Origin of the sequence: Streptomyces pyxinicus (assembly GCF_024753135.1) — a bacterium.
GTDB classification, from domain to species: Bacteria; Actinomycetota; Actinomycetes; order Streptomycetales; family Streptomycetaceae; genus Streptomyces; species Streptomyces pyxinicus.
On record NZ_JANUGP010000037.1, the window covers coordinates 1 to 57671 of the forward strand.

46 protein-coding genes are annotated in these 57671 nt (G+C 72.5%); 15 read left to right on the forward strand and 31 right to left on the reverse strand.

The window, feature by feature from the left end; translation table 11 throughout:
* Positions 1 to 18: 18 nt before the first annotated feature.
* The 3 genes from NX794_RS31675 to NX794_RS31685 form a co-directional block, all read right to left on the reverse strand.
* Positions 19 to 747 carry a GNAT family N-acetyltransferase gene (locus NX794_RS31675; protein ID WP_258783040.1) on the reverse strand — a complete coding sequence of 243 codons (729 nt, stop codon included), beginning with the start codon at positions 745 to 747 and terminating at the stop codon, positions 19 to 21.
* A 67-nt stretch (positions 748 to 814) separates the two neighbouring features.
* On the reverse strand, positions 815 to 2812 hold the full coding sequence (locus tag NX794_RS31680; RefSeq protein ID WP_258783042.1) for an IucA/IucC family protein: 1998 nt from the start codon (positions 2810 to 2812) through the stop codon (positions 815 to 817).
* 162 nt (positions 2813 to 2974) lie between these two features.
* A complete protein-coding gene (locus tag NX794_RS31685; RefSeq protein WP_258783043.1) occupies positions 2975 to 4534 on the reverse strand; it encodes a diaminobutyrate--2-oxoglutarate transaminase family protein in 1560 nt (519 codons plus the stop codon).
* 352 nt (positions 4535 to 4886) lie between these two features.
* Here NX794_RS31685 and NX794_RS31690 point away from each other — a divergent pair, with 352 nt between their 5' ends.
* Complete coding sequence (locus tag NX794_RS31690; protein ID WP_258783045.1) at positions 4887 to 6107, forward strand: trypsin-like serine peptidase; 1221 nt, start codon at positions 4887 to 4889, stop codon at positions 6105 to 6107.
* An 82-nt stretch (positions 6108 to 6189) separates the two neighbouring features.
* Here NX794_RS31690 and hflX read toward each other — a convergent pair whose 3' ends face one another.
* From hflX to miaA, 6 genes are all read right to left on the reverse strand, one after another.
* Complete coding sequence (gene hflX, locus NX794_RS31695; protein ID WP_258783046.1) at positions 6190 to 7680, reverse strand: GTPase HflX; 1491 nt, start codon at positions 7678 to 7680, stop codon at positions 6190 to 6192.
* A gap of 200 nt (positions 7681 to 7880) precedes the next feature.
* Positions 7881 to 9395, reverse strand: a complete 1515-nt coding sequence (locus tag NX794_RS31700; protein ID WP_258783048.1) for a M1 family metallopeptidase — start codon at positions 9393 to 9395, stop codon at positions 7881 to 7883.
* Positions 9396 to 9505: 110 nt separating this feature from the next.
* Positions 9506 to 11692 (reverse strand): RelA/SpoT family protein, encoded by a 2187-nt coding sequence (locus NX794_RS31705; protein ID WP_258783049.1) that lies wholly within the window; start codon positions 11690 to 11692, stop codon positions 9506 to 9508.
* Positions 11693 to 11962: 270 nt separating this feature from the next.
* Entirely contained in the window at positions 11963 to 12832 is an 870-nt protein-coding gene (gene dapF, locus NX794_RS31710; protein WP_258783050.1) for a diaminopimelate epimerase, read from the reverse strand.
* Positions 12833 to 12908: 76 nt separating this feature from the next.
* A complete protein-coding gene (locus NX794_RS31715; RefSeq protein WP_258783123.1) occupies positions 12909 to 13427 on the reverse strand; it encodes a hypothetical protein in 519 nt (172 codons plus the stop codon).
* Positions 13428 to 13534: 107 nt separating this feature from the next.
* Positions 13535 to 14473 carry a tRNA (adenosine(37)-N6)-dimethylallyltransferase MiaA gene (gene miaA / locus NX794_RS31720; RefSeq protein ID WP_258783052.1) on the reverse strand — a complete coding sequence of 313 codons (939 nt, stop codon included), beginning with the start codon at positions 14471 to 14473 and terminating at the stop codon, positions 13535 to 13537.
* A gap of 160 nt (positions 14474 to 14633) precedes the next feature.
* On the opposite strand from miaA, the gene NX794_RS31725 reads away from it, so the two are divergent.
* Positions 14634 to 14972: an antitoxin gene (locus NX794_RS31725; protein ID WP_258783054.1), complete on the forward strand. Its 339-nt coding sequence runs from the start codon at positions 14634 to 14636 to the stop codon at positions 14970 to 14972.
* A 10-nt stretch (positions 14973 to 14982) separates the two neighbouring features.
* Here NX794_RS31725 and NX794_RS31730 read toward each other — a convergent pair whose 3' ends face one another.
* Positions 14983 to 15696: a class III extradiol dioxygenase subunit B-like domain-containing protein gene (locus tag NX794_RS31730; RefSeq protein ID WP_258783056.1), complete on the reverse strand. Its 714-nt coding sequence runs from the start codon at positions 15694 to 15696 to the stop codon at positions 14983 to 14985.
* Positions 15697 to 15846: 150 nt separating this feature from the next.
* Positions 15847 to 17373 (reverse strand): tRNA (N6-isopentenyl adenosine(37)-C2)-methylthiotransferase MiaB, encoded by a 1527-nt coding sequence (miaB, locus tag NX794_RS31735; RefSeq protein ID WP_258783057.1) that lies wholly within the window; start codon positions 17371 to 17373, stop codon positions 15847 to 15849.
* A 268-nt stretch (positions 17374 to 17641) separates the two neighbouring features.
* Between miaB and NX794_RS31740 the strand changes: the two genes are divergently transcribed.
* The gene (locus tag NX794_RS31740; protein ID WP_258783063.1) at positions 17642 to 19069 is read left to right on the forward strand and encodes a hypothetical protein; all 1428 of its coding nucleotides are present in this window, start codon (positions 17642 to 17644) and stop codon (positions 19067 to 19069) included.
* A gap of 9 nt (positions 19070 to 19078) precedes the next feature.
* Here NX794_RS31740 and NX794_RS31745 read toward each other — a convergent pair whose 3' ends face one another.
* Positions 19079 to 19486 (reverse strand): pyrophosphohydrolase domain-containing protein, encoded by a 408-nt coding sequence (locus tag NX794_RS31745; protein WP_258783064.1) that lies wholly within the window; start codon positions 19484 to 19486, stop codon positions 19079 to 19081.
* Positions 19487 to 19594: 108 nt separating this feature from the next.
* Here NX794_RS31745 and NX794_RS31750 point away from each other — a divergent pair, with 108 nt between their 5' ends.
* Positions 19595 to 20593 (forward strand): TAXI family TRAP transporter solute-binding subunit, encoded by a 999-nt coding sequence (locus NX794_RS31750; RefSeq protein ID WP_258783066.1) that lies wholly within the window; start codon positions 19595 to 19597, stop codon positions 20591 to 20593.
* Here the strand turns inward: NX794_RS31750 and NX794_RS31755 are convergent.
* Together NX794_RS31755 and NX794_RS31760 are read right to left on the reverse strand one after the other, a co-directional pair.
* Complete coding sequence (locus NX794_RS31755; protein ID WP_258783068.1) at positions 20572 to 22035, reverse strand: sensor histidine kinase; 1464 nt, start codon at positions 22033 to 22035, stop codon at positions 20572 to 20574. The two genes, NX794_RS31750 and NX794_RS31755, sit on opposite strands and share 22 nt — an antisense overlap.
* Before the next feature lie 9 nt (positions 22036 to 22044).
* Entirely contained in the window at positions 22045 to 22731 is a 687-nt protein-coding gene (locus NX794_RS31760) for a response regulator transcription factor (protein WP_258783070.1), read from the reverse strand.
* A gap of 302 nt (positions 22732 to 23033) precedes the next feature.
* Between NX794_RS31760 and NX794_RS31765 the strand changes: the two genes are divergently transcribed.
* The 8 genes from NX794_RS31765 (at position 23034) to NX794_RS31795 (ending at position 29423) form a co-directional block, all read left to right on the forward strand.
* Positions 23034 to 23810 (forward strand): amino acid ABC transporter ATP-binding protein, encoded by a 777-nt coding sequence (locus NX794_RS31765; RefSeq protein WP_258783072.1) that lies wholly within the window; start codon positions 23034 to 23036, stop codon positions 23808 to 23810.
* A 68-nt stretch (positions 23811 to 23878) separates the two neighbouring features.
* The gene (locus NX794_RS31770) at positions 23879 to 24709 is read left to right on the forward strand and encodes a glutamate ABC transporter substrate-binding protein (protein WP_258783073.1); all 831 of its coding nucleotides are present in this window, start codon (positions 23879 to 23881) and stop codon (positions 24707 to 24709) included.
* A 75-nt stretch (positions 24710 to 24784) separates the two neighbouring features.
* Positions 24785 to 25453 (forward strand): amino acid ABC transporter permease, encoded by a 669-nt coding sequence (locus NX794_RS31775; RefSeq protein ID WP_258783075.1) that lies wholly within the window; start codon positions 24785 to 24787, stop codon positions 25451 to 25453.
* Positions 25450 to 26343, forward strand: coding sequence for an amino acid ABC transporter permease (locus NX794_RS31780; RefSeq protein ID WP_258783077.1), 894 nt, complete (start codon positions 25450 to 25452; stop codon positions 26341 to 26343). The genes NX794_RS31775 and NX794_RS31780 overlap by 4 nt, the downstream gene beginning before the upstream one ends.
* Positions 26344 to 26519: 176 nt before the next feature.
* Positions 26520 to 28139 (forward strand): FAD-dependent monooxygenase, encoded by a 1620-nt coding sequence (locus NX794_RS31785; RefSeq protein ID WP_258783084.1) that lies wholly within the window; start codon positions 26520 to 26522, stop codon positions 28137 to 28139.
* Between the two features lie 171 nt (positions 28140 to 28310).
* Positions 28311 to 28358: a hypothetical protein gene (locus NX794_RS35975; RefSeq protein ID WP_309506048.1), complete on the forward strand. Its 48-nt coding sequence runs from the start codon at positions 28311 to 28313 to the stop codon at positions 28356 to 28358.
* Positions 28359 to 28428: 70 nt separating this feature from the next.
* Positions 28429 to 28968: a cupin domain-containing protein gene (locus NX794_RS31790; RefSeq protein WP_258783085.1), complete on the forward strand. Its 540-nt coding sequence runs from the start codon at positions 28429 to 28431 to the stop codon at positions 28966 to 28968.
* A gap of 62 nt (positions 28969 to 29030) precedes the next feature.
* Entirely contained in the window at positions 29031 to 29423 is a 393-nt protein-coding gene (locus tag NX794_RS31795) for a rhodanese-like domain-containing protein (RefSeq protein WP_258783125.1), read from the forward strand.
* A gap of 147 nt (positions 29424 to 29570) precedes the next feature.
* On the opposite strand, the gene recX is transcribed toward NX794_RS31795, so the two are convergent.
* The 4 genes from recX to NX794_RS31815 all read right to left on the reverse strand — a co-directional run bounded on the left by recX (position 29571) and on the right by NX794_RS31815 (position 33379).
* Complete coding sequence (gene recX / locus NX794_RS31800; RefSeq protein ID WP_258783087.1) at positions 29571 to 30413, reverse strand: recombination regulator RecX; 843 nt, start codon at positions 30411 to 30413, stop codon at positions 29571 to 29573.
* 3 nt (positions 30414 to 30416) lie between these two features.
* On the reverse strand, positions 30417 to 31535 hold the full coding sequence (gene recA, locus NX794_RS31805; protein ID WP_258783088.1) for a recombinase RecA: 1119 nt from the start codon (positions 31533 to 31535) through the stop codon (positions 30417 to 30419).
* A 315-nt stretch (positions 31536 to 31850) separates the two neighbouring features.
* On the reverse strand, positions 31851 to 33092 hold the full coding sequence (locus NX794_RS31810; protein WP_258783089.1) for an AI-2E family transporter: 1242 nt from the start codon (positions 33090 to 33092) through the stop codon (positions 31851 to 31853).
* 92 nt (positions 33093 to 33184) lie between these two features.
* On the reverse strand, positions 33185 to 33379 hold the full coding sequence (locus tag NX794_RS31815) for a DUF3046 domain-containing protein (RefSeq protein ID WP_258783096.1): 195 nt from the start codon (positions 33377 to 33379) through the stop codon (positions 33185 to 33187).
* An 80-nt stretch (positions 33380 to 33459) separates the two neighbouring features.
* Here NX794_RS31815 and NX794_RS31820 point away from each other — a divergent pair, with 80 nt between their 5' ends.
* Positions 33460 to 34404, forward strand: a complete 945-nt coding sequence (locus NX794_RS31820; protein ID WP_258783097.1) for a hypothetical protein — start codon at positions 33460 to 33462, stop codon at positions 34402 to 34404.
* 11 nt (positions 34405 to 34415) lie between these two features.
* On the opposite strand, the gene NX794_RS31825 is transcribed toward NX794_RS31820, so the two are convergent.
* From NX794_RS31825 to NX794_RS31835, 3 genes are read right to left on the reverse strand one after another with little or no spacing between them, the layout of a single operon-like run.
* Positions 34416 to 34724, reverse strand: coding sequence for an AzlD domain-containing protein (locus NX794_RS31825; protein ID WP_258783099.1), 309 nt, complete (start codon positions 34722 to 34724; stop codon positions 34416 to 34418).
* On the reverse strand, positions 34721 to 35494 hold the full coding sequence (locus NX794_RS31830) for an AzlC family ABC transporter permease (protein ID WP_258783100.1): 774 nt from the start codon (positions 35492 to 35494) through the stop codon (positions 34721 to 34723). The genes NX794_RS31825 and NX794_RS31830 overlap by 4 nt, the downstream gene beginning before the upstream one ends.
* A gap of 23 nt (positions 35495 to 35517) precedes the next feature.
* The gene (locus tag NX794_RS31835; RefSeq protein WP_428986001.1) at positions 35518 to 36345 is read right to left on the reverse strand and encodes an AraC family transcriptional regulator; all 828 of its coding nucleotides are present in this window, start codon (positions 36343 to 36345) and stop codon (positions 35518 to 35520) included.
* 194 nt (positions 36346 to 36539) lie between these two features.
* Between NX794_RS31835 and NX794_RS31840 the strand changes: the two genes are divergently transcribed.
* Entirely contained in the window at positions 36540 to 41504 is a 4965-nt protein-coding gene (locus NX794_RS31840) for an ATP-dependent helicase (protein WP_258783101.1), read from the forward strand.
* A 56-nt stretch (positions 41505 to 41560) separates the two neighbouring features.
* Positions 41561 to 42406 (forward strand): Fpg/Nei family DNA glycosylase, encoded by an 846-nt coding sequence (locus NX794_RS31845; protein WP_258783104.1) that lies wholly within the window; start codon positions 41561 to 41563, stop codon positions 42404 to 42406.
* A gap of 22 nt (positions 42407 to 42428) precedes the next feature.
* On the opposite strand, the gene NX794_RS31850 is transcribed toward NX794_RS31845, so the two are convergent.
* The 10 genes from NX794_RS31850 to NX794_RS31895 all read right to left on the reverse strand — a co-directional run bounded on the left by NX794_RS31850 (position 42429) and on the right by NX794_RS31895 (position 57271).
* Complete coding sequence (locus NX794_RS31850) at positions 42429 to 42737, reverse strand: hypothetical protein (protein ID WP_258783106.1); 309 nt, start codon at positions 42735 to 42737, stop codon at positions 42429 to 42431.
* A 127-nt stretch (positions 42738 to 42864) separates the two neighbouring features.
* Complete coding sequence (locus NX794_RS31855; RefSeq protein WP_258783107.1) at positions 42865 to 43335, reverse strand: Dps family protein; 471 nt, start codon at positions 43333 to 43335, stop codon at positions 42865 to 42867.
* Between the two features lie 156 nt (positions 43336 to 43491).
* Positions 43492 to 43866, reverse strand: a complete 375-nt coding sequence (locus tag NX794_RS31860) for a helix-turn-helix domain-containing protein (RefSeq protein ID WP_258783108.1) — start codon at positions 43864 to 43866, stop codon at positions 43492 to 43494.
* A 109-nt stretch (positions 43867 to 43975) separates the two neighbouring features.
* Positions 43976 to 44521 (reverse strand): CinA family protein, encoded by a 546-nt coding sequence (locus tag NX794_RS31865; RefSeq protein ID WP_258783110.1) that lies wholly within the window; start codon positions 44519 to 44521, stop codon positions 43976 to 43978.
* A complete protein-coding gene (gene pgsA / locus NX794_RS31870) occupies positions 44518 to 45288 on the reverse strand; it encodes a CDP-diacylglycerol--glycerol-3-phosphate 3-phosphatidyltransferase (protein WP_258783112.1) in 771 nt (256 codons plus the stop codon). The genes NX794_RS31865 and pgsA overlap by 4 nt, the downstream gene beginning before the upstream one ends.
* Positions 45285 to 46757, reverse strand: coding sequence for a 30S ribosomal protein S12 methylthiotransferase RimO (rimO, locus tag NX794_RS31875; RefSeq protein WP_258783114.1), 1473 nt, complete (start codon positions 46755 to 46757; stop codon positions 45285 to 45287). The genes pgsA and rimO overlap by 4 nt, the downstream gene beginning before the upstream one ends.
* Before the next feature lie 93 nt (positions 46758 to 46850).
* Positions 46851 to 47693 carry a helix-turn-helix domain-containing protein gene (locus NX794_RS31880; RefSeq protein ID WP_258783115.1) on the reverse strand — a complete coding sequence of 281 codons (843 nt, stop codon included), beginning with the start codon at positions 47691 to 47693 and terminating at the stop codon, positions 46851 to 46853.
* 286 nt (positions 47694 to 47979) lie between these two features.
* Positions 47980 to 50733 (reverse strand): DNA translocase FtsK, encoded by a 2754-nt coding sequence (locus NX794_RS31885; RefSeq protein ID WP_258783117.1) that lies wholly within the window; start codon positions 50731 to 50733, stop codon positions 47980 to 47982.
* Between the two features lie 123 nt (positions 50734 to 50856).
* Complete coding sequence (locus NX794_RS31890) at positions 50857 to 51537, reverse strand: response regulator (RefSeq protein WP_258783118.1); 681 nt, start codon at positions 51535 to 51537, stop codon at positions 50857 to 50859.
* 274 nt (positions 51538 to 51811) lie between these two features.
* The gene (locus NX794_RS31895; RefSeq protein ID WP_258783120.1) at positions 51812 to 57271 is read right to left on the reverse strand and encodes a HAMP domain-containing protein; all 5460 of its coding nucleotides are present in this window, start codon (positions 57269 to 57271) and stop codon (positions 51812 to 51814) included.
* Between the last annotated feature and the right edge of the window lie 400 nt (positions 57272 to 57671).

Consider the following 57671-nt stretch of genomic DNA (forward strand, 5'->3'; position numbering starts at 1 on the left):
GCACGTCGGAGCGGGGTACTACGGTCGCGGGTTCCGGTCGCGGATCATGAGGGCGGCCCGCTTGCCGGGCACGTCGACCTCGGCCGCGCGGCGGAAGCCGGCGCTCTGGAACGCGGCGACGGACCGGGTGTTGCGCAGGTCCGGTTCCGCCACCACGCGCGCGCAGGCGGGGCGCCGGTCGAGCACGAGGCCGGCCACGGCCCGGAGCAGGGCCGGGCCCAGGCCGCGCCCCCGGTCCCCGGCGTCGCCCAGGAGCAGGTGGACGCCGGTGTCGTGGGGGCGGGCCGGGTAGCGGCGGGCGAGCGGGTCCAGGTCGGCCCGGTAGATCTCCCAGTAGCTCATCGGTACGCCGTCCAGCAGCCCGAGGCACGGCACGCTGCGTCCGTCGCCGTCCAGTTGGGCCCGCACGTGGTCCGCCGTCCGCTCCTCGGGGCCGGCCAGCTCCCAGAACTCAGCGACGGCGGGGTCGTTCATCCAGCCGTGGAGCAGCGGCAGGTCGTGCGGGAGGCGGACCGGCACCAGGTGGAAGGAGCCGACGGGGGTGGCGGCCGGGCCCCAGGCGGCGACCCGGTCCAGGAGGTCCGGGCTGTCCGTGGTGCCCGACGCGAACAGGGCGAGGTACTCGGCGGGCAGATGCAGGTCGAGCGTGTCCTCGCAGTCCCCGTCGTCGTCCTCGACGGAGAACACGCCGAACAGGGGGCCGGTGCGGGCGGGACCGTGGGCTGCGTTCGCGTCGGCGGGCGGCATGACGCGCTCCTCTCAGGAGGCGACGGGGGCGGAGACTCGGCGGCGGGTCCGGTCCTCGACGGCGGGATCAGGCGTGCAGGGGGTTGGCGATGGTGACGTAGACGGACTGGGTGTCGACCGGGCCGACGAGTTCGTCGAGGCCGCGCAGCCGGGTCAGGAGGTTGGCCTTGCAACGCAGGACGGGCGAGTCGAGCAGCCGGGCGGGCAGCGGGCTGCGCGGGGCGCCGGGGCCGGTGGCGAGGCCGGTGAGGAAGCGCCGGAAGGCGGCCAGCAGCAGCCGCTCGTCGGCGAGGTGCTGGGAGCCGAGGGCGCCGATCAGGCCGAACACGTTGTTGACGGCGAGGTAGTAGGCGAAGCGTTCGTCGGTGACCTCGTCGGAGACGAACGTGTCGCTGCGCTCGCCGACGCCGGGCAGCCGGGCCTCCAGTTCGGCGCGCCGGGATTCGCGGAAGTAGTACCCCTGGTTGTCGCGGTACCGGCCGCCGGCGGGCCAGCCGTCGCCGTCCAGCAGCAGCAGCGTGTTCTGCTGGTGCGCTTCGAGGGCGATGCCCGCCGCGCCGTCCAGCCAGAGCACGGGCCGTACGACGTGCTCCAGATACCGCAGGAACCACTCGGCGGCGACGGCCCCGACCGGTCTGCCGGTGCGGGCGGCGAGCCGGGCCAGCAGCCGGGCCAGCCGGGACCGCATCGGCCACGTGCCACGATCCTCACCGGAGTCGGGGTCCGGGAGCGGCCGGGGCGAGAGGAGTCCGGCGACGCAGCCGACGTCGTCCGCCGGGGCGAACGGGTTGTGCCGGATCACCACGTCAAGGCCGGGCACCGGCAGCCCGTCCGGGCCGTCGACGGCGAGCCAGGCCGGGTCGCGGACGATGTCGAAGCCGGGGTGCGCGGCCCCCCACCGCTCCGCCAGCCCGGCGCGCAGCAGCCGGTGCACCTCCACCCCGCGGTGCAGCTCCTTGCGCAGGTTCTCCCGGCGGGAGTTGGTGATGCGCAGCCCCAGGGACAGCTTGAGCATCGCGGGCGCCCCGGACCGGTGGACGGTGCGGACGGAGGACGTGGGGTGCCAGGGCGGTCCGGCGGGGCCGAGGTCGCGCAGCAGCCCGGAGTCCAGGAGTGCGGCGACGGGCTCGCGGTGCCGTGTCTCGCGGGCCTGCCACGGGTGCAGCGGCAGGGCGGCGTAGCCGTCGGGCAGGGGCAGCGCGGTGGCGGCGAGGCGTCGGGTGAGGTCCCCGGCGGGCACGGCACGGCCGCGTTCGGTCCAGGCGGAGTCGGCCGCGAGCAGGGCGGGGGCGACGGCCAGCCAGTGCAGCGGGAAGGCCCCGCGCAGTTCGGGTGAGTACCGGCGGCCCTCGGACTCCGTCAGGCCCTCGCGGCTCTTGGGGGTGGGGTGCAGGGGGTGGCCGAGCAGGAGGGCCTGTTCGGCGGAGAGGAAGCGGTCGGGGCCGTCGGCGGGGTGGGCGCGCCGGTCGCGGACGAAGACGGCGGTACGGCGCAGGGAGTCGGCGACCCGGGCCGCGAGGTCGCCGTCGTCACCGTGGCCACCGGTCCCGGTGCCGGGTGCGGTGCGGCGGGGGCCGTCCTCGGTCTCCCGGGCGAGGGGCACGGTGGCGCTCTCGCCGGGGCGCGGGTCCGGCGCGCTCTCCCGGGTGAGCAGGGCGGCGAGCGTCACGGCGTCGGCGGGCGGGGCGTCGACGGGGGTGCCGGTGAGGCGGGGCGGTCCGAAGCGGTGCCAGCCCGTCGGGGACCAGTAGCGGACCGGCACGGTCAGGGCGGTGCCGCTGGCCGGCAGGGGCACGTGCAGGACACCGCCGGCGGGGGCGGGGAGGCCGGTCTCGCGCACCCAGCACCGCAGCAGGTTCTCCACCGCGGCTGCCCCCGCGGCGGCGTCGGGGTCGGGGTGCTCCAGCGGGTCGGCGCCCGGCTCCGGCTGCCGGACCAAGGAGACGCTGCGCCGCTTCTGCTGGGGAACCGCCTCGGCGAGCGGGACGGGTGAGTTGGAGGCGCCGGCGTCCCCCTGTTCGTCGGGAGCGCCGGAGCGGCCGTCGGAAGCGGGGGTGTCGTTCATGGCGGGCTCCAGGGGCTGGGGAAGGAGTGGCTCGCGGGCCGGGTCCGGCGCCGCTCGACCACGGGGGCCGCAGAAGGGGCGCCTGCCTCGGGGAGGGCGGCCCGGTCTCCTTCGGGCGGGTGGTCGGGGCGGTCTCGGGTGCCGGTCACCGGCCGGCGGTGTTCAGTCCGCGGGCCGGCCCGGGGCGCCGGGGCGCGGGTGCCGGGGGTGGTCGCGGGCCACCGCCGTCACCGCGTCGGTGAGCCGGTCGAGGACGGCCTCGGCCTGTTCGTCGCTGATGGTCAGGGGTGGCAGCAGCCGGACCACGGACGCGTGCCGGCCGCCGAGCTCGACGATCAGCCCGCGTGCGAGGCACTCCCGCCGCACGGCCGCGGCGAGGTGGGGCGCGGCCGGGCGGGGTGCGCCGGCGGATTCCGGGCCGTCCGGCGTCACGGCGTCCAACGCGACCGAGGCAGCCGAGGCAGCCGGGGCAGCCGGGGCTTCAGAACCACCCGAGGCATCCAGAGCCATGGAGCCGGCCGAGGCAGCCGGAATGTGCGAGCCGCCCGGAACCACCGAGCCACCGTCCGGGGCTTCCGCCTCCGGCTCCACCACCTCCACCCCGATCATCAGCCCCCGCCCCCGCACCTCGCCGACGCACGCGAAATCACGCAGGAATCGGTCGAGTTGGGACAGCATGCGAGCGCCGAGGTCGGCGGCCCGGGCGGCGAGGCCGTGCTCGCGGACGTAGGCGAGGGTCGCGGTGCCGGCGGCCATGGCGAGCTGGTTGCCGCGGAAGGTGCCCGCGTGGGCGCCGGGCTCCCAGACGTCCAGCTCCTCGCGGTAGACGATCACGGCCAGGGGCAGACTGCCGCCGATGGCCTTGGACATGACCATGATGTCGGGGGTGACGCCGCTGTGGTCTACGGCCCAGAAGGCCCCGGTGCGGCCGACGCCGGTCTGGATCTCGTCGGCGATCAGCGGAACGTTCCGGTCCGCGGTGATCCGGCGCATCCGGCGCAGCCACGCGTCCGGCGCGGGGATCACGCCGCCCTCGCCCTGCACGGGTTCGAGGATCATCCCGGCGGGCAGCGGCACGCCCGACTTGGGGTCGTCGAGCAGGGACTCGGTCCAGCGGGCCCCGAGTTCGGCGCCGCGCGGGCCGCCGACGCCGAAGGGGCAGCGGTAGTCCTGCGGGTAGGGCAGGCGGGTCACCTGGACCTCGGGGGCGCCTCCGGAGGCGGCGAGCGCGCCGGCGGTCATGCCGTGGTAGGCGCCGGTGAAGGCGAGGACGCCGGTGCGGCCGGTCGCGGCCCGGGCCAGTTTCAGGGCGGCCTCGACGGCGTCGGTGCCGGCCGGCCCGCAGAACTGGACCCGGGCGCGCTCGGCGAGGCCGGGCGGCAGGGTGCGGAACAGCTCGGTGACGAAGGCGTCCTTGACGGGGGTCGCGAGGTCGAGCACGGTGAGCGGGGCGCCGGAGTCGAGGACCCCCCGGACGGCCTCCAGCACGACCGGGTGGTTGTGGCCGAGCGCGAGGGTGCCGGCGCCGGAGAGGCAGTCCAGGTAACGGCGGCCGTCGGCGCCCTCGATGGTGAGCCCGCGGGCCCGGACCGGCACGATGGGCAGGGCGCGGGCGTAGGTGCGGGCCGAGGACTCCCGCGCCGACTGGCGGCCGAGGATCCCCTCGGGCACGGCACGTGCCTGTTCCTGCGGCCCTTGGGCCACCGAATCCGTAACGGCCACGGCGCGTCGTCCTCCCCGCGGTTCACAGGCGAGCTGATGCCGGGGACCGGGCGCAGGCAGCGGGCCCCCCACCGCTACAACCGCCGACGGCCCGCCGGGTTACGGGTCAGGACGGATTCGTTGCGCGAGGCAGGGCGTGAGGGGGCTCGCATCGGTGTCCCGCGCGCCCGGTCGGCCGGGTCGGACGGCTTGTAGCCGAACCGTTGCCGCCCCGTGGGAAGTCCCCCACAGCGAGCGCATAGTGTGTGAGGCCGTTCCCGAAGGGCCGGGGACCGGCGTGAACTCCCCACGGGTGCGCGGCCGGTGTCCCGGGCCGAGCACGAGTTCCTTCACAGCAGGGGGAGTCACCACCATGCGATCCATACGGCCGTCGTCCACCGTCCGGCGAGGAGGGGGCAGGCGCCGTACTCCGTCCGCGCTGGCGGCGCTCGCCCTCGTCCCGGCGCTGGCGCTGACCGCCACCGCCTGCAACGGCGACGACAACGCCGACGGCCGGCCGTCCGCCACCGCGACCGTGGGTTCCGGCGACGGCAAGATCCGGATTCCGGACAACCTCAAGAAGAGGCTGAAGGAACACGGCATCGACGTCGACAAGTGGCAGGACGGCGCCTGGAAGAACTGGAACCGGGACGACTGGCTGCGCGAGGCCGACGACTTCATCAACCCGATCATCAAGGGGCTGTGGAACCCGGACCGGATGCGGGACGCGAACGATCCCGACAAGGGTGTCGACGAGAACGACCTCTCCGGTGACCAGGGCGTCACCGACCCGACGCCGCAGCCGGTGCGGGCCCAGACCGTCGCGCCGCCGTACCACTCCAACGCCGCCACCTCGGGCAAGGTGTTCTTCGACTCCCCCGAGGGCACCATGGTCTGCTCGGCGACGGTCGTGACCGATCCGGCGCACCCGGGCAAGTCCAACATGATCTGGACGGCGGGCCACTGTGTGCACGCCGGCAAGGGCGGCGGCTGGTACCGGAATATCGCCTTCGTGCCGTCGTACAACAACGCCGGTATGTCGGCCGCCCAATTGAAGAGCGCGAGCCGGTCCGAGGTGGCTCCGTACGGCGTCTGGTGGGCCGACGAGGCGCAGACCTCGCAGCAGTGGATCGACCAGGGCGGCGAGAGCGGCGGTGACGGCGCCTCGTACGACTTCGCGGTCATCCATGTCACGCCGGAGCAGGGCGGTGACGGCAAGTCGCTGGAGGAGACCGTCGGCGGGGCGCTGCCGGTGAACTTCGACGCGCCCGCTGTGCCGAAGGTGAACAGCATCACCGCGTCCGGGTATCCGGCGGCGGCCCCCTACGACGGCCGGCTGCTGTACCGGTGCCAGGACAGGCCGGGCCGGCTGTCCCTGCAGGCGTCGGCGCCGACGATGTACCGGATCGGCTGCACGATGACCGGCGGCGCCTCGGGCGGCGGCTGGGTGGAGACGGGGGCGGACGGCAAGCCGGCCCTGGTCTCCAACACCTCCATCGGCCCGGTGAAGTCGGGCTGGCTGGCCGGTCCCCGGCTGGGTGACGTGGCCAAGGGCGTGTACGACTCGGTGAGCCGGAAGTTCGCCGGGCGCTGACGTCCGTACAGGCACCGGATACGGCGACGGCCCGCCGCCCCTTGCGGGGTGGCGGGCCTTCGGCGGTGCACCGGCGGGTGGCTCAGCTCGCGGAGACCGGTGCGTACGGCGCCAGGTCCGCCGCCAGTTCCTCGTGCACCCGGGCCTTGAGCAGGGTGCCCTCCGCGAGGTGCTCCTCGGAGATCACCTCGCCCTCGGTGTGGGCGCGGGCGACGAGCTTGCCGTGCGTGTACGGCACGAGCGCCTCGACCTCGACCGAGGGGCGGGGCAGCTCGTCGTCGATCAGGGTGAGCAGTTCCTCGATGCCCTGGCCGGTGCGGGCCGAGACGGTGATCGAGCGCTTCTCCGTGCGCTGGAGCCGCTGGAGGACCAGCGGGTCGGCGGCGTCCGCCTTGTTGATGACGACGATCTCGGGCACCCCGGTGGCGCCGACGTCCCGGATCACCTCGCGCACGGCGGCAAGCTGCTCCTCCGGGTCCGGGTGCGAGCCGTCCACCACGTGCAGGATCAGGTCGGAGTCGCCGACCTCCTCCATGGTGGAGCGGAACGCCTCGACCAGGTGGTGCGGCAGGTGCCGGACGAAGCCGACGGTGTCCGCCAGCGTGTACAGCCGGCCGCTCGGGGTCTCCGCGCGGCGCACGGTCGGGTCCAGGGTCGCGAACAGCGCGTTCTCGACCAGGACGCCGGCCCCGGTGAGCCGGTTGAGGAGGGAGGACTTGCCCGCGTTGGTGTAGCCCGCGATGGCCACGGACGGCACCTTGTTGCGGCGGCGCTCCTGGCGCTTGACCTCGCGGCCGGTCTTCATGTCCGCGATCTCCCGGCGCATCTTCGCCATCTTCTCGCGGATCCGGCGCCGGTCCGTCTCGATCTTGGTCTCACCGGGGCCACGCGTGGCGAGCCCGCCGCGACCGCCACCCATCTGCCGGGACAGCGACTGGCCCCAGCCGCGCAGCCTCGGCAGCATGTACTGCATCTGCGCGAGCGCGACCTGCGCCTTGCCCTCCCGGGACTTGGCGTGCTGGGCGAAGATGTCCAGGATCAGGGCCGTACGGTCGATGACCTTGACCTTGACCACGTCCTCCAGCTGGATCAGCTGGCCGGGGCTCAGCTCACCGTCGCAGATCACCGTGTCCGCGCCGGTGTCGAGGACGATGTCCCGCAGCTCCAGGGCCTTGCCGGAGCCGATGTAGGTGGCCGCGTCGGGCTTGTCGCGGCGCTGGATGACGCCGTCGAGCACGAGGGCGCCCGCCGTCTCCGCGAGGGCGGCCAGCTCCGCGAGGGAGTTGTCGGCGTCCTGTGCGGTGCCGGTGGTCCACACCCCGACGAGCACGACCCGCTCCAGACGGAGCTGCCGGTACTCGACCTCGGTGACATCCTCCAGCTCGGTGGACAGGCCGGCCACGCGGCGCAGGGCCGCGCGCTCGGAGCGGTCGAACTGGTCGCCGTCCCGCTCGCCGTCGATCTCGTGGCTCCAGGCGACGTCCTCTTCCATCAGGGCATCGGCCCGCAGGCCCTCGGGGTAGTCGTGCGCGAGGCGCTTGGTGTCCTGGGAAGGGGAAGAAGAGGAGGTCATTGGATCCTTACGTCGATGGGATTACCGTGCCGGTCTCCGTGGGCGGCCGGGCGGACCGCTCATCCTGTACAACGCGCGAGTACCCCGGGAGATTCCCGCCTCCCCCGCCGCGCCGCCCCGATGCCGACCTGAAGATGGTCGCACGGGACGGCACGTCTCGTCACCGTGTTATCGGCGCGCGGGGCGGCGCGCGGGATGCCCTAGCGGTGGCCCTGCGCCCGGGGGGTCCGGGGCGTGGCCTTGGCGGCGGCCTGGGGCTTCCAGTCGGGGTGGCCCGGCATCGGCGGGGTCTTCGCGCCGTAGAGCCAGGCCTGGAAGAAGCCGTCGAGATCGCGTCCGGCGACCGCGGAGGCGAGCCGGATGAAGTCGGCGGTGCCGGCGGTGGAGTCCCGGTGCTCCTGGACCCACAGCCGCTCCAGCCGCTCGAAGGCCGGGCGGCCGATCTCCTGGCGCAGGGCGTACAGGACGAGCGCGGCGCCGTCGTAGACGTTCGCGCGGAAGATGCCGATCTTCTGACCGGGGGCGGGCGGCTTGGGGCGGGCGGGCGGTCCGCCGGCCTCGCGCCAGCGGTCGGAGGCGCCGTAGGCCGCCTTCATCCGGTCCGCCATGGGCCGGTCGGCGGTCTCCTCGGCGTACAGCTCCTCGTACCAGGTGGCGTGTCCCTCGTTCAGCCACACGTCGGACCAGGTGCGGGGGCTGACGCTGTCGCCGAACCACTGGTGGGACAGTTCGTGCACCATGACGGACTCGATGTACCACTTGGGGTAGGCGGGCTCGGTGAACAGGTCCTTCTCGAACAGCGAGAGGGTCTGTGTCTCCAGTTCGAAGCCGGTGGCGGCCTGCGCCATCAGCACGCCGTAGGTCTCGAAGGGGTAGCGGCCGACCTTGCCCTCCAGCCAGGCGATCTGGTCGGGCGTCTTGGCGAGCCAGGGTTCGAGGGTCTTGCGGTCGGCGCTGGGCACGACGTCGCGGAGCGGCAGGCCGTGCGGGCCCTCGCGGCGGACGACGGCGGAGCGGCCGATGGAGACCTGGGCCAGCTCGGTGGCCATGGGGTGCCGGGTGCGGTAGATCCAGGTGGTGGTGTCCCCGGTGCGCTCGGCTCCGGTCGGCAGACCGTTGGCGACGGCCGTGTAGGCGTTCGGCACGGTGATCCGGAACGTGTACATGGCCTTGTCGGAGGGGTGGTCGTTGCACGGGAAGACCAGGTGGGCGGCGTCGGCCTGGTTGGCCATGGCGAGGCCGTCGGTGGTGCGCACCCAGCCGCCCTCCTGGTCCGCTTCGGACACCGGGTCGCTCGTGTGGCGCACGGTGATCCGGGTCCACATGCCCCGGTGCAGGGGGTGCGCGGGGGTGACGACCAGGTCGTCGCCGGCACGGGTGAAGTCGGCGGGGCGGCCGTCGACCTCGACGGAGCCGACGGTGCCGTGCGCGAAGTCGAGGTTGATCCGCTCCAGGTCGGCGGTGGTCCAGGCGTCGATGGTGGTCACGGCCCGCAACGGCTTGTCGTTGCGGCCGGGGAAGTCGAACGACAGGTCGTACGACGCCACGTCGTAGCCGGGGTTGCCGAGGTAGGGGTAGAGCCGGTCGCCGACGCCCAGGGGCTCGGCCGGGGCCGCGGCGGCGAGGAGGCAGACGGAGACGGCGGAGGCGAGCAGGGCCGCCTTCCGGTGCCGGATGATCCGGAGCCGGGTCCGGAGGCGAGGGGTGAGCAGCATGGACCACCGCTACCAGGGCACGCCCGGCGCCCGGTGCCGACGCGCACCCGATCCACCCGATCGGGTCGGCGTGCGGAGCCTTCGGGGCCCGTCAGGCCTTCAGGGGGTCTTCAGGGGGTGGGTGCCTGGGCCCGGCTCACGTCGTACACCCCCGGGACGTCCCGCATGGCGCGCATCAGGGTCGGCAGGCCCGCCGCGTCGGGGAGCTGGAGGGTGTAGGTGTGGCGCACCCGCTGCTGGCTGGGCGGTTCGACGGTGGCGGAGACGATCTCGACACCCGCCAGGGCGATCGCCTCGGTGAGGTCGGCGAGCAGATGGGGGCGGCCGAACGATTCGGCGACCAGGGTGACGCGGCACTCGGCGCCGTCCCCCCAGCGCACGCCGATCTCCGCGCGCCCCCGGTTCTTCATGTCCGCCACCGCCGCGCACTCCACGCGGTGCACGGTGACCACTCCCCCGCGCACCGTGAACCCGGTGATCCCGTCCGGCGGCACGGGCGTGCAGCACCCGGCGAGCCGTACGGGCGCGTCGGGCCGGTCCGCCAGGACGTCGGCGCCGCGGAAGCGGTCGGCCGGGACGCCGTCGGCCGGACCGGCCGCGTCACGGGGCCCGGCGCGGTCGGGGGCGGCCTGCTCGGCGGGGTCCGGGCGGCTCTCCTCGGCCGGTGCCTCTCCGCCGCCGGGATGCGTCGCCAGCCAGCGCTGGATGGCGATGCGGGCGGCCGGCGTGTGGGCGTGCTCCAGCCATTCGCGGGAGGGCTCGGAGGCGGGGTCCTGGCCCATCAGCAGTTGCACGCTGTCGCCGTCCCTCAGGACGGTGCTGAGCGTGGCGAGGCGCTCGTTGACCCGGGCGCCGATACACGCGTGCGCGTCCTCGCCGTACTGCGCGTAGGCGGCGTCCACGCAGGTGGCGCCCTCGGGCAGGCCCAGGGTGCCGCCGTCGGGACGGTAGACGGTGATCTCCCGGTCCTGGGCGAGGTCCTCGCGCAGGGTGGACCAGAAGGTGTCGGGGTCGGGCGCGCCCCGCTGCCAGTCGAGCAGCCGGGAGAGCCAGCCGGGGCGGGTGGGGTCGGCCCGCTCGCCGTCGGCCGGGTCGTCGGCCCCCGGGGCGTACGGATTGCCGAGCGCGACGACGCCCGCCTCGGCGACCTTGTGCATCTGGTGGGTGCGGATGAGGACTTCGACGACCTGCCCGTCCGGCCGCGCCACGGCGGTGTGCAGCGACTGGTACAGGTTGAACTTCGGTACGGCGATGAAGTCCTTGAACTCCGAGACCACCGGCGTCATACAGGTGTGCAGTTCGCCGAGGACGCCGTAGCAGTCGGCGTCCTCCCCGACCAGCACGAGCAGCCGGCCGAAGTCGGTGCCGCGCAGTTGCCCGCGTTTCCGGGACACGCGGTGCGCGGAGACGAAGTGCCGGGGGCGGATGAGGACTTCGGCGGGCAGGCCGGCGTCGCGCAGCACCGCGCGGACCTCGTCGGCGACCTCGGCCAGGGGGTCGCCGGGCCGGGCGGCGTTCTCGGCGATGAGTTCCCTGGTGTGCTCGTACTCCTCGGGGTGGAGGATGGCGAAGACCAGGTCCTCCAGCTCGGTCTTGAGGGCCTGCACACCGAGGCGTTCGGCGAGCGGGATGAGGACGTCACGGGTGACCTTGGCGATCCGCGCCTGTTTCTCGGGGCGCATCACGCCGAGCGTGCGCATGTTGTGCAGGCGGTCGGCGAGTTTGATCGACATCACGCGTACGTCGCTGCCGGTGGCGACGAGCATCTTGCGGAAGGTCTCGGGCTCGGCGGCGGCACCGTAGTCGACCTTCTCCAGTTTGGTCACGCCGTCGACGAGGTAACGGACCTCCTCGCCGAACTGTTCCCGCACCTGTGCCAGCGTCACATCGGTGTCCTCAACGGTGTCGTGCAGCAGGGAGGCCGTCAAGGTGGTGGTCTCGGCGCCGAGTTCGGCGAGGATCAGGGTCACCGCGAGGGGGTGGGTGATGTACGGCTCGCCGCTCTTGCGCGTCTGGCCGCGGTGCGAGGACTCCGCCAGGACGTAGGCGCGGCGCAGGGGTTCGAGGTCCGCGTCGGGGTGGTGGGCGCGGTGCGCCTCCACCACATGGCCGATGGCGTCGGGCAGTTTGCCGCGCACGGCGGTGCCGAGCAGCGCGACCCGGCCGAGCCGGCGCAGGTCGATCCGCGGCCGGGCCTTGCGGCGGGCCGCCGCGGGCGCGACGGACGCGGTGAGTGCCGGTGGCACCGCGGGCGCTACCGCTCCAGGGGTCGCAGGGTTCGTGGCCTCCGCACTCATGGGCACCTCCGGCTCGTGACCGGCGGACGGGGCCCCAGGGCGTACGCGGCTCAGGGATGGCGACGTTCCCCCGTCCGTGCCGGTGCTTGATGCTATCGAGCCCACCACCCGCGACAGACCGCCTCCGGCCGAGCGTGAAACGGATCACCCATTCGAGCGATGGTGACGAGGTTTAGGATTTGCGCCACCTGCCCTGAACTCGCCCGCGGTTTCGAACGGCCCCGGCCGGACGGAACCGCTGATCCACGGGGCGGAGACCGTTTCGCCGGGTCAACGGAGCGCGTTTTCCAGCCATTCGGCGTCGATCTCGCCCTCGGCGACGATCACCGCGGGCCCGGTCATCTCGATCTCGCCGTCCGGCCGTTCGGTGATGACCAGGCGTCCGCCGGGGAGGTCGACGGTGTACGTGGCCGGGGTGCCGGTGACGGCCGGGTCGGCGCCGTCGCGGCGGGCGGCGGCCACGGCGACGGCGCACGCGCCGGTGCCGCAGGAGCGGGTCTCGCCGGAGCCGCGCTCGTGCACGCGCATGGCGACGTGCCGGGGGCCGCGGTCGACGACGAACTCGACGTTCACCCCGTCCGGATAGGCGTCCGCCGGGCCGACCGGCGGCGCGTCGAGCAGGCGGCCCGCGTCGGCCAGGTCGGCCACGAAGGCGACCGCGTGAGGGTTGCCCATGTTCACGTTGCGCGCGGGCCAGCCGTGCTCGCCGACGCTCACCGTGACCTCGCCCTCGGGGAGGCGCGCGCTGCCCATGCCGACGGTGACGTCGCCGTCCTTCGCGAGGTGTACGGACTTCACACCCGCGCGCGTGGCGATCGCGAGGTCTCCTTCGGTCACGTGCCCGGCGTGCTGGAGGTAGCGCGCGAAGACCCGGACGCCGTTGCCGCACATCTCGGCGACCGAGCCGTCGCCGTTGCGGTAGTCCATGAACCACTCGGCCTCGCCGGCCAGGTGCGCGGCCTCCGGGTGCGCGGCGGTCCGTACGACGTGCAGCACGCCGTCGCCACCGATGCCGGCCCGGCGGTCGCAGAGGGCGGCGACGGCGGCCGGCGACAGGTCGAGGGCGTTCTCGGGGTCCGGGACGATCACGAAGTCGTTCTCGGTGCCGTGACCCTTGAGGAAGGCGATCCGCGTGCTCATTCCTCGATCGTACGGGAGCGCGAGTGGCCCCCGGATCGGGGAGCGGCGGGGCATCGGGCCCAGCGGGGTGTCCGGCTCAGCGGAGTCTGGCCACGCGCCAGACGGCGAGCACCACGACCACCGCCACCAGCAGCACGTACCCGAGGGCGACCCGCCAGTCCGGGCGGCGGCCCGAGCCCCGCGCCGGCAGGCCGGGCCAGGTATAGCCCACCCGGCGGGCGGCCATCATGCCCCAGCCGGCGGCGCAGGAGCAGATCAGCAGGCCGAGCATGGCGATGACGGCTCCGCTGTCGCCGAAGTCGAAGGCGAGCGGGAACGCGAACATCAGGGAGCCGACCGCGGAGAGGGCCACGATGGGCGCGAGCTGCCAGATCCGCAGCCGGCGCTGCGGGCGCAGCTCGACCTCGACCTCGGGGCCGCCCGGATACATCTCCTCCGGGGTGGGTCCGTCGGCGGTCACCACGTCCGGCGTCTCGTCGGGGCCGTCCTCGGCCAGGGAGCCGTCGGGCAGGCGGTCGTCGGCCTGGGCCGGCTCATCACTCTCGGTGGTGAGGTGCTCGGTGCTCCGTGCGGTGTCGCGAGGGCCGGCCTCCATCGCCACGCGCCCTCCCAACTAGGCTCCACTTGGTCGATCGAAGCTCGATGATGGCACGGCGCCGAAGGCCCCGATGACCGGCGGCGCATCCCGATGCCATCACGTGATCAGGCTGTGACCGGTCGTTCGACCAACGCCAGGGCCTGCTCCGGAAGTTCCCCGCGGTCCGCCGCGGCCCCGCTCAGCCAGTGCACCCGGGGATCGCGCCGGAACCAGGAATCCTGGCGGCGCGCGAAGCGCTTGGTGGCACGGACCGTCTCGGCGCGCGCCTCCGCTTCCGTGCAGTCGCCGGCGAGTACCGCCAGGATCTGCTGGTAACCCAGCGCGCGCGCCGCCGTGCGCCCCTCGCGCAGGCCGCGCGCCTCCAGGGCGCGCACCTCGTCGACCAGACCCGCGTCCCACATCCGGTCGACCCGGCGCGCGATGCGCTCGTCCAGCTCCGGACGCGCCACGTCGACCCCGATCTGGACGGTGTCGTAGACGGAGTCGTGACCGGGCAGGTTCGCCGTGAAGGGCTGGCCGGTGATCTCGATCACCTCCAGGGCGCGCACGATGCGGCGGCCGTTGCCGGGCAGGATCGCGCGGGCGGCCTCCGGGTCGGCGGCGGCCAGCCGGGCGTGCAGCGCGCCGGAGCCGCGCAGCGCCAGCTCCTCCTCCAGACGGGCGCGCACCTCGGGGTCGGTGCCGGGGAACTCCAGGTTGTCGACGGCGCCGCGGACGTACAGCCCGGAACCGCCGACCAGGACCGGCCAGCGGCCCTCGGCGAGCAGCGCGTCGATCCGCGCGCGGGCGAGCTTCTGGTACTCGGCGACGGAGGCGGTGACCGTCACGTCCCAGATGTCGAGGAGGTGGTGCGGGACGCCGCCGCGTTCCTCGGGTGTCAGTTTGGCGGTGCCGATGTCCATCCCCTGGTACAGCTGCATGGAGTCGGCGTTGACGACCTCGCCGCCTAGTCGCCGGGCCAGGAAGACTCCGAGGTCCGACTTTCCGGCCGCGGTGGGTCCGACGACGGCGATGACACGGGGGGCGGGGGCTGCACTGCTCACCGCACCAGTCTCGCAAACCCGCGGGCCGGGTCCGGAACGAGCTCCGTCGCGGGAGGTTCGCGGGAGGTTCATCACCACGGGTGACGCGCGAATCGGCCCTCACGAGTACCGTATGAAGTGGATATGGGCGGGTTCGGGCGCCCGCGAGGGAAGGTGGACCATGGGTCTGTTGGACAACATGAAGCACAAGCTCGCCCCGGCCAAGGACAAGGTGTCGGACCTGGCGCGGCAGCACGGGGACAAGGTCCAGCACGGCATCGACAAGGCCGCGCGGGCCGTCGACGAGCGGACCAAGGGCAAGTACACCGACAAGATCCACGCCGGCACGGACAAGGCGAAGGACGCGATGGACCGCCTCGCCCACAAGGAGGGCCCTGGCAGCGGTCCCGACAGAACCTCTGCCGATCCGACCGTCCCCCTCCACCCGGAAGGCACCGGGACGGCGTCCGCCGAGCCCAGGCCCCCGACCCGTCCGGAGGGTCCCCCGCCGGCGTCCTGAGCGGGGCGGATCAGGACCAGGTGGCCACGAGGTAGCCGACGCCGTACGGCGCGTCCTCGTGCAGCAGGGTGCCGCCGAGTCCCGCGCCCTCGGCCGCTCCCGCCAGCACCTGCCAGGGCGCGCGGCCCGAGGCCTTCAGCTCGGATGCCAGTAGGGGGTCGAGCGCCCGGACCGCCGTCAGGTCCGCCGCGCCGAGCGCTCGTGCCACCTCGGCGTCGAAGGGCGCCGCGCGCTCGTCCAGATAGCCCGGCGCCTTGACCGTGCGGCACGCGCTGGCGTCCCCCATGACCAGCAGCGCCACCCGCGCGGCCCGCCCTCCGATCGCCCGTCCGGTCTCGGCGCACCGCTCCGGTTCGAGGGTTTCCCCGACGCCCAGTCCTTCGACCGGGGCATCGGGCCCGCCACTCCGCTCCAGCAGCCAGGCGCCGACGGCCAGCGAGGGCGGCAGTTCTCGCTCGGGCGCCCCGTCCGTGGCGGGGCCCAGGCGTACGGCGACGTCGACGCCGAATCCCCGGAAGGAGCCCGGGGTGCCCTGCGGGAACGGGCCGCGTGCGCTCGGCCCGGCGGGGCCCAGCACCACCAGCAGGTCGGGCCGGGCGGCGGCCAGGACGCCGAGGGCATCCGCGCATGCCGCGCGGGCCGCGTCCAGCTCGGGCGCGGCACCCGCGGCGACCTCGGGCACGAGCAGCGGCGGACAGGGGCAGAGGGCGGCGGCGACAAGCATGATCGGCAGGTTACGCCGTCACCGCTCTGTCCTGCGGTTCGTCGGGCGGGTGCCGTGTACCGGTGCTCAGCCGCAGTGCCGTGTACCGGTGCTCAGCCGCAGTGCCGTGTACCGGTGCTCAGTCGCAGCGGCTGTCTGTCGTACCGGTGGTCAGTCGCAGCCGCAGCCGCTGCCCGTCGCGACCGGCAGCGGCGCCGGGACACCGATCTTGGGCAGGCCGAGCATGACGCCCGCCGGCTTGGCGGCCTCGGCGGCGTTCCGCTTCTCCCAGGCGTCGCCGGCGCGCGTGCGGCGCACCCCGAGGGCGGGCCCCTCCGCGAGGAGGTGGTGCGGGGCGGCGTAGGTGATCTCGACGGTGACCACGTCGCCGGGGCGCACGTCCTGCTCCGGCTTGGTGAAGTGCACGAGGCGGTTGTCGGGGGCGCGGCCGGACAGGCGGTGGGTGGCGCCGTCCTTGCGGCCCTCGCCCTCGGCGACCATCAGCTCCAGGGTGCGGCCGACCTGCTTCTTGTTCTCCTCCCAGGAGATCTCCTCCTGGAGGGCGACGAGCCGCTCGTAGCGCGCCTGGACGACCTCCTTGGGGATCTGGCCGTCCATGGTCGCGGCCGGGGTGCCGGGCCGCTTGGAGTACTGGAAGGTGAACGCCTGCGCGAACCGCGCCTCGCGGACCGTGTGCAGGGTCTGCTCGAAGTCCTCCTCCGTCTCGCCGGGGAAGCCCACGATGATGTCGGTGGTGATGGCCGCGTGCGGGATGGCCGCGCGGACCTTCTCGATGATGCCGAGGAAGCGCTCCTGCCGGTAGGAGCGGCGCATCGCCTTCAGGACGGTGTCGGAGCCGGACTGGAGCGGCATGTGCAGCTGCGGCATCACGTTCGGCGTCTCGGCCATGGCGGCGATGACGTCGTCCGTGAAGTCGCGCGGGTGCGGCGAGGTGAAGCGGACCCGCTCCAGGCCCTCGACAGCGCCGCAGGCACGCAGCAGCTTGCTGAAGGCCTCGCGGTCGCCGATGTCGGAGCCGTAGGCGTTGACGTTCTGGCCGAGCAGGGTGATCTCGGAGACGCCCTCGGCGACCAGCGCCTCCACCTCGGCGAGGATGTCACCGGGGCGGCGGTCCTTCTCCTTGCCGCGCAGGGCCGGGACGATACAGAAGGTGCAGGTGTTGTTGCAGCCGACGGAGATCGACACCCAGGCCGCGTAGGCGCTCTCGCGGCGGGTCGGCAGGGTGGAGGGGAAGGCCTCCAGTGACTCGGCGATCTCGACCTGCGCCTCTTCCTGCACGCGCGCGCGTTCCAGCAGCACCGGCAGCTTGCCGATGTTGTGGGTGCCGAAGACGACGTCGACCCAGGGCGCCCGCCGCACGATGGTGTCGCGGTCCTTCTGCGCGAGGCAGCCGCCGACCGCGATCTGCATCCCGGGGCGGGTGGCCTTCCGGGGCGCGAGGCGGCCGAGGTTGCCGTACAGCCGGTTGTCGGCGTTCTCACGGACCGCGCAGGTGTTGAAGACCACCACGTCGGCGTCCCCATCGGCCCCCTCGGGCGCCCGCACATAGCCGGCCTCTTCGAGCAGCCCGGACAACCGCTCGGAGTCGTGGACGTTCATCTGGCACCCGTAGGTGCGGATCTCGTAGCTCTTGGGTGCTTGAGCGTCCACTGCGGGGCTCCGGTCACTGCTGCTCATGTCTCCAAGGGTAGGCGCTCCCCCGGACACCCCCTGCCCGGCCGGCCCGCACCCTCCGCTCCCCCGTGAGGCTCCGCCCCGCCCCGGTCTCCGAACTCCCCGCCCCTCGGGTCACCTTGGCCGGTTCGTGCGGGTCAGGTGCGTGCGGCCATGGCATGCTCATGAACCGTCATGGAGTTACCGGCCGGTTCTACTTCCCAGTAACCGAGCGTGCCGGTACCTCTCCGCCACCCCCCACTCGCACTCAGGACCCACCTTGCGCAGACGCATGAGGCACAGCCGTGCCCTGCTGCCCGCCTTCGCCGTGACCACCCTCTTCCTCACGGCCGCCTGCTCCTCCGCCCCGGCCCCCCACTCCGAGCCGGCGGCCGCCGCCGGACCCGGACGGCAGAGCGGCGCCGACGACAGTCCCGCCGACGGCACCGAGCACGCGCTCACCGTCGCCGCCGCGCCCACCCCGGCCGCGACCGCCACCGCCACGTCGTCCCCGGGCGGGTCCCGGGCGCGGGCGCACCGGACGACGCTCACCGTCGGCTCGTACGACAGCCGCACCCGGCGCGCCGTCATCACCGAGGGGCCGAAGAGCGGCGGGAATTCACCGAGCGCGCCGACGCCCACCAGTCCCCCGGCCGCCCGGCACCGGGCCGCCGTGGGCGACGTCATCGCCAGCGCGCCCGCGCCGGGAGCGCCGCGCGGGCTGCTCGCCAAGGTCACGAAGGTGGTCGGCGACACGGACCGCGGCACCGAGGTGCAGACGGAACCGGCCACGCTCAACGCCCTGCTGGGCGACGGCACCGCGAAGGGCGACGTACCGGTCGACCCGGCGTCCTTCACCGTCGACAAGCTGCTGCCCGATGTGACGGTTTCCTGGTCGAAGGCCGGTGACGTGCACGTGGGGCCCAAGGGTTCGACGGTGCCGCTGGGCAGCCTGCGGCTGGACGTGCGCGCCGAGGTGCCGACGGCCGAGGACGCCCCGGTCTCCGCCGGCGCCTCGCTGAAGGGCTTCGTGCAGGTCGCCCCGCAGGTCGACTTCGCCTACGGCGGCAACGGCAGCACCGCGGCCCCCGGTTCGGCCTACCTCGGCGTGTCCGGGAACTGGCGCTCCGGCTGGGCGGTCAGGGGCCGGGCCGCCGCCGCGACCGGGACACCCCTGCGCGTGCCCTTCGCCAAGCTGCACGCCGACCCCGTGCTCCAGGTCGGCCCCGTCCCCGTCGTCGTCAACCTGGACCTGACCTGCTACCTCCAGGTGAGCGGCGACGGGCACGTCACCGTCGACGTCGAGCAGAGCCTGAAGGGCGACTTCACGGCGGGCGGCACCTTCGGCGCGGGCCGGGGATGGACGCCGGTCAGCTCCTCGGACATCAGGAGCACCCCGGTGCGCGCCTCCCTCACCACCGCGGGCAGCCTGAAGACCGCACTCGGCGCCGAGGCCTCCGTCGGCCTCTACGGCGCGGTCGGTGTCACCGCCGACCTCGCCCCCTATCTGCGCGGCGAGGCCGCCGGCTCGGTCACCACCGCCTCCGCCGCGAAGAAGCCCGCGGCGCGGATCACCTGGGGTGTCTACGGCGGTGTCGACCTGTCCGGCACCCTGCGGCTCCAGCTCTCCGTCTTCGGCACGCCGGTCCTCCGCCGGAGCGTCCCGCTGGGCGCGCTGCACCACGAGTGGAAGCTGGCGAACGGCACGTCGGCGTCGTAGCGCCCGGTGTCAGGCGGCGCCGCCGGGTCTCCAGCCCTGGCGGCGCAGCACGGCCGAGACGTCCGGCGCCCGGTAGTGCTCGCCCTTGAGGACCTTGCCGTCGGCCCGGCGGGCCACCTGCCCGTCCGGGCCGAGCTTGCTCATGTTGGCGCGGTGGATCTCGGCGATCACCTCGTCCAGGTCGATGCCGTGGACCAGTGCCGTGCCGTACGCCACGTAGACCACGTCGGCCAGTTCGTGCGCGAGCCGGTCCAGGGGGCCCTCGACCGCCACCTCGGCGACCTCCGCGGCCTCCTCGGCGAGCAACTCCCCGCGGTGCGCCGCCAGCTCGGGGGACACCTCTTCCGGCGCGCTGCGGGCGTCGAGACCGAAGGCGAGGTGGAAGGCACGGACGAGGTCGGCGGGCGAAGTGCTCATGCGACGACCCTAGCGGCCACCACTGACACCGCCCTCCGCCCTCCACCCTCCTCCCGACGTCACCCCGGCCCTGGTCAGGGGTGCGGGTCGGCTGGCAGGATCGCCCGCATGTCCAAGGTCTTCCCCCCGCCCGGCAGACGCCGGGTGCTGCAGAGCGCGGCCGTCGGTGTCGTGGCCCTCGGCCTGCTGCTGTGGTGGCTGCTGCCGCTGGGCGAGACCCCGCCGAGCGGGACGATCGTGTTCAGCACCGGCACCACCCGGGGCGTCTACGAGGAGTACGGCGAGCGGCTGCGCACCGAGCTGGCCAAGGACATGCCCGGGCTTGAGGTGAAGCTGCTCAGCAGCGCCGGTTCCCAGGAGAACGTCGAGCGGGTGGCGACCGGCAAGGCCGACTTCACCATCGCGGCGGCCGACGCGGTGGACACGTACACGCTCAACCACGGCAGCGGCGCCGGCCGGCTGCGCGGTGTGGCCCGGCTCTACGACGACTACGTCCACCTCATCGTGCGCCGCGGCTCGGACATCAAGAGCGTGGCGGACCTGCGGCACAAGCGGGTGGCGACCGGGCTGCCCGACTCCGGTGTCCGGCTGATAGCCGACCGGGTCCTGAAGGCGGCCGGCATCGACCCGCACCACGGCATCACCCCGGTCTCCGACGGCATAGACACCGGTCCCGCCCGGCTCCAGCAGGGGAAGATCGACGCCTTCTTCTGGTCGGGCGGGCTGCCCACCAAGGGCCTGGTCGCGCTCGCCGACAAGGGTGCCTTCACGTTCGTGCCGATCGACGGCGACCTCGTCACCAAGCTGCACGGCGAGGGCCCTGGCGCGCGCTACTACCGGGCCACCAACATCCCCGAGTCCGCCTATCCGGCCGTGCAGCGGGGCACCCAGGTGCCGACGATCGCCGTGTCCAACCTGCTGATGACCCGCACCGACGTCGATCCCCGGCTGACCGAGTGGGTGACCCGCACGGTCATCAAGAGCCGCGACGGCATCGGCGCCCACGTCCACTCCGCCCAACTCGTGGACGTCCGCACCGCGATCTACACCGACCCCCTGCCCCTCCAGGAGGGCGCCCGGCGGTATTACCGCTCGGTGAAGCCGTAGCGGCGCGCCGGTGCCCCGGGAAGCACAGGTTCCTGGGCCCCCGCCTCGGCATACCGCGGCACCGACACCGACACCCGCAGGCCGCGCGGCTCGTGGTGGGCGTAGTGGAGGGTGCCGCCGCCCGCGGTGAGGAGGGCTCGGGTGATGGAGAGGCCCAGGCCCGAGCCCTTGACGTTCTGGTGTCGGCCGCTGCGCCAGAAACGGTCGCCCACGCGCGCGAGTTCCTCGTCGGTCAGGCCCGGTCCGGTGTCGGTGACGACGACCGTGGAGGTGGCGCCGTCGACGGTGACGGTGACCTCCACGGTGCCGTCCTCGGGGGTGAACTTCACGGCGTTGTCGATCACCGCGTCCAGGGCGCTGGACAGGGCGATCGGGTCCGCCCAGGCAGTGGTGGGCGGGCAGTCACCGGTCAGCCGGACGCCCTTCGCGGCGGCGGCCGGCGCCCAGGCGGCCACCCGCTCCCCGGCCAGCGCCCCGACGTCGGTGAGCCGGAGGTCGGCCTCGACGTGTTCGGCCAGCGCCAGGTCCAGCAGGTCGTCCAGGACCTGCGCCAGGCGCTTGCCCTCGGTGCGCACCGAGGCGATCTCCTCATTGTCCTCCGGCAGTTCGAGCGCGAGCAGTTCGATGCGCAGCAGCAGCGCCGAGAGCGGGTTGCGCAGCTGGTGCGAGGCGTCGGCGACGAAGGCGCGCTGCTGCTCCAGCACGTCCTCGACGTTGTCCGCCATCTCGTTGAACGAGCGGGCCAGCCGTCTGAGTTCCGGCGGGCCGCCGGCAGCCGCCACCCGGGACTTCAGTCGTCCGGTGGCGATGTCGTGGGTGGTGGCGTCCAGGACCCGCACGGGCCTGAGCACCCATCCGGTCAGGCGCAGCGCCGCGCCGACGGCGAGCAGCATGGCGGCGCTCTCCCCGGCCCCGATGAGCAGCCAGCCGCGCAGGGTGCCCGACCGCAGCTGTCCGGTCGGCGAGTCGGTGACCACGACCGCCACCACGTCCCCGTCCCGGATCACCGGCGAGGCGACGACCAGTCTGCCGCGCTGCCACGGCCACACCTGCCGGGGGTCGTGGCTGCGCCGGCTGAGCAGCGCCTCGTCGAAGGCCTCGCGCACCTCACCCCGGGGCGGTACGAACCAGTCCCCGGGGGCGTTGGCCATGGCCGAGCCGTTGCGGTAGAAGACGCCCGCGCGGATGCCGTAGACGCCGTAGTAGCTGTCCAGTTCGTCGCGCAGCGTCTCCCGGCGCCCGTCGGTGGTGGTGCGGCGCGAGCCGTCGGGACCGTCGGTGACGAACTGGGCGAGCGCGGCGAAGCGCGCCGTGTCGTCGATCCGGTCGACGACGACCCGCTGCTGCTGGGCGCCGGCCACGCTGACGGCGAGCGGGACGCCGAGCGCGAGCAGGACGGCCGCCAGCAGGACGATGAGCAGCGGGAGAAGGCGTGCGCGCACCCGTCCCCGCTAGGCGGCCGGGGCGACGAGGCGGTAGCCGACGCCGCGTACGGTCTCGATCAGCGCGGGCATGCGCAGTTTGGCCCGCAGCGAGGCGACGTGCACCTCCAGGGTGCGGCCGGTGCCCTCCCAACTGGTCCGCCAGACCTCGCTGATGATCTGCTCCCGGCGGAAGACCACGCCCGGCCGCTGGGCCAGCAGCGCGAGCAGGTCGAACTCCTTGCGGGTCAGCTGGACGACCGAGCCGTCCACGCTGACCTGCCGGGTGGGCAGTTCGATGCGCACCGTCCCCAGCCGCAGGGCGCTGTCGCCGCCGTCCGGCTGGTCCTCGGGCACGGTTCGGCGGCTGACGGCGTGGATCCGGGCGAGCAGTTCGCCGGTGTCGTACGGCTTCACCACGTAGTCGTCGGCGCCCAGGTTGAGCCCGTGGATGCGGGAGCGGACGTCGGAGCGCGCGGTGACCATGATGACCGGGGTGCTGGTGCGCTTGCGGATCTTGCCGCAGACCTCGTAGCCGTCCTGGTCGGGCAGGCCGAGGTCGAGCAGGACCACGCCGAACCCGGCGCCCTCCGGCACGAGCGCCTGCAGGGCCTCCTCGCCGCTGCGCGCGTGGGTGACGTCGAAGCCGTGCCGCGCGAGGACGGCGGACAGGGCCGCGGCGACGTGGTTGTCGTCCTCGACGAGCAGCAGTCTCATCCCGGCCCCCTCCGGTTCAGCGGTCGTACGGTCGTGGTTCGCGTGCCTGTGATCATCTGCTGATCATCTGCACGCACGCGTGCATCATGCAGTCACGCCGATGGATAAGGACGGCGTCAAGAGGCTTCCGGTTGCCCGGCGCTTCCGTTATCCGCCCGATACGCGGGCGGGTCGTACTCACTACGACACGTGTCCGGCTGCTACCGGATCGTGATGCTCAGAATTCCCTCAGATGTGATGACGCAGGTCACAGTCGCTCACTACTGTCCACGGAAACCCGAGGAGGACGGAGCCCCAGAGCGATGACCAATGTATCGGTGGCCAAGGAAGACGTGGCCGCGTCCGACGACCTGGTCGTCCTGAAGAGCGTCAACAAGCACTTCGGCGCGTTGCACGTACTCCAGGACATCGACCTGACGATCGCACGCGGCGAGGTCGTCGTGGTCATCGGGCCCTCCGGGTCCGGGAAGTCGACCCTGTGCCGCACCATCAACCGCCTGGAGACGATCGATTCGGGCGCGATCACGATCGACGGCAAGGCCCTGCCGCACGAGGGCCGCGAACTGGCCCGGCTGCGGGCGGACGTCGGCATGGTCTTCCAGTCCTTCAACCTCTTCGCGCACAAGACCGTGCTCGAAAACGTGATGCTGGGCCAGCTCAAGGTCCGCAAAGCGGACAAGAAGCAGGCCGAGGAGAAGGCGCGGGCCCTGCTCGACCGGGTCGGCGTGGGCACCCAGGCCGACAAGTACCCGGCCCAGCTCTCCGGTGGCCAGCAGCAGCGTGTCGCCATCGCGCGGGCGCTGGCGATGGGACCGAAGGTCATGCTCTTCGACGAGCCGACCTCCGCCCTCGACCCCGAGATGATCAACGAGGTCCTGGAGGTCATGCAGCAGCTGGCCCGCGAGGGCATGACGATGATCGTCGTCACCCACGAGATGGGCTTCGCGCGCTCGGCCGCCAACCGCGTGGTCTTCATGGCGGACGGCCGCATCGTCGAACAGGCCGCCCCCGACCAGTTCTTCAGCAACCCGCGCAGCGACCGCGCGAAGGACTTCCTGTCCAAGATCCTGCACCACTGACGCCGGCGCTCCGGCCGCGTCTCCCGCCCCTCAGGGGCCCTTGTTCCTCACCGCCAAAGGATTTCACCATGAAGCTCCGCAAGGTCACCGCCGCCTCGGCCGTCCTCCTCGCCCTCTCCGTGACCGCCACCGCGTGCGGCGGCGACAAGGACGACACGTCCTCCGGTGACGGCAAGAAGATCACCATCGGCATCAAGTTCGACCAGCCGGGCATCGGCCAGAAGACCCCGCAGGGCTACTCGGGCTTCGACGTGGACGTCGCCACCTATGTCGCCAAGAAGCTCGGTTACAGCGCCGACCAGATCGAGTGGAAGGAGTCGAAGAGCGCGGACCGCGAGACGATGCTCAAGCGTGGCGACGTCGACTTCATCGCCGCCTCCTACTCGATCACCCCGGAGCGCCAGAAGCTGGTGGACTTCGCCGGTCCCTACCTGCTGGCCCACCAGGACGTGCTCGTGCGCGCCGACGACGACTCGATCAAGACCGCGTCCGACCTGAACAACAAGAAGCTCTGTTCGGTCACCGGCTCCACCTCCGCGCAGAACGTCAAGGACAAGCTGGCTCCGAAGGCGCAGCTCCAGGAGTACCCCACCTACTCGGCGTGCCTGACGGGTCTCCAGAACAAGGCGATCGACGCCCTGACCACCGACGACTCGATCCTCGCGGGTTACGCCGCCCAGGCCCAGTTCAAGGGCAAGTTCAAGCTCGGCGGCCTGAAGATGACCAACGAGAACTACGGCATCGGCGTCAAGAAGGGCAGCGACCTCAAGGCCAAGATCAACAAGGCCCTTGAGGACATGGTGGCCGACAAGTCCTGGCAGCAGGCCGTGGACAAGAACTTCGGCCCGGCCGGCTACAAGAACGAGCCCGCCCCGAAGATCGGCGACATCAAGAGCTGAGGCAACGCCCGGCGGGTGCGCCGTCCGTGAGGGCGGCGCACCCGGGCATCCCTACACGCGGAAGCACGGGAGATCGTGTTCGACTTTCTTGACGGTTACGACGTACTGGGCGCCTTCTGGACGACGGTACAGCTCACCCTGCTGGCCGCCGCGGGCTCCCTGATCTGGGGCACGCTGCTGGCCGCCATGCGCGTGGGCCCGGTGCCGCTGATGCGCGGCTTCGGCACCGCCTACGTGAACATCGTGCGGAACATCCCGCTCACGGTGATCATCCTGTTCTCGTCGCTCGGCCTGTACTCGACGCTGGGCATCAGCCTCGGCGCCGGTGACATCGTGAAGACGGCCAACTTCCGGCTGGCGGTGCTCGGTCTGATCGTCTACACCTCGGCTTTCGTGTGCGAGGCGATCCGGTCCGGCATCAACACGGTGCCGGTGGGCCAGGCGGAGGCCGCGCGGGCCCTCGGACTGAGCTTCACCCAGGTGCTGTTCGTGGTCGTCCTGCCGCAGGCCTTCCGCGCGGCCGTCGGCCCGCTGACCAACGTACTGATCGCCCTGACCAAGAACACGACGGTGGCGGCGGCGATCGGTGTCGGCGAAGCGGCACTGCTGATGAAGGACATGGTCGAGAAGGAAGCACAGCTCCTCCTGATCTCCGCGATCATCGCGTTCGGCTTCTGCTGCCTCACCCTGCCGACCGGTCTGATCCTCGGCTGGGTGGGCAAGAAGGTGGCGGTGAAGCGATGAGCTCGCTCCTGTACGACTCCCAGGGACCGCGCGCCAAACAGCGCAACGTCCTCTACACGGTCCTCTTCATAGCCGCGCTCGCGGCCGTCCTCTGGTGGCTCTACACGGCCCTGGACGAGAAGCACCAGCTCGACTGGGTGCTGTGGAAGCCGTACCTCGGCAGCACCGAGGCCTACTCGGCCTACATCTGGCCCGGCCTGCAGAACACGCTCAAGGCGGCGGCGCTCGCGATGATCATCGCACTGCCGCTCGGTGCCGTCCTCGGCATCGCCCGTCTCTCGGACCACGCGTGGGTGCGGGTTCCGGCGGGGGTCGTCGTGGAGTTCTTCCGCGCGATCCCGGTGCTGGTACTGATGATCTTCGGACTGGCGCTCTACTCCCAGTACACCGACGTCAGCTCCGACGACCGGCCGCTCTACGCCGTCGTCACCGGCCTGGTCCTCTACAACGCCTCCGTGCTCGCCGAGATCGTCCGCGCCGGCATCCTCGCCCTGCCGAAGGGCCAGTCCGAGGCGGCCATGGCGATCGGGCTGCGCAAGAGCCAGGGGATGCGGCTCATCCTGCTGCCGCAGGCGGTCACCGCGATGCTCCCGGCGATCGTCAGCCAGCTCGTGGTGATCGTGAAGGACACCGCGCTCGGCGGCGCCGTCCTGACTTTCCCCGAACTGCTCGCCGCCGCGAACACGATGAGCGGCTACTACGGCGCCAACACCATCGCCTCCTTCACGGTCGTCGCCGTCATCTACGTGGTCATCAACTTCTCGCTGACCTCGTTCGCGAGCTGGCTGGAGGGCCGGCTGCGCCGCGGCAAGAAGTCGACCGGCGCGGTGCTGGGGGCGCAGGACGTGGCGGACATCGCGGGTACGGCCGCCACGGGAGCGGGGAGGTGACTCCCCCTCAAGTCATATGAATGGGCCGGAGGCAGTGGCGTGATCGCCACTGCCTCCGTTCGCTTGACGCAAACTCTGCCAATGGGTTGCATACGTTTCGTGATCGTGCACCCCGCTCCACCTTCCTGTTCACTTGTCCCCGTCAGGGCATCGCTGCGAGCGGGGAGCGCCACATCGTGGATCCGGTGATCATCGTCGGAGCGGGACCCGTCGGGCTCACGCTCGCCCTGGCGCTGGCCCGGCAGGATGTGCCGACCGTCGTCCTGGACGAGGGCCCCGGCAAGGACGAGCCCCGCCCCGCGCGCACCGTCGTCCTGCGCGAGGACACGACCGCCCTGCTGGAGCGGCTGACCGGAGCGGACCTCGGCGAGCTGGGGGCGCGCTGGGCCGGATGGCGGTCGCTGCGGCGCAAGCAGGTGATCAGCGAGGTCGTCTTCGGCGAGGACGGTCCGGATGCCCCGCTGCATCTCGCCCAGCACGTCCTCACGGACGCCCTGCGCACGGCCGTCGCGGCCCAGCCGCTGGTGAAGATGGCGGTGGACAGCCGCGTGGACGCGATCGAGCAGGAGCGTTCCGGCGTCACCGCGCACACCCGGGGCCCCGGCGGCACCTGGTGGCGCGGCAGTCACCTGGTCGGCTGCGACGGCACCCGCTCCACGGTCCGCAAGCTCCAGGACATCCGCTTCCCGGGCCGTACGGCGGTGGAACGGCACGCCGTCGCCGCGCTGCGGGTGGAACTTCCGTTCGAGGGGCACGCGTTGCTCCACCGGATGCCGCCGTGGCGGCAGTCCGGACCCTCGGCCGCGGAGATCACCGCCCGTCCCCTCCCCGACGGGGTGTGGCGGCTGGACTGGCTGCTGCCGCCGGGCAAGGACCTGGTCACGCCCGAGACCCTGGTCGCCCGGATCCGCGAGACCCTCGCGGGCTGGACGGACGGCGCCACCCCGGCGTACGAGCTGCTCGACACCGGCGTCCACACCGTGCACCACCGGCTGGCCCGCCGGTGGCGCGTCGGCCGGGTCTTCATCGCCGGGGACGCGGCGCACCAGCTCGGCGCGTTCGGCACCCAGGGGCTCGACGAGGGGCTGCGGGACGCGGACAACCTCGCCTGGAAGCTGGGGGTCGCCTGGCACCGGGGCCCGCACGAGCCGCTGCTGGACAGCTACCAGGCCGAGCGGCGCGCCGTGATCGCCGCCCGGCTGCGCGCCGCCGACCAGGCACTGCCGGTGCTGCGCGGCGGGGGTGGCCTGCGCACGCTCATGCCGGGCGCCGGCCGGGGACACGACGCGCTGCTCGCGGACGGCCATCTGGGACGCGGTCCGCTCGGTGCCTCCGGAGGGTACGACGACTCGCCGCTGGCGCCCGGTCCTTCGGAGGCGGAGATCCCGGTGGAGACGGCGCCCGGCGCACCGGTCGCGGACGTACGGGTCACGGCGGAGGACGGTTCCTTCGTCCGGCTGCGCGACCGGCTCGGCCGGGGGGCGCTGCTCGTCGTCCTGATCGCGCCGGGCACGGGGGTGTGGGACCGCAAGCACTGGGTGTCCGCCGGCGTGATGCCCCGGCTCGCCGCCGCCGTCACGGCACTGCCGCACCCCGCCGAGCTGCTGGTCGCCGAGAGCTACCCGGGCGCACCGGCGCACAGCGTGCTGCTCGTACGGCCCGACGGTCACCTGGTCACCGCGTTCGGCGGCGTCCGCCCGGCCGACCTGTACGCGGCGGCCGAGGCGACGGGGGGAGGCACCGCGCGGGAAGAGGCAGAGGAAGAAAAGGCCGAGGCGCGCTCCGGCGCCCGGTGAGCGTCGGCGGAAGCGACTCGCGCACACGCCGGAGGCCGCTCCCGCGCACGCCGGAGCGTGAGCGCCGTGACCCTCTGTCCACATGGTGACAGTGAGTTGACCGGAGTGGGGCAGCGTGCTGTACTCCGGATCGTGACCGACACCTGTGTGCGCCTGTGGCGGAGGGTCCATATGGACCTCGTCCGCTATGCGGGCTGCGTGTGTCGCCCGTCCTGCTGAACTCGCACCCCCTTCTCTTTCCGGGCGCCATCGCGCGCCCGTTCCGCGAACGTTCTCCAGGACGGTGCACGTGTCTGTCTCCTCCCCCGCGTCTGTCCCCGCCCCGGCCGTCGGCCCGGGCCCCACCCAGGCCGACCTCCTCGACTTCGTACGGCGCACGGCGGCCGACGCCGAGCTGATCGCCTCCCTCCCCCTGGACCCGGAGGGCCGCACCTGGGTGCGGCTGGAGGGGCCCGGCGGCAGCGAGGCCTGGCTGATCGGCTGGCCGCCCGGCACCGGCACCGGCTGGCACGACCACGCCGACTCGGTGGGCGCTTTCCTCACCGCCGCCGGCGAGCTGAAGGAGTACTCCCTGGCCGCGCGGCTGCCCACCGACGGCTGGAAGACCCTGGAACTCACCGAGGGCGTCGACCGCGAACGCCGGCTGCCCGCCGGGAAGGGCCGGTCCTTCGGCCACCACCATGTGCACGAAGTGCTCAACGAGTCCCCCGACCGGCACGCGGTCTCCGTGCACGCCTACTACCCGCCGCTGCCGCGGATCCGCCGCTACAGCCGCACGGGCCCGGTGCTGCGCCTGGAGCAGGTCGAGCGTCCGGAGGACTGGCAGTGAGCGACGACCCGACCGCGCGGGGCGCGGACCCCGCCGCGCCGACGGCCGGTACGGCGCCCGAAGTGCCCGTCGGCATCGACGAGTTGCTGGAGCGGGTGCGCGCCCGCTATCAACGCGTCGAGTCCCGGGAGGCGCACGAGGCGGCGCGCGCCGGTGAAGCGCTGCTGGTCGACATCAGGTACGCGGCCCTGCGCGAGCGCGACGGTCTCATCCCCGGCGCCCTCGTCATCGAGCGCAACGAGCTGGAGTGGCGCCTCGACCCGCTGGGCAGCCACCGCGTCCCCGAGGCCACCGGGCACGATCTGCGCGTCGTGGTGATCTGCAACGAGGGCTACGCCTCCAGCCTCGCCGCCGCCTCCCTGCACCAACTGGGCCTCCACCGGGCGACCGACCTGGTGGGCGGCTTCCAGGCATGGCGCGCGGCGGGACTGCCGGTGGAGCGGGCCGCTCCCTGAGTACTCCGACGCGCTGCTCCTGAGTCACCGGGTGCCCTGTGCCAGGGCCGCCGGATGCCCTGCGGCCGGACCGCCGGATGCCCTGTGCCCGGGCCGCCGGGTGCCCCGCACCCGGGACATCGGATGCCCTCAGATGTCCGGATGTCCTCAGACGTCCGGCTCCCCGAGGAATTCCGTGTCCTCCCCCTCCTCCTCAAGGGCCTGGCGGACGACGCGCAGGGCCAGCCCCTCGGGGTAGCCCTTGCGGGCGAGCATGCCGGCGAGGCGGCGGAGCCGTTTGTCGCGGTCGAGGCCCCGGGTGGCGCGGAGTTTGCGGGCCACCAGGTCGCGCGCCGTCTCCTCCTCCTGCTCGGAGTCGAGCTGCCCCACGGCCTCGTCGATCAGCGCGGAGTCGACGCCCTTGGTACGCAACTCCCGGGCGAGCGCGCGCCGGGCGAGACCCCGGCCGTGGTGCCGCGACTCCACCCAGGCGTCCGCGAACGCGCCGTCGTCGATCAGTCCGACCTCCTCGAACCGCGACAGCACCTCCTCGGCCACCTCGTCGGGGATCTCCCGCTTGCGCAGGGCGTCCGCGAGCTGCTTGCGGGTGCGCGGGGTCCCGGTGAGCAGGCGCAGGCAGATCGCCCGTGCCCGCTCGGCCGGGTCCCCTGAAGACTCCCCCCGCTCGGCCCTCGACGAGGAAGGGGCGCCTTCGCTCTCACCGGGCGCGTCCCCGAAACCGCGCCGACGACGGCCCTTTCGGCCGCCCCGTCCGCCCCGCCCGTCCGTGCTCGCGAAGCCTCGGCCGGCCGAGCCGCCCCCGAACGGCTCACCGTCCGTGTGGCCGTCGTAGCCCTCGTACCCTTCGCCGTCCGCGCCGCTGCGATACGGGCCGCCGTACTCCGCGTCGCCTCCGGCCGGGTCGGGGTCCGGGTGGCTCCCGGTGCCCCTCCCCCGTGGGGCACCGGGGGCGGCGTACTCGTACTCGGCCCAGTCGGTTCGTCGTGTCACGGGTCAGCTCTTGGCGGCGGCGGCCTTGGGCTTGGTGGCCTTGGCAGCCGGCGCGGGCACCGTCTTGGCGTCGTCGGCCGGAGTCACCGCGGCGTCCGTGCCGGGTTCGGCGGCGGGCTCCTCCGGCCGGACGCCCACGCCCAGCTTCTCCTTGATCTTCTTCTCGATCTCGTTGGCCAGGTCGGGGTTGTCCTTGAGGAAGTTGCGCGCGTTCTCCTTGCCCTGGCCGAGCTGGTCGCCCTCGTACGTGTACCAGGCGCCGGCCTTGCGGACGAAGCCGTGCTCCACGCCCATGTCGATCAGACCGCCCTCGCGGCTGATGCCCTGGCCGTAGAGGATGTCGAACTCGGCCTGCTTGAAGGGCGGCGCGACCTTGTTCTTGACGACCTTGCAGCGGGTGCGGTTGCCGACCGCCTCCGTGCCGTCCTTCAGGGTCTCGATGCGGCGGATGTCGATACGCACCGAGGCGTAGAACTTCAGGGCGCGGCCACCGGTCGTGGTCTCCGGGGAGCCGAACATCACGCCGATCTTCTCGCGGAGCTGGTTGATGAAGATGGCGGTGGTCTTGGACTGGTTGAGCGCGCTGGTGATCTTGCGCAGCGCCTGGCTCATCAGACGGGCCTGGAGGCCGACGTGGCTGTCGCCCATCTCGCCCTCGATCTCCGCACGCGGGACGAGGGCTGCGACGGAGTCGATGACGATGAGGTCGAGGGCGCCGGAGCGGACCAGCATGTCCACGATCTCCAGGGCCTGCTCGCCGTTGTCCGGCTGGGAGAGGATCAGGTTGTCGATGTCGACACCGAGCTTGCGCGCGTACTCGGGGTCGAGGGCGTGCTCGGCGTCGACGAAGGCGACCTGGCCGCCGGCCTTCTGCGCGTTCGCCACGGCGTGCAGGGTCAGGGTCGTCTTACCGGAGGACTCCGGTCCGTAGATCTCCACGACACGGCCGCGCGGCAGGCCGCCGACGCCGAGGGCGACGTCGAGCGCGGTCGACCCGGTCGGGATGATCTCGATGGGCTCCCTCGACCGCTCGCCCATGCGCATGACCGCGCCCTTGCCGAACTGCCGTTCAATCTGTGCGAGCGCGGCGTCGAGCGCCTTCTCGCGGTCGGTTCCTGCCATGGGTTCCACCCGGTTTGCTTGAGTCGATCGCTTCACGTCAAAGACGCTAACGCCTGCCACTGACAATGCGCCCCGACGCAGGCTCGGCCTGTGGACAACCGGGGGGCTTAGTCGTACGAATCGGGCGAAAACTCCCCGCCGAGTGCCGCGCCTGAGCCTCCATCTGAATGGATGTTCGATTTTTGTGTCAAGCGCACCACGCGGTACTCCCGGGGGCGCACGACAGGTGCCGTCGGCCGGACGACACCCCGCCGGGGCGCTCCGGGCTCTCCTTCGGCGTGACCCTGATCGCGATCACCTGGGTCACGTCGCCGGCTACGAGGACTCCTCCGCGCCGGCCCGCTCCGTGCGCAGCCGCCGCAGCCGGGTGAGCAGGCCGGGGCTCGGGGCCCTGCTGCGGTGGCCGTGCACGCGGGGGTCGTCGGTGACGGCGTACCGCTTCACGTACGCCCCGAGGAAGGCCTGGAGCGTGGCCACCGCGGGGATGGCGATCAGCGCGCCGACGGCGCCCAGCAGGGCGGTGCCCGCGATGACCGAGCCGAAGGCGACCGCCGGGTGGATGTCCACCGTCCTGGCGGTCAGCTTGGGCTGGAGCATGTAGTTCTCGAACTGCTGGTAGACCACGACGAAGCCCAGCACCCACACCGCGTACCAGGGGTTCACCGTGAACGCGATCAGCATCGGCAGCGCGCCCGCGAGGTAGGTCCCGATGGTGGGGATGAACTGCGAGACCAGCCCCACCCAGACACCGAGCACGGGCGCGTACGGCACCCCGAGGGCCTCCAGCAGGATGTAGTGCGCGATGCCGGAGATGAGCGCCATGAGACCGCGCGAGTAGAGGTAGCCGCCCGTCTTGTCGACGGCGATCTCCCAGGCGCGCAGCACCTCGGCCTGGCGTGCGGGCGGCAGGACGGAGCACAGCGCACGGCGCAGCCGGGGGCCGTCGGCGGCGAAGTAGAACGAGAACAGCCCGACCGTCAGCAGCTGGAACAGGCCGCCGAGCACCTGGGCGGAGACGTCGAGGACACCGGCCGCGCTGTTCTGCGCGTACTTGCGCAGCCAGTCGGAGTGCAGCAGGCCCTCCTGGACGTCCACCCGTCTGAGTTCGGTGTGGAAGGTCTCGTTGATCCAGTTGATCAGCGAGTCAAGATACTGCGGGAAACCCTCGATCATCTTGATGATCTGGCCGGCGAGCATGGAGCCGAGCAGGGCGACGAAGCCGGCGACGACGACCGTCAGCCCGAGGAAGACCAGGAAGGTGGCGAGCCCCCGGCGCATGCCACGGGCGGCCATCCGGCTGACCGCGGGCTCTATCGCGAGCGCCAGGAAGAACGCGATCAACACGTTGATCAACAGTGCGGTGAGCTGGTGGAAGGCCCAGCTGCCGAGCTGGAACGCGGCGACCAGCGCGAGCGCGAGCACCATGGCGCGCGGCAGCCAGCGCGGCATCCGGGCCGGAAGGACGGCGCCGGGGGCCGGGGGGTCGTCGGGCGGCGTCGTCCCGGTCGGTGCCGTGTGCCCGATGGGCGGCTGGATGTCCTCGTCAGTGGGTGCCACGGGCCCAGTGTCGCCGACCGCGCGGGTAACGAGCACCCACCGCCGATCTTCGTGACAGATCGGTGCCATACCGCCGCGTCAACGTTGCCTGATCAGCGCCTCTCCCCTGGCACGTCCATGACCGCGCAGACCGCGCGCCACACGTCCTTGGCGTCCCAGCCCGCGTCCAGCGCCTCGTTCACCGTGCGCCCGCCCAGCTCCGTCATGACGTGATCGCGCGCGAACGTGTCGGCGTACCCCGGACCGAAGTGTTCCGCCATCCGCTGCCAGAAGACCGTCAACCGCATGAAACCAGTATCCCGCCCCTACGGGTGGGCCCCGGCCGGGACCGCTCGCCGAGACCGCTTTGCGCCCTACGGTCTGACGCATGGCCGAATCAGGAGCTTCCGCACTCCCCCCTGCGCGCCCGGCGCGCTCCCCGCTCTACCGCGCCGAACAGTTCGTGTGGCTGACCGCGCGGGTACTGGAGCAGCGCCTCTTCGCGTACCACTTCCTGCACGGCGCCCCGGACCCGGTGGAGACGGCGCTGGACGCCTACCGCAACGAGGACGGCGGCTACGGGCACGCGCTGGAGCCCGATCTGCGCGGCCCCGTCAGCCAGCCCCTGCACACCGCCCGCGCGCTGGGCGTCCTCGACGCCGTCGGGCGCTGCGGCGGGCAGCGGGTGGAGCGCGTGTGCCGGTATCTGACCACCGTCTCCACGGCGGACGGCGCGCTGCCCTCGGTCGTCCCCGGTCAGGGCGGGTATCCGACGGCGCCCTTCGTGCCGGTGGTGGACGACCCGCCCAGCGATCTGCTGGCCACCGGACCTATCGTGGGGCTCTTGCACCGCAACGAGGTCTGGCACGCCTGGCTGTTCCGGGCGACCGACTTCTGCTGGCAGGCCGTGGAGTCGCTGGAGAAGTCCCACCCCTACGAGGTGGAGGCCGCCGTGGCCTTCCTGGACTCGGTGCCGGACCGCCCGCGCGCGGAGGCCGCCGCCGACCGGCTCGGCCGCCTGGTGCGCGAGCAGCGGCTCGCGGCACTGGACCCGGCCCGGCTCGACGCCTGGCCCGTCGCGCCCGGCTACGCCCCCGGTGAGCACCACTTCCCGCACGACTTCGCCCGGCACCCGCACTCGCTCGCGCGCGCGTGGTTCACGGACGCGGAGATGACCCGCTCACTGGACCACCTGGCCGCCGAGCAGCGCGAGGACGGCGGGTGGCCGATCCGCTGGCGGCGGTGGGCGCCGGCCGCCGCTCTGGAGGCACGCCCCGCGGTGACCATCGCGGCACTGCGCACCCTGCGGGCGTACGGCCGCTACGTGGGCTGAGCCGGCCCCTCTCACCCCCCGAGGGCCCGCACCCCGGCCGTCACCAGCACGGCCGCCGCGACGACCAGCAGGAACGGCGCGCGCAGGATCAGCGCCACGGCGGCGGCGCCGAGCCCGGCGGCCCGCGCGTCCAGCACGAGCGCGTGGCCGTCGGCGAACGTCTGCTGGGCCGTGAGCGCGGCCAGGAGGGCGACCGGGAGCAGAGCGGCGAGCCGCCGTACGAACGGCCGCTCCATGGCTCCCGCGGGCACGAGCAGCCCGGCGAGCTTGACGGCGTAACAGCCGAGGACGGTCAGACCGACCGCGATCCACGTGTTCACCGGTCCTCCCCCGATCCCTTCGAGTGCTCCGGCGCGTCCGTGGCCGTCGGCCCGGTACGACGGCCGCGCCGGCCCTCGGCGAGCAGCGCGAGCGGTGCCGCGAGCGCCGCCACCAGGACGGGCACGCCGGCCGGCAGGACGGGCAGCGCGGCGAGACCGAGCAGGACCGCGAGGCCGGCGACCGCGCGTTCGGTGGCCGTCGTGAGCATCGGCGCGAGCAGGGCCAGGAACACGGCGGGCCCGGCGGCGTCCAGGCCCCACGCGCGCGTGTCGCCGATGGCCTTGGCGCCCAGCGCGCCGAGCAGTGTGGTGAGGTTCCACAGCAGGTACAGGCTGAGCCCGGTGACGGTGAAGCCGATGCGGGCGGTGCGCCGGGTGGGCTGGGCGAGAGTGACCGCGGTGGTCTCGTCGATCACCCACTGGGCGGCGAAGGGCCGCACCGCGCGCGGGAGGGCGAGCACCTGCGACAGCCGCAGTCCGTAGAACGCGTTGCGCACGCCCAGGAAGAAGGCACCGGCGGCGGCCGTGTACGGGTTGCCGCCGGCGGCGAGGGCGCCGACCAGGGCGAACTGTGAGGCGCCGGTGAACACCAGGAGGCTGAGCGCGCAGGTCTGGAGCAGGCCCAGTCCGCTGCCGGCCGAGGTCACGCCGAAGGCGAAGCCCGAGAGGCCGACGGCGACGCCGACCCCCAGGGCGTCCCGTACGACGGCCGCGTCCGGTTTGTCCGTGCTGTCGGGGGTCGTGTCCGTGAGTGCTGTCTGCTGTGCCACGCGAAGGACGGTACGGGCCGATGTCAGCGCGGGTCTTGTACGTTCTTGCGCTCCCGCTGGTAGGCGCCCGGGGGCACACCGACGATCCGCGTGAAGTGCCGGTTGAGGTGGGGCTGGTCGGTGAAGCCGACGGCGACGGCCGCTTCGGCGGGGGCGGTGCCCGCGTCCAGCAGGTGCCGCGCGCGGCGCACCCGGACGTCGGTCAGCCAGGTGTGCGGCGGCATGCCGTAGGCGTCGCGGAACGCGCGCAGCAGCGCGAAGGGGCTGGTCCCGAGGTCGGTGGCGAGGGCTTCCAGGGTCGGCGGCGCGGCGATCCGCTCTTCCAGCACCGCACGCGCGCGGGCGGCGATCCGGGCTCCGGCCGTCCGGGGCCGCCGCTGCGGCAGCGGTCCGCCGTTCAGCCGCAGCAGCCTGGTCACGGCGACCCTGAGCAGGGTGTCGGCGGCCAGCGCGTTGCCCTCGTCGGCGGCCCGGAGCACCTGGTGGACCAGGCGGACGGTGTAGGGGTCGTCGAGGACCGGGCTTGCGAAGCCGGGGGTGCCGCGGACGGCAGTGGTCTCGGCGGCTATGGCGGCGACCACCTCGGGCGAGGGGTAGAGCGCGCCGTACAGCCAGCCCTCCGGCACGCCCGCCCGCCCGGTGTGCGGGGTGTCCGGGTTGATCAGGGCCAGGGCGCCCGCGCCGACGGAGACGTCCGACCCGCGGTGGTGGAAGACCTCCACGCCGTCGGTGAGGGCCGCGATGACGAAGTGCTCGTGGGTGTGCCGGACGAACGCCTTGCGCACGTACCGGGCCCGCAGCAGGTCGACACCGGGCAGTTCCGCGTACCGCCAGTGCCGTGCCCGCTCCACCGTCCGGTCCGCGCCCTGGCGGTTCGCGTCCGGCCGGTCCTCGCCCCGTCCCGCTGCGCCCGCCACACGCCCATTCTCCGCCAAGCAGGCGGCAAGCAGCCGCCGAGCAGCCGCCCGGCACCTGCCCGGCAGCCCGCCGCACGGCGTTCGCCCAGGTCAGCGCGATTGTCAGTGGCCGGGTGCAGGATGGACGCATGGTCAGCTCCGCACATCGAGCCCTCGACGGCTTCTCGCCCGCGACCCGCGGCTGGTTCACGGGGGCGTTCTCCGCGCCCACCGCGGCCCAGGCGGGCGCGTGGCAGGCCATCCAGCAGGGCTCGGACGTGCTGGTGGTGGCCCCGACCGGCTCCGGCAAGACGCTGGCCGCGTTCCTCGCCGCCCTCGACCAGCTGGCCGCGGCCCCGCCCCCGGCGGACCCGAAGAAGCGCTGCCGGGTGCTGTACGTGTCGCCGCTGAAGGCGCTCGCCGTCGATGTCGAGCGCAACCTCCGCAGCCCGCTGACCGGCATCCGCCAGGAGTCCGTGCGCCGCGGCCTGCCCGAGCCGGAGATTCGGGTCGGCATCCGCTCGGGCGACACCCCGCCCGCCGAGCGGCGCGCCCTGTCCACCCGGCCGCCGGACATCCTCATCACCACCCCCGAGTCGCTGTTCCTGATGCTGACCTCGGCCACCCGCGACGCGCTCACGGGCGTGGAGACGGTGATCCTGGACGAGGTGCACGCGGTGGCGGGCACCAAGCGCGGCGCGCATCTCGCGCTGACCCTGGAGCGGCTGGACGAACTGCTGCCGAAGCCGGCCCGCCGGATCGGTCTGTCCGCGACCGTGCGCCCGGTGGACGAGATCGGCCGGTACCTGTCGCCGCGCCGCAAGGTGGAGATCGTCCAGCCGGAGTCCGGCAAGGAGTTCGACCTGTCGGTGGTCGTCCCGGTGCAGGACATGGGCGAGCTGGGCGGCTCCCCGGCGACGGAGGCCGCCGAGGGTGGGGAGCGGCCCTCGATCTGGCCGCACGTGGAGGAGCGGATCACCGACCTGGTCCAGTCCCACCGCTCCACGATCGTGTTCGCCAACTCCCGCCGCCTGGCGGAGCGGCTGTGCAACCGTCTCAACGAGATCGCCTACGAGCGCGCGACCGGCGAGTCCCTGGACGAGCACCACGCCCCGGCCGAGCTGATGGGCGGTTCCGGCGCCGCCGCGGGCGCGCCCCCGGTGATCGCCCGCGCGCACCACGGCTCGGTCTCCAAGGAGCAGCGCGCCCTGGTGGAGGAGGACCTGAAGGCGGGGCGGCTGCCCGCCGTGGTCGCCACCTCCAGCCTGGAGCTGGGCATCGACATGGGCGCCGTGGACCTGGTGGTCCAGGTCGAGTCCCCGCCGTCGGTGGCCTCTGGACTCCAGCGGGTGGGCCGCGCGGGACACCAGGTGGGCGCCGTCTCCACCGGGGTGGTCTTCCCGAAGTACCGGGGCGACCTGGTGCAGGCGGCCGTGGTCACCGAGCGGATGCGCACGGGCTCGATCGAGTCCCTGCGGGTGCCCGCGAACCCGCTGGACGTGCTCGCGCAGCAGGTGGTCGCCATGACCGCGCTCGACACCTGGCAGTACGACGACCTGCTCACCGTGGTCCGCCGGGCGGCCCCCTTCGCCTCGCTGCCCGAGTCGGCGTTCACGGCGGTCCTCGACATGCTCGCGGGCCGCTACCCGTCCGACGCGTTCGCCGAGCTGCGCCCGCGCGTGGTGTGGGACCGCGTGACCGGCACCGTCACCGGCCGCCCGGGCGCCCAGCGGCTCGCCGTCACCTCCGGCGGCACGATCCCCGACCGGGGCCTGTTCGGGGTCTTCCTCGCCGGCAGCGACCCGAAGAAGGGCGGTGGCCGGGTCGGCGAGCTGGACGAGGAGATGGTCTACGAGTCCCGCGTGGGCGACGTGTTCACGCTGGGCACGAGTTCCTGGCGCATCGAGGACATCACCCGGGACCGGGTGCTGGTCTCCCCCGCGCCGGGCGTGCCGGGCCGGCTGCCGTTCTGGAAGGGTGACCAACTCGGCCGCCCCCTCGAACTGGGCCGCGCGGTGGGCGCCTTCCTGCGCGAGGTCGGTTCGCTGCCCCAGGACGACGCCCGGCTCCGGCTGCTCGCCGCGGGCCTGGACGCGTGGGCCGCGGACAACGTGCTGGCGTACCTGGACGAACAGCGCGAGGCCTGCGGCCACATTCCGGACGACCGCACGATCGTGGTGGAGCGCTTCCGGGACGAGCTGGGCGACTGGCGGGTCGTCGTCCACTCCCCCTTCGGCGCCCAGGTCCACGCCCCGTGGGCGCTCGCCCTGGGCGCCCGACTGTCCGAGCGGTACGGCATGGACGCGCAGGTCATGCACGCCGACGACGGCATCGTGCTGCGCCTGCCCGACGCCGATCTCATGGGCCTCGACCTCCTCGACCAGCAGCCCGCGCGGACCGGCACCGAATACGACGGCGAACAGGCCCCGGTGGGCGCGGCGGACGTCGTCTTCGACAAGGGCGAGGTCGACCAGGTCGTCACCGACCAGGTCGGCGGCTCCGCCCTGTTCGCCTCCCGGTTCCGCGAGTGCGCCGCCCGGGCCCTGCTGCTGCCCCGCCGCAGCCCCGGCAAGCGCACCCCGCTGTGGCAGCAGCGCCAGCGGGCGGCCCAACTGCTCCAGGTGGCGAGCGAGTTCGGCTCCTTCCCGATCGTGCTGGAAGCGGTCCGCGAGTGCCTCCAGGACGTCTTCGACGTGCCCGGCCTGGTCGAGCTGATGGGTGACGTCGAGTCCCGCAAGGTGCGGCTGGTCGAGGTCACCACCCCCGAGCCGTCCCCCTTCGCCCGCTCCCTGCTGTTCGGGTACGTCGCCCAGTTCCTGTACGAGGGCGACTCCCCGCTCGCCGAGCGCCGGGCCGCCGCGCTCTCCCTGGACTCCCGGCTGCTGGCCGAGCTGCTGGGCCAGGCGGAGCTGCGCGAGCTGCTCGACGCCGACGTGCTGACCGACCTGGAGCGCGAGCTGCAGTGGCTCGCCGACGACCGCCGGGTCAAGGACGTGGAGGGAACCGCCGATGTCCTGCGCGTCCTCGGTCCGCTCACCGACGCCGAACTGCTCGCGCGCGGCGCGGATCCGCACTGGGCGCGGGAGCTGGCCGGCGCCCGCCGGGCCATCAAGGTGCGGATCGCCGGCGCCGACCACTGGGCGGCCGTCGAGGACGCGGGCCGGCTGCGCGACGCGCTCGGCACCGCCCTGCCCGTCGGCGTGCCCGAGGCCTTCACCGAGCCGGTCAAGGACCCGCTCGGCGACCTCCTCGCGCGCCACGCCCGCACCCACGGCCCGTTCACGTCCGCCGGCGCCGCGGCCCGCTTCGGTCTGGGCGTCGCGGTCACCGAGGGCGCGTTGCAGCGGCTCGCGGCGAACGGCCGGGTGGTGCAGGGCGAGTTCCACCCGGCGGGCATCGGCCAGGAGTGGTGCGACGCCACCGTACTGCGCCGGCTGCGCCGCCGGTCCCTCGCGGCGCTGCGCCACGAGCTGGAACCCGTGCCACCGCCGGCGCTCGCGCAGTTCCTGCCGCAGTGGCAGCACATCGGCAAGGGCCACGGGCTGCGGGGCATCGACGGACTGGCGCGCGCCGTCGAGCAGTTGCAGGGTGCCTCCGTGCCCGCCTCCGCGCTGGAGAAGCTGGTGCTGCCGTCGCGGGTGGCGAACTACACGCCCGCGATGCTGGACGAACTGACCGCCGCGGGCGAGGTCGTGTGGGCCGGCGCGGGTGCCCTGCCCGGCAAGGACGGCTGGATCTCCCTCTACCTCGCCGACGCGGCACCACTATTGCTGCCGCCCCCGCACCCGCTGGAGCTGACGGCGCTGCACCAGTCGGTCCTCGACGCCCTCTCCGGCGGCTACGGCCTGTTCTTCCGTCAGATCGCCGACCAGGTCCGGGCCACCACCCACCCGGAGGCCACCGACCCCCAACTCGCCGACTCCCTCTGGGACCTGGCCTGGTCGGGCCGGCTCACCAACGACACCCTCACCCCCCTGCGCTCCCTGCTCGGCTCGGGCCGTACGGCGGGTTCGACGGCGCATCGCGCCAAGCGCGGCGTCCCGCGCGGCCGGTACGGCTCACTGACGGCCGCCGCCCGTGCCACGGCCTCGCGCACCGGCCCGCCGACCGTCGCCGGACGCTGGTCGCTGCTGCCCACCGCCGAACCGGACGCCACCGTGCGCGCGCACGCGCTGGCCCGGACCCTGCTCGACCGGCACGGTGTGGTCACCCGGGGAGCGGTGGCGGCGGAGGGCGTCGAGGGCGGTTTCTCGGCGGTGTACCGGGTGCTGTCCGCGTTCGAGGACAGCGGCCAGGCGCGGCGCGGCTACGTCGTCGAGGGCCTCGGCGCGGCCCAGTTCGCGATGGACGGCGCGGTGGACCGGCTGCGGGCCGTGTCCAACGCGCGCGAGCGGGGCGAGGCGCTGCCCGCCCCGGACCGCCCGAACGGCTTCCCCGAGCCGGGCTTCCCGCAGGGCACCGGTACCGCCGGTTCCGCTCACGGCCACACCCCCTCCGACGGCTTCGACGGCACCGACAGCGGCTTCGCGCACCCCGGTCTGGACGGCGACTTCACCTGGCCGCCGCCGGACCAACCCGCCGGCCCCGACGCGTACGTTCCCCCGCGTGACCTGGCCGACCCCTTCGCCGCCCCCGGCTACGGCGGCCCCCGAGGCAGCGGCCCCTCGGCCTACGGCCGCGCGGGAAGCCGGGGTTTCGGCGGCGGCCGTACCCCGTCACCCGACCCGCGTGCCGTGGTCCTGGCCGCCGCCGACCCGGCGAACGCCTTCGGCGCGGCCCTGCCCTGGCCGGAGCCGCCGACCGGCGCCGGACACAAACCCGGCCGCAAGGCGGGCTCGCTGGTGGTCCTGGTCGCCGGGGAGCTGGCGCTGTACATGGAACGCGGCGGCAAGACCCTGCTGGCCTGGCCCACCGCGCCGGACACCGACGCCGGGGAGGACGCGCGGCTGCGCACCGCCGCCGAGGCGCTCGCCACGGCGGCCCGCGCCGGCTCCCTCGGCACGGTCACGGTCGAACGGATCAACGGTGCCCAGGCGTTGACCGCCCCCATGGGCACCCTCCTGGAGGCGGCGGGCTTCGTCGCGACCCCGCGCGGCCTGCGCCTGAGAGCGTGACCCCGGTGGCACCGGTGCTCCGCGCCTCCGTCCGCCCATCGTGGCACCCTTGACGCATGCCCGAAGGTGACACGGTCTGGCAGGCGGCGCGGCGGCTGCACGAGGCACTCGCGGGCCGGACGCTGACGCGCAGCGACTTCCGGGTGCCGAAGTACGCGACGGTCGACCTCACCGGCCGAGGGGTGCTCGCCACCCTCGCGCGCGGCAAGCACCTGTTCACCCGGTTCGAGGGCGGCCTGAGTCTGCACTCCCATCTGCGGATGGAGGGCGCCTGGAAGGTGTTCGGGACCGGTGAGCGCTGGCGGGGCGGAGCGGCGTACCAGATCCGGGTGATCCTCGGCACCGCCGACCGCGCGGCTGTCGGCTACCGCCTCCCGGTGCTGGAACTGCTGCGCACGACCGAGGAGGAGAACGTCGTCGGTCATCTGGGCCCCGACCTGCTCGGGCCGGACTGGGACCCCGCACACGCCCTGGCCAACGTGCTCGCCGACCCCGCCCGCCAGCTCGGCGAGGCCCTCCTCGACCAGCGGAATCTGGCCGGGATCGGCAACGTCTACAAGAGCGAGCTGTGCTTCCTGCTCGGTGTCACGCCCTGGCTGCCCGCCGGCGCGCTCCCCGCCGACCGCGCGGACAAGCTCCCCGTCCTCGCCAAGAAGCTGCTGGAGGCCAACCGCGACCGCCCGGTCCGCAGGACCACCGGTCTGCCCGGCCAGGACCTGTTCGTCTACAGCCGCGCCCCGCGCCCCTGCCTGCGCTGCGGCACCTCGATCCGGGTGGCCGACCAGGGCGACGGCTCGCAGGACCGTCCGACCTACTGGTGCCCCACCTGCCAGACCGGCCCGGCACCCGCCCCCGGCTCCCCCCAGCGCTGGCGCGACCGTTACCCCCGCCGCACCGCCTGACCGGCAGAACACCCCGGCGCACTCAGAGCGGAGCGGACTCCTCGCCCGGACGAGGCCGCCGAGCCCGGGGCGCCGCCCCGGTGACACCGTCCAGCCGCCACGCGCCGCCCCAGCGCCCCGCCGGGACGGCTCCGGCCGCGTCCCCCTTCGGTACACAGTGCACCGGCAGCAGACCCAGCCCCCAGCCGCCGGCCGCCACGGCCCCCTCCAGCACGCCCGCCCCCTCCCCCAGGGCGAGCCTCAGCACGGCCCACCACCACACCGCCCCGCACCCCAGCGCGAGCCCCCAGCGCACCCCCGACCGCCCCCCGCGCACTATTCGCCCCACCATGTCCGCACCACCTCCTGCCGGACGCTAACCGGTGCCCTCGGAGATCGAGAGGGCGCATCGAGGGCACACGGACGCAGACGGCGCCGCCCCCGGGGGGACGGACCGGGTCATCCGGGCGTGGGCGGCCTCAGACGTGCTCCGCCTGGAACATCCAGTGATGTTTCTCCAGATCCGCCGTGATCTGGATGAACAGGTCCTGCGACACCGGGTCCGCCTCAGCGGTGGCCGCCACCCGTTCCCGCATTCGGGTGATGACGGAGCCCAGCGCGTGCACCATCGCGCCGACCGCGTCCGCGTCCTCGATCCAGCCGCCCGGGGTCGTCTCGATACCACTGCCGGCGGCCACCGTGGCGGCGCGGCCGTCGGGCGGGACGCCCAGCGCGGAGGCCCGCTCGGCGACGGTGTCGGAGTGGGCGCGCGCGGAGTCCACGACCTCGTCCAGCTGAAGGTGGATGGAGCGGAACCGGGGCCCGACGACGTTCCAGTGGATCTGCTTGGCGGTCAGGGCGAGGTCCACCAGATCGACCAGCGCGCCTTGCAGCGCCTCGGCGACGACCTTGAGGTCCGCGTCGTCCAGCGGGCTCTTCACGACGTACATCCGCTTCCTCCGGTGTTCGGGCCCCGTCACATCCCTCCCACCATGACCGCAGCGCCCTTGACCGGCAACGCGAAGGCCCCGGCCGGTCCGCCCAGTTCCTGGGGGATCGGCCGGGGCCTCACTCGTATCGGGGTGGCTATGCCGCGTGCGCGGGTGTCACGCGGCGACCACGTCCACGGCCTCGGCGGGCGCCTTGATGGTCACCCGTTCCGGTGGCACACCGGTCACCGAGACGGAACCCAGCATCGGACGGACCGACGTGGTCACGGGCTCGGTGGCCGCGGCGGACCTGGCCAGCTCGGCGAGCGCCAGCTCGTCGCTCACTTCGCGCATGAGTTCCGACATCCGTACGTCCAGCGCGTCGCAGATGGCGGAGAGCAGCTCGGAGGACGCCTCCTTCTGCCCCCGCTCCACCTCGGAGAGATAGCCGAGTGAGACTCGGGCGGACGAGGAGACTTCGCGCAGAGTACGGCCCTGGCGTTGGCGCTGCCGACGCAGCACGTCACCCAGCAGGCGACGGAGCAGAATCATCGGTGGCTCCCTCCTCGGACCGCGTAGCCGCATCCTTCTCGCCCCACCGTACCGCCTTGCGCCGCGGCCGTGCGGGGAGCGATGTCGTGTTCACTCAGGGCTGCAAACATCAAAACCCCCCGTTCCGTTCCGTATCCTGTGCCCGCTCATTCCCGGTCTGTTCGCCCGCCAGCTGCTCCAAAAGCACTGCGAGTACGCTCCGTACACTCTCCATACGAATTTCCGCACGGCCGCCGTTCAACCGCAGGGCCGCCACTTTTCCGCCACCGGCAGAACCAGCGCGATCCGTCACAGGGCCGTCGACGGCGACGAAAACCGTGCCGACGGGCTTGCCGTCCTGCGGCTCGGGGCCCGCCACTCCGGTGGTCGCGATGCCCCAGTCGGCACCGAGGACTTTGCGCACCCCGGCCGCCATCTGGGCCGCCACCTGCGGATCCACCGCTCCGTGCCGCGCCAGCAGATCGTCGTCGACCCCCAGCAGCTCGTGCTTGAGTCCGGTGGCGTACGCGGTGATGGAGCCCCGGAACACCCTGGACGCCCCCGGCACCGCCGTGATCTCCGCCGCCACCAGGCCACCGGTCAGCGACTCGGCGACGGCGAGGGTGTCTTCCCTCACGGTCAGTAGTCGCACCAGTTCGGTGGCCGGGGAACTCACGCTTCCGTCTCCTCCAACGCCGCCGCGCGCTCGGCGATTCCCTGCCTGCGCAGCACAATGGCTTGTCTTACATAGTCGAGGCCGGTGACGACGGTCAGCACGACCGCCGCGGCCATCACCCAGAACCTCAGGGTGGCCAGCCATCCCGTCAGTGCCAGCACGTACATCCCGACGGCCACGCCCTGGGTGAGCGTCTTGAGCTTGCCGCCGCGGCTGGCGGGGATCACGCCGTAGCGAATGACCAGAAAACGCAGCAGCGTGATGCCGAGTTCCCGGCCGAGGATCACCACCGTCACCCACCACGGCAGATCGCCGAGCGCGGACAGACAGATCAGCGCCGCCCCCATGATCGCCTTGTCGGCGATGGGGTCGGCGATCTTCCCGAAGTCGGTGACCAGGTCGTAGGTGCGCGCCAGGTGACCGTCGAACAGGTCGGTGATCATGGCGATGGCGAAGGCCGCCCAGGCCAGCGAGCGCCAGGCCGGGTCGTAGCCGCCGTCGGCCAGCATCAGCGCCACGAAGCCGGGCACCAGCACGAGCCGGAGCATGGTCAGCAGGTTGGCGACGTTCCAGACGCTGGCCTGGTTGACGGCCGCGGCGGCGATCTTCGCACCGCGCGCGGGCCGGCCGTCGACGGCAGGTCCGGCGCCGGGGACGGGGGCAGAAGCGGAGACCTCGGGGGCAACGCCGTCGTCGGCGGCGGCGGTCCCACGGGCGCCGTGCGCGCCGGAGGAGCCGCCCGCGGCGGATGCCGGGACTCCGGTCATCTGCCCGCCTCCTCACTACACGCGAGCGAGCCGGTCAGCGGCTCGGCAACCAGGTCGACACCCTCCGTACCGACCACCTTCGCCTCGACCATACGTCCGACGCTCAGGCCCGCGCCGCTCGTGAGCAGCACCTGGCCGTCCGTCTCGGGGGCCTGGTGCTCCGCGCGGCCGTACACGCCCTCCTCGTCGTCCACCGACTCCACCAGGACGTGCACGCTCTCGCCGAGGCGCTCCTCGGCGCGCTGCGAGACCAGTTCCTCGGCCAGCCGGGAGATGTGCGCCAGGCGCTCGGCGACCAGGTCCGGATCGAGCTTGCCGTCGTAGGTCGCGGCCTCGGTGCCCTCCTCGTCGGAGTAGCCGAAGACACCGATGGCGTCCAGGCGCGCGCCGTTCAGGAAGCGTTCCAGCTCGGCCAGGTCGGCCTCGCTCTCGCCGGGGAAGCCGACGATGAAGTTGGAGCGCACACCGGCCTGGGGGGCCTTGCCGCGGATGGTGTCGAGCAGTTCCAGGAAGCGGTCGGTGTCGCCGAAGCGGCGCATGGCGCGCAGCACGTTCGGCGCGGAGTGCTGGAAGGACAGGTCGAAGTACGGGGCGATCTTCGGCGTCGAGGTCAGGACGTCGATCAGGCCGGGGCGCATCTCGGCCGGCTGGAGGTAGCTGACGCGCACCCGCTCGATGCCGTCGACCGCCGCGAGGTCCGGCAGCAGGGACTCCAGCAGGCGGATGTCGCCCAGGTCCTTGCCGTAGGAGGTGTTGTTCTCGGAGACCAGCATGATCTCCTTCACGCCCTGCTCGGCCAGCCAGCGCGTCTCGTTCAGGACGTCGCCGGGGCGGCGGGAGATGAAGGAGCCGCGGAAGGACGGGATGGCGCAGAAGGAGCAGCGCCGGTCGCAGCCGGAGGCCAGCTTGACCGAGGCGACCGGCGCGCCGTCCAGACGCCGGCGCAGGGGCGCGCGGGGGCCGGAGGCGGGCGCCAGGCCGTCGGGGAGGTCGGCCGGGCCGTGTCCGGGCAGCGCGACCGCGGCGGCCGACTCCTGCCGCTCGGCGGGGCTGATCGGCAGCAGCTTGCGGCGGTCGCGGGGGGTGTGGGCGGCGTGGATGCCGCCGGACAGGATGGTCTGGAGGCGGTCGGAGATGTCCGCGTAGTCGTCGAAGCCGAGCACGCCGTCGGCCTCGGGCAGCGCCTCGGCCAGGTCCTTGCCGTACCGCTCGGCCATGCAGCCCACCGCCACGACGGCCTGGGTTCTGCCATGCCCCTTGAGGTCGTTGGCCTCCAGCAGAGCGTCGACGGAGTCCTTCTTGGCGGCTTCGACGAAACCGCAGGTGTTGACCACGGCGACGTCGGCGTCCGTGGCGTCCTCGACGAGCTGCCAGCCGTCCGCCTCCAAACGGCCTGCGAGCTCCTCGGAATCCACCTCGTTACGAGCGCAGCCGAGAGTGACGAGTGCGACGGTACGGCGTTCAGGCATGGGCTCAAGACTACTTTGTCCCACCGACACCCCGCGTCGACGGGGTTGGCCGAGCCCGGCCGACCCCGTCAGGTGCGCCACCCGAGGGGCGGCTCAGCCGGCCTCGGGGTCGCCCTTCGTGTACGTGAGGCGCTGCACCGAGCCCTGCTGGAAGGTGTCCTCGATCTTCTTGCCGTTGACGTAGAGCTGGATCGCGCCCGCGTCGCCGAGGATCAGGTTGATCTTGGTGCTGTCCTGGAAGGTCTTGGACTCGCCCTTGTTCAGCAGTCCGTCGAAGAGCATCCGGCCGTTGTGGTCCTTGGCCGAGATCCAGCTGCGTCCCTCGGGCGCGCTGACCCGGACGGTGACCTTGTCCTGGGGCGCGGCGGCGATGGCGCTGTCGGTGGGCTCCCCGGCCGGCTCGGCGGGCTTGTCCTTGGCGGGCGCGGGTGCGGCCGACTTGCTGGCCGCCGGGGTGGCTCCCTCGGTGACCTGCGACTTCGCGTCGTTGTCGGACCCGCCGCCCTTGACCGCGGTGAAGCCGACGAAGCCGATCACGACGACGATCGCGGCGACCATGGCCGCGGTCCAGTTGGGGCCGCGCCGCTCGGGACGGATCCGCTCCGCCTCGAACAGGGGTGCGGCGGGGGTGGGGGCGGGCCGGCCGCCGTGCTCGGCGTCGAACTGGGCGATCAGCGGCTCGGGGTCGAGATGGACGGCCTTGGCCAGCGTGCGCAGGTGTCCGCGGGCGTACACGTCGCCGCCGCAGGGGGCGAAGTCGTCCGCCTCGATGGCGTGCACGATGGCGATACGGACACGAGTGGCGCTGCTGACATCGTCCACGGTGAGCCCGGCCGCGATCCGCGCCTGCCGCAGCGCGCGGCCCACGGAGACGCGGGCTTCCTGGGACTCGTCTCGGAACGGACGCTCGTCTTCAGGGGAGTTGCCGAGGGACACGGGGGCGCCTTTCGAGCGTATAGCCACCTGTGCTGGAAGCTCAGTCTAGGGGGGTGACGAAAGGGTGGGGCAACCGGACGATACGACTGACCACACCATCGGAACGACCGGACATTCCGATGGTCGGACAAGCAGGTACCCCATGACGGGACCCTCACCTGTCCTCTCGCTCAACTGGACGTACGACAAAGGGAAAGGGTTGCTCATGGCCGGCTAACGGGTGGGTCACGGGGATACGGCCGTCCGGCGTACGGGCTTGCGCCGGACGGGCCCTCTCAGGTCACCCTCAAGACTCCCCGCGAATCACCGCGAGCACGCCGTCCAGCTCGTCGGGTTTCACGAGAACGTCACGCGCCTTGGATCCCTCACTCGGCCCCACGATGTTGCGGGACTCCATGAGATCCATCAGTCTGCCCGCCTTGGCGAAGCCCACACGCAGCTTGCGCTGGAGCATGGACGTCGAACCGAACTGCGTGGAGACGACCAGCTCGGCCGCCTGGCACAGCAGGTCCAGGTCGTCGCCGATGTCCTCGTCGATCTCCTTCTTCTGCTTGGTGCCCACGGTGACGTCGTCCCGGAAGACCGGCGCCATCTGGTCCTTGCAGTGCTGGACGACGACGGCGACCTCTTCCTCGGTCACGAAGGCGCCCTGCATACGGGTGGGCTTGTTGGCGCCCATCGGCAGGAACAGGCCGTCGCCCTTGCCGATCAGCTTCTCGGCGCCGGGCTGGTCGAGGATGACCCGGGAGTCGGCCAGCGAGGAGGTGGCGAAGGCCAGCCGGGAGGGCACGTTGGCCTTGATCAGACCGGTGACCACGTCGACCGAGGGGCGCTGGGTGGCGAGCACCAGGTGGATGCCGGCCGCGCGCGCGAGCTGCGTGATGCGCACGATGGCGTCCTCGACGTCACGCGGGGCCACCATCATCAGGTCGGCCAGCTCGTCCACGATCACCAGCAGGTAGGGGTACGGCTGCAGCTCGCGCTCGCTGCCCTCGGGCGGCTTGACCTTGCCCTCGCGCACGGCCCGGTTGAAGTCGTCGATGTGCCGGTAGCCGTAGGCGGCGAGGTCGTCGTAGCGCAGGTCCATCTCGCGGACGACCCACTGGAGCGCCTCGGCGGCCCGCTTGGGGTTGGTGATGATCGGCGTGATCAGGTGCGGGATGCCCTCGTAGGCGGTCAGCTCGACGCGCTTGGGGTCGACCAGGATCATCCGGACGTCCTCCGGGGTCGCCCGCATCATGATCGAGGTGATCAGGCAGTTGATGCAGGACGACTTGCCGGAACCGGTGGCGCCGGCGACCAGCATGTGCGGCATCTTCGCCAGCGAGTGCATGACATAGCCGCCCTCGACGTCCTTGCCGAAGGCGACCAGCATCGGGTCGTCGTCCTCGGCGGACTCCGCGAGCCGCAGCACGTCGCCGAGGTTGACCATCTCCCGGTCGGTGTTCGGGATCTCGATGCCGACCGCGGACTTGCCGGGGATCGGGCTGATGATCCGCACGTCGGGGCTGGCGACGGCGTACGCGATGTTCTTGGTCAGCGCGGTGATCCGCTCGACCTTCACGGCGGGGCCCAGCTCGACCTCGTAACGGGTGACCGTCGGTCCGCGGGTGAAGCCGGTGACGGCCGCGTCGACCTTGAACTCGGTGAAGACCTGGGTGAGCGAGGCGACGACCGCGTCGTTGGCCGCGCTGCGCGCCTTGCCGGGGCCGCCGCGGGTGAGCAGGTCGAGCGCGGGCAGCGAGTAGGTGATGTCCCCGGAGAGCTGGAGCTGCTCCGCGCGCGCGGGCAGCTCGCGGGGCTGCTCGGGCGCCTTCTTGGTGAGGTCGGGGACGACTCCCCCGGTGTCCCCCGTCCTGAGCCGCTCCTGCTTGGGGCGGGCGGCCGGGACCGGTGCCGGGGCGGGTGCGGATGCCGGCTCGGAGGCGGGCGCGGGGGTCGGTACCGGGGTGGTGTCCTCGCGGTCGCCGACGCTGACGCCCTGGGTGAGGTCGGCGACCACCGGGGACGGCGGCATGCCGTGCTGCACCGCGCCGTCGAGCGCGGCGGCGGCAGCGGCGGCGACGTCCACGGCATCCGGGTGCCGCGGGTCCGGCTGGGGCACCGCAGAGCGCCGGGGGCGGCCCCGGCGCTGCGAGAGGGCGGTCTCCTCGGCGATGTCCGGGTCATAGGCCTGGGGTGCGCCCGAGCGCTTGCGGGGGCGCGCGGGCAGCGCCTCGCGCCACTGCTCGTCGTAGCGCTCGTCGTCCTCGGCGAACTCCGCCTCGTGGTCACGCAGCACCCCGAGGCTGACGCCGAGCGCGCGCAGCCGCTGCGGGATGGCGTTGACCGGGGTGGCGGTCACCACGAGCAGGCCGAAGACGGTCAGCAGCACCAGCAGGGGTACGGCGAGCACCTCGGTCATCGTGTACGTGAGCGGGGTCGCCGCCGCCCAGCCGATCAGGCCGCCGGCGTCCCTTATGGCCTGCATGCCGCCGCTGCGGGCGGGCGAGCCGCAGGCGATGTGGACCTGTCCGAGCACGCCGATCACGAGCGCCGACAGACCGATCACGATCCGGCCGTTGGCCTCCGGCTGCTCCGGGTGCCGGACGAACCGTACGGCGATCACCGCGAGCAGTATCGGCACCAAGAGGTCGAGCCGGCCGAAGGCGCCGGTGACCAGGATCTCCACCAGGTCACCGACCGGGCCCTTCAGGTCGGCCCAGGTCCCGGCGGCGACGATCAGCGCGATAGCGAACAGCAGCAGGGCCACGCCGTCCTTGCGGTGAGCGGGGTCGAGGTTCCTCGCGCCCTGCCCTATGCCGCGGAAGACGGCGCCGACGGCGTGCGCGAGGCCGAGCCAGACGGCGCGCACGAGCCGGTACACGCCCCCGGTGGGGCTGGCCACCGGCCGCGGCGGCGCGGCCTTCTTCACCGGCCTCCTGGCCGGCGCCCTCTTGGCCGGTGCCTTCCTCGCCACCGCCTTTTTCGCCTGGGCCTTCGCGGGAGCCGCGGCCTTCTTGGCGGGCGGCTTCTTGGCGGCGGAGGGACGTGAGGCCATGGAGGTGAGGTTACCGGGGGAGACGCGAGGGGACACGCGTGCCCACTGCTTCACCCGTTCGTGTCGCCCTTGCGTGGGCGCGGAACTGACGCGCGCTCACGGGCAACCGCCCCCGCCGTCTCGTCAGTTCCCCGGGGGCAGCGGGGCGCCGCCGGCCGCGGTGCCGGGCTCCAGGGCGTCGAGCGCGCGGCGCAGGCCGGTGAGTTTGCGCTCCAGATGGGCGGCGGTCGCCACCGCCGCCGCGTCCGCCGAGTCGTCGTCCAGTTGCTTGGACAGCGCCTCGGCCTGCTCCTCGACGGCCGCGAGCCGCGCGGACAGCTCGGCGAGCAGCCCCGCCGACTCCTTGCCGCCGACCGCGCCCCTGCCGCCGCCCTCCAACTGGAGCCGCAGCAGCGCCGCCTGCTCGCGCAGCTGGCAGTTCTTCATGTACAGCTCGACGAAGACGGAGACCTTCGCGCGCAGCACCCACGGATCGAACGGCTTGGAGATGTAGTCCACCGCGCCCGCCGCGTACCCCCGGAAGGTGTGGTGCGGGCCGTGGTTGATCGCCGTCAGGAAGATGATCGGGATGTCCCGCGTCCGCTCGCGCCGCTTGATGTGGGCAGCGGTCTCGAATCCGTCCATGCCCGGCATCTGGACATCCAGCAGAATGACCGCGAAATCGTCCGTGAGCAGCGCTTTGAGCGCTTCCTCCCCGCTCGATGCCCGCACCAGCGTCTGATCGAGCGCAGAGAGGATGGCCTCCAGCGCCAGCAGATTCTCCGGCCGGTCATCGACCAGGAGGATCTTGGCCTTCTGCACCATGGCCCGCCCTCCTCGCCCCGGCGGTACACCGGGTGCCGCCCCAGGGGGCGACTCCCTTTCGCCGCCCGTCCTTGTGCCGGTCATCGTAGCCGCACCCCGCCCGTCGCCACACCCTGTCACTGGGATGTCACCGTGCACACACCGGAAACGCGGCGGGAACCACGATGGTTCCCGGAACCCCACATTCCCATACGTCCGACCGCCACCCTAGACCGGCGGCTCCTCGTACGTCCCCGGGGTTCCCCCCGAGGCCACACACCTGCCCCGGATCAGGTCACTTCTCACCCATCCACTGCCGCATCGTGGCCAACAGGTGATCCGGGTCCACCGGTTTCGTCACATAGTCGGACGCACCGGACTCGATCGCCTTCTCCCGGTCGCCCTTCATCGCCTTGGCGGTCAGCGCGACGATCGGCAGCCCGGCGAACTGCGGCATCCTGCGGATCGCCGTGGTCGTCGCGTAACCGTCCATCTCCGGCATCATGATGTCCATCAGGACGACCGCCACGTCGTCGTGCTGCTCCAGCACCTCGATGCCCTCGCGGCCGTTCTCCGCGTACAGCACCGACAGCCCGTGCTGCTCCAGGACGCTGGTGAGCGCGAACACGTTGCGGATGTCGTCGTCCACGATCAGCACCTTCTGCCCGCCGAACCGCACCGCGCGCAGCGGCTGCGGGGCGCTCTCCGGCTCGGGCGCCGCCGACCACTGCTCGGTGGGCTGCTCGGCCCGGGGCAGGCTCCGCCGGCGGCGCCGGAACAGCGCCGCGGGACCGTTCTGCGTCTCCTGGTACGACTTCACCTCGGCCGGCGTCTCGACCTCCGCCGCGGACAGCTCCGAGGACGGCTCGGACCGCGAGGCGACCAGCTCACCGGCCTCCAGCGGGGGCACGGACTGCTGGTAGCCCTGCGGCGGCAGCTCGCTCGGGTGCAGCGGCAGGTACAGCGTGAACGTCGAGCCGCGGCCCGGCTCGCTCTGCGCGTGGATCTCACCGCCGAGCAACTGCGCGATCTCCCGCGAGATCGACAGCCCGAGGCCGGTACCGCCGTACTTGCGGCTGGTCGTACCGTCCGCCTGCTTGAACGCCTCGAAGATCACCCGCATCTTGCTGGCCGCGATGCCGATGCCCGTGTCGGTCACCGAGAACGCGATCAGCTCCCCCTCCGGATCGGCCAGCGATCCGGCCTCCAGCAACTGCTCCCGGATCGACGGCGGCACGTTCGAGCCGGCCGGCCGGATCACCAGCTCCACAGAGCCGGAATCGGTGAACTTCACCGCGTTGGACAGCAGGTTGCGCAGCACCTGCAGCAGCCGCTGTTCGTCGGTGTGCAGGGTCGCGGGCAGCTCCGGGGAGACCCGCACCGACAGGTCCAGGCCCTTCTCCGCCGTCAACGGCCGGAAGGTTGCCTCCACATAGTCCACGAGCTGGACCAGCGCGATCCGCGTCGGGGAGACGTCCATCTTGCCCGCCTCGACCTTCGACAGGTCCAGGATGTCATTGATCAGCTGAAGCAGATCGGAACCGGCGCCGTGAATGGTCTCGGCGAACTCCACCTGCTTCGGCGACAGGTTGCCCTCGGCGTTGTCGGCGAGCAGCTTGGCCAGGATCAGCAGCGAGTTGAGCGGCGTGCGCAGCTCGTGCGACATGTTGGCCAGGAACTCGCTCTTGTAGCGCATCGACACCGCGAGCTGCTCGGCGCGCTCCTCCAGGACCTGCCGGGCCTCCTCGATCTCGGTGTTCTTCACCTCGATGTCCCGGTTCTGCCGGGCCAGCAGCTCGGCCTTCTCCTCCAGTTCGGCGTTGGACACCTGGAGCGCCTTCTGCCGGTTCTCCAACTCGGCGGACCGCTCACGCAGTTGCTCGGTCAGCTCCTGCGACTGCTTCAGCAGCTGCTCGGTCTTGGTGTTGACCGAGATGGTGTTCACGCTGGTCGCGATCATCTCGGCGATCTGGTTGAGGAAGTCCTTCTGGATGTGCGTGAACGGGGTGAACGAGGCCAGCTCGATGATCCCGAGCACCTTGCCCTCGAACAGCACCGGCAGCACGATCACCTGCGCCGGCGGGGCCTCCCCGAGCCCGGAGGAGATCTTCAGATAGCCGCTGGGCGCGTTCTCCACCAGGATCGTGCGCTTCTCCTCGGCGGCCGCGCCGACCAGCGCCTCACCGGGCCGGAACGACGTCGGCATGGAGCCCATCGAGTAGCCGTACGAACCCAGCATGCGCAGCTCGTAGTCGTCCTCGCCGCCGGCCGCGTCCTTGCCCTCCATCAGTGGCATCGCCACGAAGAACGCGCCGTGCTGCGCGGAGACCACCGGCGTCAGCTCGCTCATGATCAGCGAGGCCACGTCCTCCAGGTCCCGGCGGCCCTGCATCAGCGCGGAGATCCGGGCGAGGTTGCCCTTGAGCCAGTCCTGCTCCTTGTTGGCGATCGTGGTGTCGCGCAGGTTGGCGATCATCTTGTTGATGTAGTCCTGGAGTTCCTGGATCTCGCCGGACGCGTCCACGTCGATCTTCAGGTTCAGGTCGCCGCGGGTCACCGCGGTCGCCACGCGCGCGATGGCACGCACCTGCCGGGTCAGGTTCCCGGCCATCTCGTTCACCGACTCGGTCAGGTCCCGCCAGGTGCCGTCGACGTCCCGCACCCGCGCCTGACCGCCGAGCTGGCCCTCGGTGCCCACCTCGCGGGCCACCCGCGTGACCTCCTCGGCGAAGCTGGACAGCTGGTCCACCATCGTGTTGATCGTCGTCTTCAGTTCGAGGATCTCGCCCCGCGCGTCGATGTCGATCTTCTTGGTCAGGTCACCCTTGGCGATGGCCGTGGTGACCATGGCGATGTTGCGCACCTGACCGGTCAGGTTGGACGCCATCTGGTTCACCGACTCGGTGAGGTCCTTCCAGGTGCCGGCCACGCCCGGTACGTGCGCCTGACCGCCCAGGATGCCGTCCGTGCCCACCTCGCGGGCCACCTTGGTGACCTGGTCGGCGAACGAACTCAGCGTCTTGACCATCGTGTTGATCGTGTCGGCGAGCTGGGCGACCTCGCCGCTCGCCTCGATCGTCACCTGGCGCGTCAGGTCACCGTTGGCGACCGCCGCCGCCACCTGCGAGATGTTGCGCACCTGCATGGTCAGGTTGTTGGCCATCAGGTTGACGTTGTTGCTCAGGTCCTTCCAGATGCCGGTGACACCCGGCACATGGGCCTGACCGCCCAGGATGCCCTCGGTGCCCACCTCGCGGGCCACCCGGGTCACCTGCTCGGCGAAGCTGGACAGCTGGTCGACCATCGTGTTGACCGTAGTGACCAGCTCAAGGATCTCGCCCTTGGCGTCCACGGTGATCTTCTTGGACAGGTCGCCCTTGGCCACCGCCGTCGTCACCTCGGCGATGTTGCGCACCTGGATCGTCAGGTTGTTCGCCATGAAGTTCACCGACTGCGTGAGGTCCTTCCAGGTGCCCGAGACACCCTGCACCTCCGCCTGGCCGCCCAGCATGCCCTCCGTGCCCACCTCACGGGCCACCCGGGTGACCTCCTGGGCGAAGGACGACAGCTGGTCGACCATCGTGTTCAGGGTGTTCTTGAGTTCCTGGATCTCCCCGCGCGCGTCCACGGTGATCTTCTGCGACAGGTCACCACGGGCCACGGCCGTCGCCACCTGGGCGATGTTGCGCACCTGGGCGGTCAGGTTGCCCGCCATGCCGTTCACGGAGTCGGTGAGGTCCCGCCACACACCGGCCACACCCGGCACCTGCGCCTGCCCGCCGAGGCGGCCCTCCGTGCCCACGTCCCGGGCGACCCGGGTGACCTGGTCCGCGAAGGCGGACAGCTGGTCCACCATCGTGTTGATCGTGTTCTTCAGTTCGAGGATCTCACCGCGCGCGTCCACGTCGATCTTCTGCGACAGGTCGCCACGCGCCACCGCCGTCGTCACCTGCGCGATCTGCCGCACCTGGGACGTCAGGTTCCCGGCCATGAAGTTGACAGAGTCCGTCAACTCCTTCCAGGTGCCCGAGACCCCGTCCACCCGGGCCTGACCGCCGAGCCGGCCCTCCGTGCCCACGTCCCGCGCCATCCGCGTCACCTGGTCGGCGAAGCTGGAGAGCTGGTCCACCATCCGGTTCACGGTGTTCTTCAGCTGGAGCATCTCACCGGAGACATCCACGGTGACCTTCTGCGACAGGTCGCCGTTCGCCACCGCCGTCGTCACCTGGGCGATGTTGCGCACCTGCCCGGTCAGGTTGCGGAACGCGGTGTTGACCGAGTCCGTCAGGTCCTTCCAGGTACCGGCCGCGCCCGGCACCTGCGCCTGGCCGCCCAGCTCACCCTCGACACCGATCTCCCGCGCGACCCGCGTCACCTCGGCACCGAACGCCGACAGCTGGTCCACCATGCCGTTGACGGTGTTCTTCAGCTCCAGCATCTCGCCGGCCACGTCCACGGTGACCTTCTGCGACAGATCCCCGCTGGCCACGGCGGTCGTCACGGCGGCGATGTCCCGCACCTGCGTCGTCAGGTTCCGGAACACCGTGTTGACGGAGTCCGTCAGGTCCTTCCAGGTACCGGCCGCACCGGGCACGTTCGCCTGCCCGCCGAGCCGGCCCTCCGCGCCGACCTCGTTCGCGACCCGCGTCACCTCGTCGGCGAAGATCCGCAGCGTCTCCGTCATCTGGTTGATCGTCTCGGCGAGCTGCGCCACCTCTCCCCGCGCCGGGACGGTCACCTTCTGCGACAGGTCACCATTGGCCACCGCCGTCGTGACCTGCGAGATCCCGCGCACCTGGGCGGTCAGGTTGCCCGCCATGGTGTTGACGGAGTCGGTCAACTCCTTCCACACGCCGGCCACCTCGGGCACCTGCGCCCGGCCACCCAGGATGCCTTCGGTGCCCACCTCCCGGGCCACCCGCGTGACCTCGGAGGAGAAGGCCGACAGCTGGTCCACCATCGTGTTGACGGTGTTCTTCAGCTCCAGCATCTCGCCGGCGACGGACACGGTCACCTTGCGGGACAGGTCGCCCCGGGCGACCGCCGTCGTCACCAGCGCGATGTCCCGCACCTGCGCGGTCAGCCGGTCCGCCATCGTGTTGACCGACTCGGTCAGGTCCTTCCAGGAACCCGACATCCCGCGCACCCGGGCCTGACCCCCGAGCTTGCCCTCGGTGCCCACCTCGCTGGCCACCCGCGTGACCTCGTCCGTGAACGTCGACAACTGGTCGACCAGGTTGTTCACCGTACGGCCGACCTTCAGGAACTCACCGCGCAGCGGATGCCCGGTGCCGCCGTCCGGCGCCTGGGTGCGCAGCTCCATGCGCGGCGACAGGTCGCCCTCCGCGACCGCCGTGAGCACCCGGCCGACCTCCGACACGGGCCGGACGAGATCGTCCACCAGCGCGTTGGAGTTCTCCACGGCGGCGGCCCAGGAGCCTTCACAGGCACCCGTCTCCAGGCGTTCCGTGAGCTTCCCCTCGCGCCCCACCATGCGCCGCACCCGCGACAGCTCACCCGTCAGATGCAGGTTCCGGTCGGCCACCTCGTTGAAGACGGCGGCGATCTCGGACATCACGCCGTCCCCGGACACCGTGAGCCGCTTGCGGAAGTTCCCGTCGCGCATCGACACCAGAGCGGCCAGCAGCCGGTTCAGGGCGGCTGTGTCCACGGTGGTGGTGCCGCCGCTCCCGCCCAGGGACGGACCGCCCTTCGCGCGCGTCCTCGAACCCCGCGTCGCCGCGCCAGACTCCACTGTGTCCCTCCCGGAGGGGTAGACCGTCACTGCCGTGCTCGGGCGCCTCGGCCCCGGCCCGCCGACGACCGGCGTGCCGACTGCTCCCGCGTACCCGTTCCTGCTGCGTATCTCCGCCGGACGAGATCCACAGCCCCCGCAGGGGCTGCTGCCCACCACCCCGGCCGCCCACGCGGCGCGACCGGGCCTTCATCAACCGGACCTTCGTCACAAGACAAGCCTGCCCAGTGTTTCACCCCGGCCGAACCAGGCCATAACAGTTCGGCAGCTTCGCACACGGTCCGCACACCTGGGGGGTAAACACCGGCGACCGGCATCCGGTCGGACCGCGAAGGTAAGTAACCTTGCATGCGGCTGTCCAGCCGCACCGGTCCGACCGGCCTGGGCGGTGGCACGAGAA

Excerpts from the sequence above, each read along its gene's own strand:
- pgsA (WP_258783112.1), bottom strand. The coding sequence starts at position 45,288 with ATGACCGGAGTCCCGGCATCCGCCGCGGGCGGCTCCTCCGGCGCGCAC.
- NX794_RS31745 (WP_258783064.1), bottom strand. The coding sequence starts at position 19,486 with ATGAGCACTTCGCCCGCCGACCTCGTCCGTGCCTTCCACCTCGCCTTC.
- hflX (WP_258783046.1), bottom strand. The coding sequence starts at position 7,680 with ATGACCTCCTCTTCTTCCCCTTCCCAGGACACCAAGCGCCTCGCGCAC.
- NX794_RS31890 (WP_258783118.1), bottom strand. The coding sequence starts at position 51,537 with ATGGTGCAGAAGGCCAAGATCCTCCTGGTCGATGACCGGCCGGAGAAT.
- NX794_RS31705 (WP_258783049.1), bottom strand. The coding sequence starts at position 11,692 with ATGAGTGCGGAGGCCACGAACCCTGCGACCCCTGGAGCGGTAGCGCCC.
- NX794_RS31715 (WP_258783123.1), bottom strand. The coding sequence starts at position 13,427 with ATGGAGGCCGGCCCTCGCGACACCGCACGGAGCACCGAGCACCTCACC.
- NX794_RS31885 (WP_258783117.1), bottom strand. The coding sequence starts at position 50,733 with ATGGCCTCACGTCCCTCCGCCGCCAAGAAGCCGCCCGCCAAGAAGGCC.
- NX794_RS31680 (WP_258783042.1), bottom strand. The coding sequence starts at position 2,812 with ATGAACGACACCCCCGCTTCCGACGGCCGCTCCGGCGCTCCCGACGAA.
- NX794_RS31740 (WP_258783063.1), top strand. The coding sequence starts at position 17,642 with ATGAGGCACAGCCGTGCCCTGCTGCCCGCCTTCGCCGTGACCACCCTC.
- NX794_RS31855 (WP_258783107.1), bottom strand. The coding sequence starts at position 43,335 with ATGTACGTCGTGAAGAGCCCGCTGGACGACGCGGACCTCAAGGTCGTC.
- NX794_RS31700 (WP_258783048.1), bottom strand. The coding sequence starts at position 9,395 with ATGCTGCTCACCCCTCGCCTCCGGACCCGGCTCCGGATCATCCGGCAC.
- NX794_RS31850 (WP_258783106.1), bottom strand. The coding sequence starts at position 42,737 with ATGGTGGGGCGAATAGTGCGCGGGGGGCGGTCGGGGGTGCGCTGGGGG.
- NX794_RS31690 (WP_258783045.1), top strand. The coding sequence starts at position 4,887 with ATGCGATCCATACGGCCGTCGTCCACCGTCCGGCGAGGAGGGGGCAGG.
- NX794_RS31860 (WP_258783108.1), bottom strand. The coding sequence starts at position 43,866 with ATGATTCTGCTCCGTCGCCTGCTGGGTGACGTGCTGCGTCGGCAGCGC.
- NX794_RS31845 (WP_258783104.1), top strand. The coding sequence starts at position 41,561 with ATGCCCGAAGGTGACACGGTCTGGCAGGCGGCGCGGCGGCTGCACGAG.
- NX794_RS31750 (WP_258783066.1), top strand. The coding sequence starts at position 19,595 with ATGTCCAAGGTCTTCCCCCCGCCCGGCAGACGCCGGGTGCTGCAGAGC.
- recA (WP_258783088.1), bottom strand. The coding sequence starts at position 31,535 with ATGGCAGGAACCGACCGCGAGAAGGCGCTCGACGCCGCGCTCGCACAG.
- rimO (WP_258783114.1), bottom strand. The coding sequence starts at position 46,757 with ATGCCTGAACGCCGTACCGTCGCACTCGTCACTCTCGGCTGCGCTCGT.
- NX794_RS31820 (WP_258783097.1), top strand. The coding sequence starts at position 33,460 with ATGGCCGAATCAGGAGCTTCCGCACTCCCCCCTGCGCGCCCGGCGCGC.
- NX794_RS31730 (WP_258783056.1), bottom strand. The coding sequence starts at position 15,696 with ATGCTTGTCGCCGCCGCCCTCTGCCCCTGTCCGCCGCTGCTCGTGCCC.
- NX794_RS31760 (WP_258783070.1), bottom strand. The coding sequence starts at position 22,731 with ATGAGACTGCTGCTCGTCGAGGACGACAACCACGTCGCCGCGGCCCTG.
- dapF (WP_258783050.1), bottom strand. The coding sequence starts at position 12,832 with ATGAGCACGCGGATCGCCTTCCTCAAGGGTCACGGCACCGAGAACGAC.
- NX794_RS31770 (WP_258783073.1), top strand. The coding sequence starts at position 23,879 with ATGAAGCTCCGCAAGGTCACCGCCGCCTCGGCCGTCCTCCTCGCCCTC.
- NX794_RS31675 (WP_258783040.1), bottom strand. The coding sequence starts at position 747 with ATGCCGCCCGCCGACGCGAACGCAGCCCACGGTCCCGCCCGCACCGGC.
- NX794_RS31780 (WP_258783077.1), top strand. The coding sequence starts at position 25,450 with ATGAGCTCGCTCCTGTACGACTCCCAGGGACCGCGCGCCAAACAGCGC.
- NX794_RS31765 (WP_258783072.1), top strand. The coding sequence starts at position 23,034 with ATGACCAATGTATCGGTGGCCAAGGAAGACGTGGCCGCGTCCGACGAC.
- NX794_RS31815 (WP_258783096.1), bottom strand. The coding sequence starts at position 33,379 with ATGCGGTTGACGGTCTTCTGGCAGCGGATGGCGGAACACTTCGGTCCG.
- miaB (WP_258783057.1), bottom strand. The coding sequence starts at position 17,373 with ATGAGCAGCAGTGACCGGAGCCCCGCAGTGGACGCTCAAGCACCCAAG.
- NX794_RS31725 (WP_258783054.1), top strand. The coding sequence starts at position 14,634 with ATGGGTCTGTTGGACAACATGAAGCACAAGCTCGCCCCGGCCAAGGAC.
- NX794_RS31840 (WP_258783101.1), top strand. The coding sequence starts at position 36,540 with ATGGTCAGCTCCGCACATCGAGCCCTCGACGGCTTCTCGCCCGCGACC.